The organism is Sphingobium sp. LB126, assembly GCF_002795205.1.
Taxonomy (GTDB): Bacteria; Pseudomonadota; Alphaproteobacteria; order Sphingomonadales; family Sphingomonadaceae; genus Sphingobium; species Sphingobium chungbukense.
Window position 1 is genome coordinate 117,672 of sequence record NZ_NETV01000002.1, and the last position, 57,671, is coordinate 175,342.

The 57,671-nt window shown below is 63.0% G+C and carries 45 protein-coding genes and 2 pseudogenes (2 of these 47 cut by a window edge); 29 read left to right on the top strand and 18 right to left on the bottom strand.

Translation table 11 applies throughout. The features are described 5' to 3' along the window. Nucleotides 1-536 carry the 5' end (the start) of an IS5-like element ISSsp126 family transposase gene (locus CAF53_RS16870; RefSeq protein WP_100238210.1) on the bottom strand. 547 nt of this gene lie to the left of the window's left edge, so 536 of the gene's 1,083 nt are visible here — the first part of the coding sequence; it begins with the start codon at nucleotides 534-536; the stop codon falls past the left edge of the window. Between the two features lie 491 nt (nucleotides 537-1,027). Between CAF53_RS16870 and CAF53_RS16880 the strand changes: the two genes are divergently transcribed. From CAF53_RS16880 to CAF53_RS16890, 3 genes are all read left to right on the top strand, one after another. Next, nucleotides 1,028-2,199 (top strand): IS3 family transposase gene (locus CAF53_RS16880; RefSeq protein WP_100238264.1). Its coding sequence is split into 2 segments (ribosomal slippage): nucleotides 1,028-1,292 and nucleotides 1,292-2,199, totalling 1,173 coding nucleotides; the frame shifts between segments, so codons are not numbered across the junction. A 93-nt stretch (nucleotides 2,200-2,292) separates the two neighbouring features. Continuing rightward, nucleotides 2,293-2,544 carry an AbrB/MazE/SpoVT family DNA-binding domain-containing protein gene (locus tag CAF53_RS16885; protein WP_100238946.1) on the top strand — a complete coding sequence of 84 codons (252 nt, stop codon included), beginning with the start codon at nucleotides 2,293-2,295 and terminating at the stop codon, nucleotides 2,542-2,544. Next, nucleotides 2,541-2,939 carry a type II toxin-antitoxin system VapC family toxin gene (locus CAF53_RS16890; RefSeq protein ID WP_100238947.1) on the top strand — a complete coding sequence of 133 codons (399 nt, stop codon included), beginning with the start codon at nucleotides 2,541-2,543 and terminating at the stop codon, nucleotides 2,937-2,939. Before CAF53_RS16885 ends, CAF53_RS16890 begins: the two co-directional genes overlap by 4 nt. Before the next feature lie 85 nt (nucleotides 2,940-3,024). Here the strand turns inward: CAF53_RS16890 and CAF53_RS16895 are convergent. Continuing rightward, nucleotides 3,025-4,196 (bottom strand): IS3 family transposase gene (locus tag CAF53_RS16895; RefSeq protein ID WP_100238264.1). Its coding sequence is split into 2 segments (ribosomal slippage): nucleotides 3,025-3,932 and nucleotides 3,932-4,196, totalling 1,173 coding nucleotides; the frame shifts between segments, so codons are not numbered across the junction. 325 nt (nucleotides 4,197-4,521) lie between these two features. Here CAF53_RS16895 and mgtA point away from each other — a divergent pair. From mgtA to CAF53_RS16925, 6 genes are all read left to right on the top strand, one after another. Then, a complete protein-coding gene (mgtA, locus tag CAF53_RS16900) occupies nucleotides 4,522-7,119 on the top strand; it encodes a magnesium-translocating P-type ATPase (protein ID WP_242443497.1) in 2,598 nt (865 codons plus the stop codon). A 185-nt stretch (nucleotides 7,120-7,304) separates the two neighbouring features. Then, nucleotides 7,305-9,062, top strand: coding sequence for an alpha/beta fold hydrolase (locus CAF53_RS16905; RefSeq protein ID WP_100238948.1), 1,758 nt, complete (start codon nucleotides 7,305-7,307; stop codon nucleotides 9,060-9,062). A gap of 3 nt (nucleotides 9,063-9,065) precedes the next feature. Continuing rightward, entirely contained in the window at nucleotides 9,066-10,490 is a 1,425-nt protein-coding gene (locus CAF53_RS16910) for a bifunctional enoyl-CoA hydratase/phosphate acetyltransferase (RefSeq protein ID WP_100238949.1), read from the top strand. Then, nucleotides 10,487-11,674 carry an acetate/propionate family kinase gene (locus CAF53_RS16915; protein ID WP_100238950.1) on the top strand — a complete coding sequence of 396 codons (1,188 nt, stop codon included), beginning with the start codon at nucleotides 10,487-10,489 and terminating at the stop codon, nucleotides 11,672-11,674. The genes CAF53_RS16910 and CAF53_RS16915 overlap by 4 nt, the downstream gene beginning before the upstream one ends. 698 nt (nucleotides 11,675-12,372) lie before the next feature. Next, nucleotides 12,373-12,690 (top strand): type II toxin-antitoxin system RelE/ParE family toxin, encoded by a 318-nt coding sequence (locus CAF53_RS16920; RefSeq protein WP_332307414.1) that lies wholly within the window; start codon nucleotides 12,373-12,375, stop codon nucleotides 12,688-12,690. 11 nt (nucleotides 12,691-12,701) lie between these two features. After that, nucleotides 12,702-12,989: a HigA family addiction module antitoxin gene (locus CAF53_RS16925; protein WP_039286522.1), complete on the top strand. Its 288-nt coding sequence runs from the start codon at nucleotides 12,702-12,704 to the stop codon at nucleotides 12,987-12,989. Between the two features lie 27 nt (nucleotides 12,990-13,016). Here CAF53_RS16925 and CAF53_RS16930 read toward each other — a convergent pair. Beyond that, nucleotides 13,017-13,343, bottom strand: a pseudogene (locus CAF53_RS16930) (transposase); the annotation flags it as partial. 177 nt (nucleotides 13,344-13,520) lie between these two features. On the opposite strand from CAF53_RS16930, the gene CAF53_RS16935 reads away from it, so the two are divergent. Next, nucleotides 13,521-13,763, top strand: coding sequence for a DUF465 domain-containing protein (locus CAF53_RS16935; protein WP_046763747.1), 243 nt, complete (start codon nucleotides 13,521-13,523; stop codon nucleotides 13,761-13,763). Nucleotides 13,764-13,916: 153 nt separating this feature from the next. Beyond that, complete coding sequence (locus CAF53_RS16940) at nucleotides 13,917-14,297, top strand: cytochrome c (RefSeq protein ID WP_100238951.1); 381 nt, start codon at nucleotides 13,917-13,919, stop codon at nucleotides 14,295-14,297. Between the two features lie 93 nt (nucleotides 14,298-14,390). Here the strand turns inward: CAF53_RS16940 and CAF53_RS16945 are convergent, their stop codons facing one another. Next, complete coding sequence (locus CAF53_RS16945; RefSeq protein WP_100238952.1) at nucleotides 14,391-17,024, bottom strand: cation-translocating P-type ATPase; 2,634 nt, start codon at nucleotides 17,022-17,024, stop codon at nucleotides 14,391-14,393. 139 nt (nucleotides 17,025-17,163) lie between these two features. Here CAF53_RS16945 and CAF53_RS16950 point away from each other — a divergent pair, with 139 nt between their 5' ends. Genes CAF53_RS16950 through CAF53_RS16970 form a run of 5 tightly spaced genes read left to right on the top strand, consistent with a single transcriptional unit; the run spans nucleotide 17,164 to nucleotide 22,797 of the window. Beyond that, nucleotides 17,164-18,702: an MBL fold metallo-hydrolase gene (locus CAF53_RS16950; protein ID WP_100239524.1), complete on the top strand. Its 1,539-nt coding sequence runs from the start codon at nucleotides 17,164-17,166 to the stop codon at nucleotides 18,700-18,702. A gap of 11 nt (nucleotides 18,703-18,713) precedes the next feature. After that, the gene (locus CAF53_RS16955; protein ID WP_157801280.1) at nucleotides 18,714-19,385 is read left to right on the top strand and encodes an NAD(P)H-dependent oxidoreductase; all 672 of its coding nucleotides are present in this window, start codon (nucleotides 18,714-18,716) and stop codon (nucleotides 19,383-19,385) included. A 32-nt stretch (nucleotides 19,386-19,417) separates the two neighbouring features. Next, on the top strand, nucleotides 19,418-20,905 hold the full coding sequence (locus CAF53_RS16960) for a thymidine phosphorylase family protein (RefSeq protein WP_046763751.1): 1,488 nt from the start codon (nucleotides 19,418-19,420) through the stop codon (nucleotides 20,903-20,905). Then, complete coding sequence (locus CAF53_RS16965) at nucleotides 20,902-21,786, top strand: ribose-phosphate diphosphokinase (protein ID WP_100238954.1); 885 nt, start codon at nucleotides 20,902-20,904, stop codon at nucleotides 21,784-21,786. Before CAF53_RS16960 ends, CAF53_RS16965 begins: the two co-directional genes overlap by 4 nt. A gap of 21 nt (nucleotides 21,787-21,807) precedes the next feature. Continuing rightward, entirely contained in the window at nucleotides 21,808-22,797 is a 990-nt protein-coding gene (locus tag CAF53_RS16970; RefSeq protein ID WP_046763752.1) for a zinc-dependent alcohol dehydrogenase family protein, read from the top strand. A gap of 167 nt (nucleotides 22,798-22,964) precedes the next feature. Here CAF53_RS16970 and CAF53_RS16975 read toward each other — a convergent pair whose 3' ends face one another. Next, nucleotides 22,965-25,340: a TonB-dependent receptor gene (locus CAF53_RS16975; RefSeq protein ID WP_242443498.1), complete on the bottom strand. Its 2,376-nt coding sequence runs from the start codon at nucleotides 25,338-25,340 to the stop codon at nucleotides 22,965-22,967. Between the two features lie 425 nt (nucleotides 25,341-25,765). On the opposite strand from CAF53_RS16975, the gene CAF53_RS16980 reads away from it, so the two are divergent. Both CAF53_RS16980 and CAF53_RS16985 read left to right on the top strand, forming a co-directional pair. Further along, nucleotides 25,766-27,265 (top strand): DUF4139 domain-containing protein, encoded by a 1,500-nt coding sequence (locus tag CAF53_RS16980; RefSeq protein ID WP_100238955.1) that lies wholly within the window; start codon nucleotides 25,766-25,768, stop codon nucleotides 27,263-27,265. 7 nt (nucleotides 27,266-27,272) lie between these two features. Then, nucleotides 27,273-28,841, top strand: coding sequence for a hypothetical protein (locus tag CAF53_RS16985; RefSeq protein WP_100238956.1), 1,569 nt, complete (start codon nucleotides 27,273-27,275; stop codon nucleotides 28,839-28,841). Between the two features lie 204 nt (nucleotides 28,842-29,045). Here the strand turns inward: CAF53_RS16985 and CAF53_RS16990 are convergent, their stop codons facing one another. Beyond that, entirely contained in the window at nucleotides 29,046-29,684 is a 639-nt protein-coding gene (locus CAF53_RS16990; protein WP_100238957.1) for a 3-oxoacid CoA-transferase subunit B, read from the bottom strand. After that, nucleotides 29,684-30,403: a CoA transferase subunit A gene (locus tag CAF53_RS16995; RefSeq protein WP_197707465.1), complete on the bottom strand. Its 720-nt coding sequence runs from the start codon at nucleotides 30,401-30,403 to the stop codon at nucleotides 29,684-29,686. Before CAF53_RS16995 ends, CAF53_RS16990 begins: the two co-directional genes overlap by 1 nt. 70 nt (nucleotides 30,404-30,473) lie before the next feature. Between CAF53_RS16995 and CAF53_RS17000 the strand changes: the two genes are divergently transcribed. After that, a complete protein-coding gene (locus CAF53_RS17000) occupies nucleotides 30,474-31,250 on the top strand; it encodes an IclR family transcriptional regulator C-terminal domain-containing protein (protein WP_100238959.1) in 777 nt (258 codons plus the stop codon). Nucleotides 31,251-31,289: 39 nt separating this feature from the next. Further along, the gene (locus CAF53_RS17005; RefSeq protein ID WP_100238960.1) at nucleotides 31,290-32,498 is read left to right on the top strand and encodes an acetyl-CoA C-acetyltransferase; all 1,209 of its coding nucleotides are present in this window, start codon (nucleotides 31,290-31,292) and stop codon (nucleotides 32,496-32,498) included. A gap of 169 nt (nucleotides 32,499-32,667) precedes the next feature. Here CAF53_RS17005 and CAF53_RS17010 read toward each other — a convergent pair whose 3' ends face one another. Then, a complete protein-coding gene (locus CAF53_RS17010) occupies nucleotides 32,668-33,231 on the bottom strand; it encodes a GntR family transcriptional regulator (RefSeq protein WP_347337867.1) in 564 nt (187 codons plus the stop codon). Nucleotides 33,232-33,585: 354 nt separating this feature from the next. Between CAF53_RS17010 and CAF53_RS17015 the strand changes: the two genes are divergently transcribed. The 4 genes from CAF53_RS17015 (at nucleotide 33,586) to CAF53_RS17030 (ending at nucleotide 37,033) form a co-directional block, all read left to right on the top strand. Then, nucleotides 33,586-34,722: an NAD(P) transhydrogenase subunit alpha gene (locus CAF53_RS17015; RefSeq protein ID WP_100238961.1), complete on the top strand. Its 1,137-nt coding sequence runs from the start codon at nucleotides 33,586-33,588 to the stop codon at nucleotides 34,720-34,722. After that, nucleotides 34,719-35,009, top strand: a complete 291-nt coding sequence (locus tag CAF53_RS17020; protein ID WP_046763759.1) for an NAD(P) transhydrogenase subunit alpha — start codon at nucleotides 34,719-34,721, stop codon at nucleotides 35,007-35,009. Before CAF53_RS17015 ends, CAF53_RS17020 begins: the two co-directional genes overlap by 4 nt. A 3-nt stretch (nucleotides 35,010-35,012) precedes the next feature. Beyond that, nucleotides 35,013-36,407 (top strand): NAD(P)(+) transhydrogenase (Re/Si-specific) subunit beta, encoded by a 1,395-nt coding sequence (locus CAF53_RS17025; protein WP_046763760.1) that lies wholly within the window; start codon nucleotides 35,013-35,015, stop codon nucleotides 36,405-36,407. 311 nt (nucleotides 36,408-36,718) lie between these two features. Beyond that, entirely contained in the window at nucleotides 36,719-37,033 is a 315-nt protein-coding gene (locus tag CAF53_RS17030) for a hypothetical protein (protein ID WP_197707467.1), read from the top strand. Between the two features lie 156 nt (nucleotides 37,034-37,189). Here the strand turns inward: CAF53_RS17030 and CAF53_RS17035 are convergent, their stop codons facing one another. The 9 genes from CAF53_RS17035 to CAF53_RS17075 form a co-directional block, all read right to left on the bottom strand. Continuing rightward, nucleotides 37,190-37,852, bottom strand: a complete 663-nt coding sequence (locus CAF53_RS17035; RefSeq protein WP_046763763.1) for a sigma-70 family RNA polymerase sigma factor — start codon at nucleotides 37,850-37,852, stop codon at nucleotides 37,190-37,192. Nucleotides 37,853-38,028: 176 nt separating this feature from the next. Continuing rightward, nucleotides 38,029-38,223 (bottom strand): hypothetical protein, encoded by a 195-nt coding sequence (locus CAF53_RS17040; protein ID WP_046763764.1) that lies wholly within the window; start codon nucleotides 38,221-38,223, stop codon nucleotides 38,029-38,031. 162 nt (nucleotides 38,224-38,385) lie between these two features. Then, nucleotides 38,386-39,297: an NAD(P)/FAD-dependent oxidoreductase gene (locus tag CAF53_RS17045; RefSeq protein WP_100239526.1), complete on the bottom strand. Its 912-nt coding sequence runs from the start codon at nucleotides 39,295-39,297 to the stop codon at nucleotides 38,386-38,388. 95 nt (nucleotides 39,298-39,392) lie between these two features. Continuing rightward, complete coding sequence (locus CAF53_RS17050) at nucleotides 39,393-41,042, bottom strand: Glu/Leu/Phe/Val dehydrogenase dimerization domain-containing protein (protein WP_100238963.1); 1,650 nt, start codon at nucleotides 41,040-41,042, stop codon at nucleotides 39,393-39,395. A 29-nt stretch (nucleotides 41,043-41,071) separates the two neighbouring features. Continuing rightward, nucleotides 41,072-41,449 (bottom strand): Hpt domain-containing protein, encoded by a 378-nt coding sequence (locus CAF53_RS17055; RefSeq protein ID WP_046763766.1) that lies wholly within the window; start codon nucleotides 41,447-41,449, stop codon nucleotides 41,072-41,074. Beyond that, on the bottom strand, nucleotides 41,446-43,356 hold the full coding sequence (locus tag CAF53_RS17060) for a response regulator (protein WP_100238964.1): 1,911 nt from the start codon (nucleotides 43,354-43,356) through the stop codon (nucleotides 41,446-41,448). Before CAF53_RS17060 ends, CAF53_RS17055 begins: the two co-directional genes overlap by 4 nt. Then, nucleotides 43,353-44,243 (bottom strand): CHASE domain-containing protein, encoded by an 891-nt coding sequence (locus CAF53_RS17065; protein ID WP_157801282.1) that lies wholly within the window; start codon nucleotides 44,241-44,243, stop codon nucleotides 43,353-43,355. The genes CAF53_RS17060 and CAF53_RS17065 overlap by 4 nt, the downstream gene beginning before the upstream one ends. Beyond that, a complete protein-coding gene (locus CAF53_RS17070; protein WP_197707468.1) occupies nucleotides 44,240-44,935 on the bottom strand; it encodes a tetratricopeptide repeat protein in 696 nt (231 codons plus the stop codon). The genes CAF53_RS17065 and CAF53_RS17070 overlap by 4 nt, the downstream gene beginning before the upstream one ends. A 372-nt stretch (nucleotides 44,936-45,307) precedes the next feature. Continuing rightward, nucleotides 45,308-45,769 (bottom strand): Lrp/AsnC family transcriptional regulator, encoded by a 462-nt coding sequence (locus CAF53_RS17075; protein WP_046764082.1) that lies wholly within the window; start codon nucleotides 45,767-45,769, stop codon nucleotides 45,308-45,310. 134 nt (nucleotides 45,770-45,903) lie between these two features. Between CAF53_RS17075 and CAF53_RS17080 the strand changes: the two are divergent. Together CAF53_RS17080 and CAF53_RS17085 are read left to right on the top strand one after the other, a co-directional pair. After that, nucleotides 45,904-48,254, top strand: a pseudogene (locus CAF53_RS17080) (transketolase). Then, nucleotides 48,244-49,533 (top strand): dihydrolipoamide acetyltransferase family protein, encoded by a 1,290-nt coding sequence (locus CAF53_RS17085; protein WP_100238967.1) that lies wholly within the window; start codon nucleotides 48,244-48,246, stop codon nucleotides 49,531-49,533. The pseudogene CAF53_RS17080 and the gene CAF53_RS17085 overlap by 11 nt, the downstream one beginning before the upstream one ends. A gap of 93 nt (nucleotides 49,534-49,626) precedes the next feature. Here CAF53_RS17085 and CAF53_RS17090 read toward each other — a convergent pair whose 3' ends face one another. Beyond that, on the bottom strand, nucleotides 49,627-50,874 hold the full coding sequence (locus tag CAF53_RS17090) for a DUF4010 domain-containing protein (RefSeq protein WP_100238968.1): 1,248 nt from the start codon (nucleotides 50,872-50,874) through the stop codon (nucleotides 49,627-49,629). A gap of 199 nt (nucleotides 50,875-51,073) precedes the next feature. Between CAF53_RS17090 and CAF53_RS17095 the strand changes: the two genes are divergently transcribed. The 3 genes from CAF53_RS17095 to CAF53_RS17105 all read left to right on the top strand — a co-directional run. Then, on the top strand, nucleotides 51,074-51,760 hold the full coding sequence (locus tag CAF53_RS17095; RefSeq protein WP_046763770.1) for a CDP-alcohol phosphatidyltransferase family protein: 687 nt from the start codon (nucleotides 51,074-51,076) through the stop codon (nucleotides 51,758-51,760). Nucleotides 51,761-51,858: 98 nt separating this feature from the next. Then, the gene (locus tag CAF53_RS17100; protein ID WP_100238969.1) at nucleotides 51,859-52,695 is read left to right on the top strand and encodes a TIGR00266 family protein; all 837 of its coding nucleotides are present in this window, start codon (nucleotides 51,859-51,861) and stop codon (nucleotides 52,693-52,695) included. Between the two features lie 400 nt (nucleotides 52,696-53,095). After that, a protein-coding gene (locus CAF53_RS17105; protein ID WP_100238970.1) for an autotransporter domain-containing protein crosses the window boundary here: on the top strand, nucleotides 53,096-57,671 show its 5' portion. 215 nt of this gene lie beyond the right edge of the window; only the first 4,576 of its 4,791 coding nucleotides appear in the window; the start codon lies at nucleotides 53,096-53,098; its stop codon lies beyond the right edge, outside the window.

The following is a 57,671-nucleotide window of genomic DNA, read 5'->3' on the forward strand; positions in this document are numbered from 1 at the left end:
CGGGTCTTGGCGGGGTTCCAGTCCTGAGGGATCCGGCCTTCCTTGATCGCCGCCTTCTCCTCCTGAGTATTGCGTTGCTTGGGCGCGGGCACGACGGTAGCGTCGATGATCTGCCCGCCCATGGCCAGATAGCCCCGATCCTTGAGAGCGGTATCGAAGCGCACGAACAGCCGGTCGATTGCTTTGGCCTTCACAAGCCGTTCGCGGAACAGCCAGACCGTGGTGGCATCGGGCACGGTGCCTTCCAGGCCAACGCCCAGGAAGCGCTGAAACGAAAGCCGGTCCTTGATCTGGAACTCGGTCGCCTCGTCGGACAGCGAATACAATGCCTGTAGAACCAGGATTTTGAACATCAGCACCGGATCGAACGGCGGTCGTCCGCCCTTGTTACGAGGGCCGCGTCGCAGCGCGGCCACCAGCGGTCCCCGGAATAGCTCGAAGTCCACCACGGCGGACAACCGTTCCAGGGGATCGCCCGCCGCGCTCAGCGCCTCGTATCGGTCCGAAAGATCAAAGAAACCCGGCTGTACTGCCATCTCTGCCTCCGCTGTCGCGTACGCGCAGTGAATCACCTCAAGCCGTCAGACGCCACCGGTTTTTCGAGGTGTCCATCTGATGGAATTCGGTATACTTCTTACACCGAGTTCGAAGGTGAGGGATTTCGCACATCCTTTGGCGGTGTGCGTGTGGCAGGAATTCCTAGTCTGGAAACGGTAGTCAATACGACTAAAGTCGTACGCGGTGAAGCTTTTCCAGCTAATGGTGTATATGACACGGATTTTCAGACACGAGCGCAATATGTTGTAAACCAGCGGCGGATATTCGCGCGGGAGGCCTTGGGGCTGGACGACGGAATAACGAAGGAAATTCGTAAGTATGTTGTAATCCAAGATGAGCACATATTTGTTCAAGAGCAACTTTACTATCAAGCTCCAGGCGTCAAAGCGATCATGGAGATCGATGCTGATCTGCCCCCTGCTGAGTGGCCCAGAGACTATGATAGTCTGGACCACGAAAGGGACATTGAATGCCGAGCAAGAAGCACAAGCCGGAAGAGATTATCGGCAAGCTACGTGAAGTTGAGATCGTGCTGGCGCAGGGGGCATCGACCGCAGAGGCGTGCCGGCGGATCGCGGTCAGTGAGCAAACCTACTATCGCTGGCGCAAGGAATATGGCGGGCTGAAGACCGACCAGGCGCGGCGGATGAAGGATCTGGAGAAGGAGAACCAGCGGCTTCGCCGTGCGATTTCCGACCTGACCCTGGACAAGCTGATCCTGCAGGAGGCGGCAAAGGGAAACTTCTAAGCCCCGCGCGGCGGCGACGCTGCATTGATCATGTGCGACGAGAGTTTCCGGTATCCGAGCGACGGATATGCCGGGTGCTGGGTCAGCATCGATCGACGCAGCGCAAGGTGCCGCGCGGGGCGGATGACGAGCAGGCGCTGACGGAGGACATCATCGCACTGGCAAAGCAATATGGTCGATACGGCTACCGCCGGGTGACGGCGTTGCTGTGCCATGCGGGTTGGACGGTGAACCATAAGCGGGTCGAACGGATCTGGCGGCGTGAGGGGCTGAAGGTTCCCCAGCGCCAGCCAAAGCGCGGGCGTCTATGGCTCAATGACGGATCCTGCATCCGCCTGCGGCCGGAATATCCGGGACATGTATGGGCCTACGACTTCGTCGAAGGGCGCACGCATGATGGCCGCAAGTTCCGCATCCTGACCATCATCGATGAGGCCAGCCGGGAGTGCCTGGCGCTCGTCGTGGCGCGTCAGCTCAAGCATGAGGATGTTCTGGCGGCCCTAGCCGACCTGTTCATCTCGCGCGGCCCTCCGGCACATATACGGTCCGATAATGGCAGCGAATTTATCGCGACCGCCGTCCAGCAATGGCTGGGGCAGATCGGTGTGAAGACGCTCTACATCACGCCGGGATCACCATGGGAGAATGGCTATAACGAAAGCTTCAACGGGTCGCTTCGCGACGAACTGCTCAACGGCGAGATCTTCTACAGCCTCGCCGAAGCCAAGGTGCTGATCGAAGCATGGCGGCGGCATTACAACACCGTCCGCCCACATAGCAGTCTGGGATACCGGCCACCGGCACCGGAAACGGCGACACCGCCATATCCGGCCTCCGGTTCCGCTACGCTCCACCTCCGTCCGGATATGGCGGCGATGGGCTTAATCCACTAACAAACCTATCGGTCCACTCGGTGGGGGCAGATCACTCTCAGCTTGAATGTAATGGAATTTTCCATTACATGGCGGATTGAAAGGACCACCCGGATGAACGCGCTCACCGTTACCGCCAGAGGGCAGATCACGCTCAAGAAGGATTTGCTCCAGCATCTGGGTATCCATCCCGGCGATAAGCTCAGCATCGACAAGATGCCGGGGGGTGAAATCCGGATTAGGGCGGAGCGTCCGACCGGAAGCATTGCCGATTTTTGCGGATCGTTGAAGCGGGAAGGACAGCCCTCGCTTTCGATCGAGGAGATGAACGAGATCATCGCCAAGGGTTGGGCTGGAGAGCTGTGAAGGTTACAGCGGACACCAACATCCTGGTTCGCGCCGCGACCCAGGACGATCCCGCCCAAGGTTTTGTCGCGCGTAAGCTCCTGTCCACAGCCGAGCTGGTCGCTGTGCCGCTTTCCGCGCTCTGCGAATATTGCTGGGTTCTCAAGGTCGGCTACAAATTCACCTCTGCCGAGATCGCGACCTCGGTCCGGCTGCTGCTCAACGCCGGCAATGTCGCCATGGATCGCGGTGCGGCAGAAGCTGGCCTCGCTCTCCTCGATGCTGGCGGCGACTTTGCCGATGGCGTCATCGCCCATGATGGTCAGTGGCTGGGCGCTGATGTGTTTATGAGCTTTGACCAAAAGGCCGTAAAGCTTTTGCAGGCCGCCGGGCAGAATGCGGCCCATCCGGAGTGATAGGGATGGGCGCACCGCCAATTGGGCTGAGTGCAAGGATACGGGCGTTCTTGATCTGCCCCCACCGAGTGGACCGATAGGTTTGTTAGTGGATTAAGCCCATCGCCGCCATATCCGGACGGAGGTGGAGCGTAGCGGAACCGGAGGCCGGATATGGCGGTGTCGCCGTTTCCGGTGCCGGTGGCCGGTATCCCAGACTGCTATGTGGGCGGACGGTGTTGTAATGCCGCCGCCATGCTTCGATCAGCACCTTGGCTTCGGCGAGGCTGTAGAAGATCTCGCCGTTGAGCAGTTCGTCGCGAAGCGACCCGTTGAAGCTTTCGTTATAGCCATTCTCCCATGGTGATCCCGGCGTGATGTAGAGCGTCTTCACACCGATCTGCCCCAGCCATTGCTGGACGGCGGTCGCGATAAATTCGCTGCCATTATCGGACCGTATATGTGCCGGAGGGCCGCGCGAGATGAACAGGTCGGCTAGGGCCGCCAGAACATCCTCATGCTTGAGCTGACGCGCCACGACGAGCGCCAGGCACTCCCGGCTGGCCTCATCGATGATGGTCAGGATGCGGAACTTGCGGCCATCATGCGTGCGCCCTTCGACGAAGTCGTAGGCCCATACATGTCCCGGATATTCCGGCCGCAGGCGGATGCAGGATCCGTCATTGAGCCATAGACGCCCGCGCTTTGGCTGGCGCTGGGGAACCTTCAGCCCCTCACGCCGCCAGATCCGTTCGACCCGCTTATGGTTCACCGTCCAACCCGCATGGCACAGCAACGCCGTCACCCGGCGGTAGCCGTATCGACCATATTGCTTTGCCAGTGCGATGATGTCCTCCGTCAGCGCCTGCTCGTCATCCGCCCCGCGCGGCACCTTGCGCTGCGTCGATCGATGCTGACCCAGCACCCGGCATATCCGTCGCTCGGATACCGGAAACTCTCGTCGCACATGATCAATGCAGCGTCGCCGCCGCGCGGGGCTTAGAAGTTTCCCTTTGCCGCCTCCTGCAGGATCAGCTTGTCCAGGGTCAGGTCGGAAATCGCACGGCGAAGCCGCTGGTTCTCCTTCTCCAGATCCTTCATCCGCCGCGCCTGGTCGGTCTTCAGCCCGCCATATTCCTTGCGCCAGCGATAGTAGGTTTGCTCACTGACCGCGATCCGCCGGCACGCCTCTGCGGTCGATGCCCCCTGCGCCAGCACGATCTCAACTTCACGTAGCTTGCCGATAATCTCTTCCGGCTTGTGCTTCTTGCTCGGCATTCAATGTCCCTTTCGTGGTCCAGACTATCATAGTCTCTGGGCCACTCAGCAGGGGGCAGATCACGGAGCGTAGCTATTGACCCGAATCTGAAGTTCGTCACATTGTTGGGCAGGCGTTGAACGAACTTCAGATTCATCAGGGTCACTAGCAAATATATGATTCTATTGTGGTTTATGGATTTGAAATACGCTCCCCACCTGGCCGCTATAATGAGGCGTATTTCAAATCCACCACACTAGTACAGTTACGTAGCTTAACGGATTCGAGCCGGAAGCGGTATCGGCGCACATTCGCATAATCGCCCCTTGTCCCCATGGAGCCGTAATGGCCTTTCCCACGCCTTTCTCCCTCCGGCATGCCGATGCCGCGTTCCTGGGTGGAAAGGTGCCCCGTCCGCCGGACGGCGCGATGAGCCAGACACCCATGGAGTTCTGGCATTCCACCGCCGCCGAGCTCACCACTTTGTTGCAGACGAGTGACGGGGGCCTGTCTTCAGCAGAGGCCCGCAACAGGCTTGCGACCATAGGCCCGAACATCCTTTTCCAGAAGGCCCCTCGGCAGCTCACTGCGGATTTGGCCCGGCGGCTTGGCAATCCACTGGTGCTGATGCTGCTCGCGGCGTCCGTCGTGGCGGGCCTGACGGGAGAGATGACGAGTTTCGTCCTGATCGTCGCCATGGTTTTCCTGTCCACTGCCCTGGACACGATCCAGGAACGGCGGGCCGAAGCAACGGCAGCGGCATTGCGCGAGTCGATTGCCCTCACGGCCCGGACGGTCCGGGACGGTGCCGCGGTGCCCTTGGCCGTTGGGGATCTGGTGCCAGGGGACGTCGTCTTGCTGTCAGCGGGTGATCTGGTGCCTGCCGACGGGATCGTGCTTTCGAGCAATGTGGCCCAGGTTAACCAAGCCGCGCTGACGGGAGAAGCTTTTCCGGTCGAGAAATCGCCGAAAATTGAACCCGGCGCCTCAATGGCAGAGGCAAGCAACCTTCTGCTGCATGGCAGTTCGATGATCGGCGGCAGCGCCACGATGCTGGTAGTCCAGACGGGCGACAAAACCCACTTTGGCGGCATTGCCCGATCGCTGGGCGATACGCAGCTCCCCACCGCGTTCGAGCGGGGCATTCACAAGCTCGGCCTGTTGATCGTGCGGATGACGATCTTCCTCGTCCTGTTCGTGATTCTGGCCCATCTCGCGCTCGGGCGACCCCCGGTCGAATCCTTCCTGTTCGCGATGGCGCTGGCGGTTGGCCTGACGCCTGAACTGCTGCCGATGATCATGACGATCGGGCTGGCGCGCGGCGCGCAGCGCATGGCTGGGGCCAAGGTAGTGGTGAAGCGGCTTTCCGCCATCCACGATCTGGGCGAAATGGACATATTGTGCACCGACAAGACGGGCACGCTTACCGAGGCCCGCATCGTGATGACCGGCCATCCTGGGATTGACGGCACGGACAGCGAGCGCGTCTTTGAGCTTGCCGCCGTCAATGCCCGGTTCGAGAGCGGTCTGCGAAGCCCGCTTGATGACGCCCTGCTTGCCCATACGGCGCATCATCCGCTCAGGGACTGGCAAAAGCTTGACGAACGTCCCTTCGATTTCGAAAGGCGCCGGGTGTCGGTGCTGGCTGAATGGCAGGGCAAGAGGATCGAGATCGTCAAGGGTGCGCCGGAAACCATCCTCGACCTTTGCACACAGGCGGAAGCGGCGGACGGAACCGTCATACCGCTGGATGCGGCCCTGAAGAAGCAACTCTCCGATCTGCACGATACCAACGCTCGTGAGGGTCTTCGCTTGTTGGGCATTGCGTGGAAAGCGGCCCAAGGTCGCGAGCGTATCGAAACGGACGATGACGACCATCTGATATTCGCCGGTTTCTGTCTGTTCCTCGACCCGCCCAAAAGTTCGGCGGCGGCGGCGATCGCGCGGCTGGAGGCGTCGGGCATCCATACGAAAGTCATTTCAGGAGATGCCGCTGCGGCCGTGGAGCATCTCATGAGCGCACTTGATCGGCCAGCTTCCCGCTGCCTTTCCGGAGACGAGATCGCCGCGCTTGACGATCAGGCGCTGGCGGTCCGGGTGGAGGAAACAGACCTTTTCGCCCGCGTCACCCCAGACCAGAAATTACGCATTGTGCGGGCGCTTCAGACGCGCGGTCATATTGTTGGTTTCCTGGGCGACGGCATCAATGACGCGCCCGCGATCAGGGCCGCCGATGTCGGCCTTTCGGTCGATGGCGCAACCGACGTCGCGCGCGAAGCAGCGGACATGATCCTTCTGGCCCCCGATCTTGCCGTGCTGGCGGATGGTGTCGCGGAAGGGCGGCGGACCTATGCCAATATCCTTAAATATATTCGCATGGGAACCAGCTCTAACTTCGGCAACATGCTGACAATGGCGCTGGCGTCGTTATTCCTCCCCTTCCTGCCGCTGACGCCGGTGCAAATCCTGCTCAACAACATGCTCTATGATCTGTCGCAGACCGGTATCCCGTTCGACAGCGCCGAAAACCGCGACCTTGCCTCGCCCCATGGCTGGGACATGCGCGGCCTTGTCCGCTTCACCGTCATCATGGGCCCCTTGTCATCGCTGTTCGACATCGCGACTTTCGCCGCGTTGATCGCAATCTTCCATGTCGACGTGCCGACCTTTCGCACCGCTTGGTTCATCGAGTCGATGGCGACGCAGATATTGGTGGTCTTTGTGATCCGGACGTCGGCCCCGATGTGGCGGCAACATCCGCACCGCATCCTGGTGGCGACGGCCGGTCTCTGTCTGATGACGGCGGTCGCGCTACCATTCCTGCCCGTCGCCGCGATGCTCGGCTTTGCCGCACCAGCCGTTTCCATCCTGGCGGTCACGGCGACGCTGGTTGCCGCCTATCTGCTATCGGCGGAAGGATTGAAGCGGGTGGCTCTGCGATGATCCCAACGCCGATCAAGGCGTGATCAGCACCTTGAGCGCCGCCACCGGATCTTCGGAGCTGCTGTCGATCATATGCGTCGCGCCGCCATTCCAGTGCATCACGTTGCGAGAGGAGGGAAATTACGTACTGCGAATTCTGCCGACAAGCGGCAGGGACCGCGGCATCATCACGGAGTGAAACGCCCATGTCCCTCCCAGCAGAGAACTCCACCCTCGACCCGCTCGACGGCATCGCCGAGACCCTGGACCGCGCGGCCGGCGCAGCCATCGTCCAGGCCACTTCCGGCCTCTCTCCCGCCACACTCGCCCAGGCCTTTTCCGACTGGGCCCTGCATCTCGCTTGCGCACCGGGCAAGCAGATGCAACTGGGTGCCAAGACGGCGCGCAAATATGCCCGACTGTTCGACTACGCGCTGCGCGGCGCTGGCGATCCCAATGCCCTGCCGGCGATCGAACCACTGCCACAGGACCGGCGCTTCTCCGATCCTGCCTGGAGGCAGGCTCCGTTCAACATCCTGTCCCAGGCCTTCCTGCTGAACCAGCAGTGGTGGCATGCGGCGACGACCGGCATAAACGGCGTCGCCAAGCATCATGAGGATATGATCGAGTTCACCGCGCGGCAGATGCTCGACACGCTGGCGCCGACCAATTTCCTTGCGACCAATCCGGTGCTGCAAAGGAAAATCTTCGAAACTGGCGGTCGATGCCTGGTCGATGGTTTCCGCAACCTGATCGAGGATGTGCAGCATCTTGTTCGCGGATTGCCGCCAGTGGGAACCGAAGATTTTCGGGTTGGAGAAAGGGTCGCCACCGCCAAGGGCAAGGTCGTGTTCCGCAACCGGCTGATCGAACTGATCCAATATGAACCCACCACGGACAAGGTGCGACCCGAGCCGATCCTGATCGTGCCCGCCTGGATCATGAAATATTATATTCTGGACCTGTCGCCTGAAAACTCTCTGGTCCGCTGGCTCACCGGCGAGGGCTTTACGGTCTTCATGATCTCCTGGCATAATCCCGGCAGCGCGGATCGCGATCTCGACTTGGAGGCCTATCGGCAGATGGGACCTATGGCAGCGCTCGACGCTATCACCGCGATAACGGGCGCCACCTCGGTTCATGCCGCAGGCTATTGCCTGGGCGGCACCCTGCTCTCCATCGCCGCCGCCGCCATGGCTCGCGATGGTGATGAGCGTCTGGCCAGCGTCACGCTGTTCGCGGCGCAAACCGAGTTCAGCGAACCGGGAGAGCTTGGCCTCTTCATCGACGAGGGGCAGCTCAACCTTCTTGAGAACATGATGTGGAGCCGCGGCTATCTCGACAGCAGCCAGATGGGCGGCGCCTTCCAGATACTTCAATCCAACGACCTTGTCTGGTCGCGCGTGCTGGGCACCTATCTGATGGGGGAACGCGTGCCGATGAACGATCTGATGGCGTGGAACGCAGACGGTACACGCATGCCCTACACCATGCACAGCCAGTATCTGCGCCACCTCTTCCTCGACGACGATCTTGCCGAAGGCAAATATATGGTCGATGGCAGGACCATTGCACTGGATGCCTTGCGCAAGCCGATGTTCGTTGTCGGCACCGCGCGCGATCATGTCGCCCCCTGGCATTCGGTCTACAAGATCCATCATCTGGCGCCGGCTGAAATCACCTTCATTTTAACCAGCGGCGGGCACAACGCCGGCATCGTATCCGCACCCGGCCACAAGGGACGCAGCTATCGCATCCTCACCCGGGAAGCCGAGGGCTTGTCCTTCGATGCGGACGAGTGGCTGCTGCACGCGACCGAGAAACAAGGGTCATGGTGGCTCGAATGGGGCGAGTGGCTCGGACGCCTATCAGGCGAGCCAGTTGCACCCCCGCCCATGGGCGCAGCGGACAAGGGCTATGCGCCCATCGCAGACGCGCCCGGCCACTATGTGCTGGAGCACTGAAAGATGACCAGTGCTGAAATGATCGAGAACCGCACCTTCGATGAAATCACGCTCGGTGAGACGGCGAGCGTCATCCGGACATTGACCCAGGAGGATATCCAGCTCTTCGCGCTCGTCTCGGGCGACGTGAACCCGGCGCATCTCGATGCCGATTATGCCGCGACCGACATGTTCCGGCGGGTGATCGCCCATGGCATGTGGGGCGGCGGGCTGATCTCCGCGGTGCTGGGTACGGAACTGCCCGGTCCGGGCGCGATCTATCTCAGCCAGTCGCTGCGCTTCGTCTGTCCGGTTGGGCTGGGCGATACGATCACCACGACCGTCACCGTGCTGGAAAAACGGCCCGAGCATCAGGTGGTGGTGCTCGACTGCCGCTGCGTGAACCAGGACGGGAAAGACGTCATCACCGGACAGGCCGAGGTGAAGGCGCCGTCGGAGAAGATATGCCGCCCGCGCATCGCTCTGCCCGAAGTGCGCCTGTCCACTCATGACGGCTACCGCACGCTCATGGAAAAGACCGCTGCTACAGAGCCCGTGACGACGGCGGTTGCGCATCCCTGCAGCGCGGCGGCGATCCTCGCCGTGGCGGAGGCGGCCGAGGCCAGCCTCATTGCGCCTATATTGATTGGACCCGAAGCGCGGATCCGTGCGGCCGCGGTCGAGGCGGGCAAGGATATTTCGGCTTTCCGGATCGTACCGGCCGACCATAGCCATGATGCGGCCGCAAAGGCCGTCGGGCTTGTGCGGTCTGGGGAGGCAAGGCTTTTGATGAAAGGGTCGCTCCATACCGACGAACTGATGGGCGCGGTGGTATCCGCCACGACTGGTCTGCGAACCGAACGCCGCATCAGCCATGCCTATGTGATGGATGTGCCCGATCATCCGACGCCGCTGATCATCACGGATGCGGCGATCAATATCGCGCCTACGCTGGCGGAAAAGGCGGATATCATCCGAAACGCGATCGATCTTGCCCATGTGATCGGCATCGAGGTGCCCAAGGTCGCGATCCTCGCTGCCGTCGAGACGGTCAACCCGGCGATGCAATCCACGCTCGATGCTGCCGCCCTGTGCAAGATGGCCGATCGCGGGCAGATTACCGGCGGCATCGTGGATGGGCCGCTCGCCTTCGACAATGCGATCAGCCCCGCAGCCGCGAAGGAAAAAGGCATAGTTTCGCCTGTCGCCGGCGTTGCGGAAATATTGGTGGTGCCCAATCTGGAAGCGGGCAATATGCTGGCCAAGCAGCTTAGCTTCCTGGGCGGTGCGGATGCCGCCGGGGTGGTGCTGGGCGCGCGGGTGCCGATCATCCTCACCAGTCGCGCCGACAGCCTGCGCACGCGTCTCGCCTCCTGCGCGGTGGGCGCGCTTTTGGCCCGCGCCGCGACGAAGGCGGCACCGGGGCTTGCCGGGACGGTGGCGGCATGAAGGCGGTCGTCAGCCTCAATTCCGGTTCGTCGAGTATCAAGTTCGGCCTCTACGGTCTGGATGCGCGGGGCACGCCACTTCTGTCGGCAGGCGGAAAGATCGAGGGCATCGGCATTGCCCCGCATCTTGTCGCCCGGACAGCTGACGGAACGACGATCCTCGACCGCGACTGGCCCGATGGCGCGAACCTGACGCACGCCGACCTCCTCGAGCAATTGTTCGACTGGGCCCTGGACCATCTCGACGGATATGAAGTCGTGGCCATCGGCCATCGCGTTGTCCATGGCGGCACGCAGTTCGCCGCGCCGCGGCTGATCGACGAGGCGCTGCTAGACACTCTCGACACGCTCTGTCCGCTTGCGCCGCTGCACCAGCCCCATAATCTGGCTGCTATCCGGGCCATCAGGCTGCTCCAGCCCGACTTGCCGCAGGTCGCCTGCTTCGACACCGCCTTTCATCATGACAAGCCGCTGCTGGCCTCGCGCCTGGCCATTCCCCGCGCACTCCACGATCAGGGTATTCGCCGCTATGGCTTTCACGGCCTGTCCTACGAATATATCGCGCGCCGGTTGCGCGACATCGATCCTGTCCTGGCGGGCGGACGGGTGATCGTCGCCCATCTGGGCAATGGGGCCAGCCTCTGCGCCATGCGGGATGGGCGGAGCGTGGATACGACCATGGGCTTCACCGCCCTCGATGGCCTCATGATGGGAACACGCTGCGGCAGCATCGACCCTGGGGTCGTACTCCATCTCCAGACACAGATGGGCATGAGTGCGGCTGAGGTGGAACAGCTTCTCTACAAGCAATCCGGTTTGCTTGGCGTGTCCGGCATCTCCAGCGACATGCGCGCGCTGGCGGCCAGCGATGCGCCGGAGGCGGAGGAAGCCATCAATCTGTTCATCTGGCGCGCCGCACGCGAAGCCGGCGCCCTCGCTGCGTCCCTGGGCGGTCTCGACGGCTTCGTTTTCACGGCGGGCATCGGGGAGAATAACGCCGATGTCCGAAGCCGGATCTGCCGACGGCTCGAATGGCTTGGGCTGGAAATCGACGAGCTTGCCAATGCAGGCAATGGCCCCGTCATCAATCTGCCGGACAGCCGGGTGAAAATTCTGGTCGTCCCCACCGATGAGGAACGGATGATTGCCCTGCACAGCCTGAACATCGTAGGAACCAGCACATGACCCCCCGGATCGACGATACCCAGCATCTTCTTGCGCGAGTGCGTATATGAACTTCTGGATGTTCGCGGCGGTCATGGGCATTCCCATGGCCGCGTCCCATGCCGTATCATCGGTCGATTAGAGCGGATTCCGTCTGATTGAATCAGATCGGCCGCTATAAGTCTTTTATTTGCCGCGATTCCTTAACCGTCAGATGATGCCATCTGACTGGAAATCGCTCTATAACCGGCGGATGACTCGATTCAGGTTCGGGCTCGCGTTCGTGCGATGAAAGGAGGCCGACTGCTTGATCGCGCGGAATCCTGGATTTTTTCGCTCAGCTAAACGGCCGCTTTGTCAATTTACCAATGGGCTACCGGTCGGGCCTCAGTCGGCCAGTTTCGGAGTGCGTGGTCTGAATAGCGGACCAGACCGACATCGGAATATAAATTTGAGTTCTGGATGGCCACATAGGGTCGGGCATGCCCATCAGTTGAAATCGGGAACCAACCATTTTGCCGCGCCTTTGAACGGCATGGATTCACTGTCAAGTCCTCTTCCGATCCGCGGCGAGCAGCGCAAAGATCTGTCTGCCCATGCTGGCAACGGCCTTATCCGACTGCCCACAGGTGCAGGCCTGACGATCCAGTTCCGCCATAAGGATCTAAGGATGATTTCGATGAGCGAGGGGCCAGCCACAGAAAGGGCCGGTAAACCCCTTGCGTTATGTATCACGAAATGATACGTATCAGTTCATGATACAGAGCGCCAAAGGGAAGTTGGTTGAACAGGTGTTGGTGGGCAAGCCGGGCAAGGGCTTCCCGAACGACATCTTCCGGGCTGCTGTGCGGAAGTTCGCTATGCTTGAGGCGGCGATGAATCTGGAAGACTTGCGGTCGCCTCCGGGTAACAGGCTGGAAGCCCTGTCCGATGACCGTGAGGGCCAGCATTCGATCCGGATCAACGACCAATGGCGTATCTGTTTCGTCTGGACCGACAAAGGCCCGGAAGGCGTAGAGATCGTGGATTATCATTGAAGGGAGTCGTCATGACCATGTTGAAAACCCCGGTTCATCCCGGCGAAATCCTCAAGCATGAGTTCCTTGAGGAGATGGGCATTTCCGCTGGCAAGCTGGCGAAGCATATCCATGTCCCTCGCACCCGCATCGAGCGGCTGTGCGAGGAGAGGACTTCGGTCACGCCGGACACGGCCAAGCGCCTGTCCAAGGCACTTGGTACGACGCCGGAGTTCTGGCTCAACCTCCAGACGCATTATGATTTGCTGGTGGATCAGGCCGCCGACATCGAAGAAATCAAGCCGCTGCTGGCGGCTTGATTCTCCCCGTGCGGTCGCAACGCCAGCCTTTTCCTGCAAAGCATCGCGGAACCAGTCGGCGTCGTAGCCACGATCGGTGAGCAGCCATTGGGCTTTGGGAAATTCGTCCAACAGAGCGGCGGCACCGATGCCGTGCGGTGCGCCTTGAGATAGGTCGCGTCGATCATCACCGTCTTACGCTCGGAAGACTGGGGCGCAGCCAGACCTTCCATCATCCGCAGGAACACGCCCCTTATCGCCCCACCGCTTCCAGCGGTTGTACAGCGTCTTGTGCGGCCCATAGCCCTTCGGCGCGGCCCGCCAGCGCGGCCCGTTGCGATTGACGAAGATGATCCCGCTCAACACTCGCCGGTCGTGGCCGCCCTCTTTCACCATTACGTGGTCAGGGACGATACGCTGCGCCGGATGCTGCCGGGCCGGGGTAGAGCAGCGGAATTCCCGGAAGCATGACGGAAGATCGGGAAATATACTTATGGGCCCTCTCCAACGCGCCGACTATTCCCTGTCGTGTAACCACAAACGGAGCGAGACATGTCGAACACCCCGCACACCTTGGGCGAAGAGTTTCCGGGCCAGATGGACAAGATTCATGCGCTGAAGGTTTCGAACCCGGTTTTTGCGCAGTTGCTCGCCTCCTATGATGCAGTCAACGACGAGATCCATGTGGCCGAAACGAATGTTCAGCCAACATCGCAGGATCACGAAACCGAACTCCGCAAGCGCCGCTTGGCGATCAAGGACCAAATCACCCACGCGCTCTCGCAGCTGGCCTGATCTTCCGAAAAAGGGCCGGATGCCATGCGTTCGGTCCGCCGGGTGCTGCGAGCATAAGGGGACAGGCGGAGAGCCCAGCTGGGCTGTCGACTGGATTGGACAGCGGCCGACTTCGGATTTATTCAGACTTCCTGTCGTCGGGGTGAAAGAACCATGTGGAAGGCCGCCATTGCAATCAGCCTCTCGCTGGCGGGTGTCGCAACCATGACCGCGGCCGGGAATGCTGGAGATGTATCTCGAGGGCGCGAACTGGCGGAGCGGCGTTGCGCGAGTTGCCATGCCATCGGCGAAGCCGACAAAAGCCCCGACCCGCTCGCGCCGCCCTTCCGAAATCTTTATCGGCAATATCCGGTCGACGCCTTGCAGCCGGCATTCCTCAAGGGGCTTGAGGTCGGTCACCGGAATATGCCCCTTTTTGTCCTGTCGCCCCAGGAAGTGACGGACATCATCGCATTCCTCCATGACCTCAACCCATGCGGCAAGCCGTCGTCGGATGACGAAGCCATGGCGCGATGTTTCGCGCCCGTAAAGTGAAGGGAAGCGTGGATAAACGCGCCATCGGGACGGGAGCCGCATGCGCGGCACGGCCGATGAAGGCGGCGTTCGGTGCTGTTCCGGGTTGCGGGATCAGGACCTGATATTTTTCTGCAAGCCTTTCACGCCTTCACACAGCAGAAGCAGCAGGACAGGCAGCAAGATCAGGAACGGAAAATCTGCCGGTTCTGGCTGAGCGAAGTGGAGTATGCGGCGCAGCGGCTCCACGGTGAGGATCAATCCGCATGCTGTCAGCACGGCGGCCGCCACATAGCGCAGCGACGCGTTGTTGCGCCAGAGCGCCCGCGTCAGCGATGTGCTGAAGGATCGGTTCACGAGCGCCAGCGCCATGATGGAAGCGACCAGCGCGAAGAACAGGACCGCCCTCACGCGATCGGGCGCGAAGCCCCAATATGTCGTCGCGATATGAAGGCCGATGAGCAGCGCCAGGGCGATGCCGCCGTACAGGATGCTGGGGACCACCAGCGCCGCGGGAAACAGGCGTTCGGCAGGGCTGCGGGGCGGTCTGTGCATGATGCGGCTTTCCTCCCGTTCGGCTTCGAAGACGAGCGCGCAGACGGGATCGATGATCATTTCCAGCAATGCGATCTGGATCGGCCCCAACACCAGCGGCAGGCCCAGCAGCAGGGGCGATAGGGCAAGGCCCGCGATCGGAACGTGCACGGCGAAGATGAAGCCGATGGCCTTGCGGATATTGTCGTAGATGCGGCGGCCGAGGCGAATGGCGACGACGATGGCGCCGAAATCATCCTCCACCAGCACGATGGCCGACGCCTCGCGCGCTACATCGGTGCCCCGCTTGCCCATGGCGATGCCGATATGTGCCGCCTTGAGCGCGGGTGCGTCGTTCACCCCGTCGCCGGTCATCGCGACGACCTCTCCCGCGGCCTTGAGCGCGGAGACGATGCGCAGCTTCTGTTCGGGCATGGTGCGGGCGAAGACGGTCACATCCCTCACTCGCGCGGCGAGGTCAGCGTCCGAAAGCGCGCCGACCTGATCGCCGGTCATGACCTCGCCCGAAGCGATCCCTGCCTGCGCCGCGATCGCCTGGGCCGTGGCCGGATAGTCTCCGGTGATCATCACCACCCGGATTCCGGCCGAGCCGCATTGGGCGATCGCTTCGGGAACCCCCGCACGCAGCGGATCGGACAGGCCAACCAGCCCGAGCAGCGAGAAGTCGTGCGCCTCGTGCCCCTTGTCCCGATCGTCCGGCGCGATGGTCGCAGTGGCCACCCCCAGCACGCGAATGCCCCGCGCCGCCATGGCGCGGACGGCCCGATCGAGCGCCCGATGGGCTTCCCCATCCAGCCGGCAAAGCCGCGCTATCGCTTCCGGCGCGCCCTTGGCGGCCACGGTCAGCCCTTCCTCCATCAGCCCTGTCTGCCACACATTGGACATCGCCAGCAGATCGGGGCGAAGGCCGTTAGTGTGGGTCAGTTGCCAGCCCTTCCGCGCAGGAAGCCGGACATCCTTCACTATATTGTGGAAGGCGACCTCCATCGGATCGACCGGCACCGGGGCGCTCGCCAGCGCAGCGGTTTCGATCAGCGCATGAAATTCAGGTCCGGGCGATCCGTCACCCGGCACCGCCATGTCGCCTGTCGGAAGCCACAACTCCGTCACCGTCATGCGGTTCTGGGTCAGCGTCCCGGTCTTGTCCGTGCACAGCACCGTCGCGGCGCCCAGCGCCTCTATGGCGGAGGCACGCCGGGTCAGTACCCCGACCTGCGCGATGCGCCATGCGCCCATGGCGAGGAAGATGGTGAGGACTACCGGAAACTCCTCGGGCAGCAGGGACATGGCTGTCGCGATGCCCGCGAGGAAGGCTGCCATCCAGTCGCCGCGCAGCCAGCCATCGAGAAGGACCACCAGCAGCGCGATCGTCACCCCGCCGACGGCGCACAGGCTGACCATGCGGGCGGTTTCCTTCTGGAGATGCGGGACTTCCGTTTCCAACGTCTCCAGAAAACGGCCGATCTGCCCGATGCGGCTGCGCAGGCCGGTGGCGCTGACCCGCGCAATGCCGCCCCCATGGGTGATGACGGCGCCTGAAAAGAGATAGGGCGTGTCGTCGCCGCCCGGTTCCGCCCGATCCGGGTCGCCGGCCTGCGCGGCGCGCTTGCGGACCGGAACCGCTTCCCCGGTCAGCAGGGATTCGTCCGCTTCCAGTTCCCGCGCCTCGATCAGCAGCGCATCGGCCGCGACGCGGTCGCCCGCCTCCAGCACCAGCATGTCGCCATGCACGACCTCCCGGCCGGGGATGCGTACGGTCTCGCCGTCGCGGATGACCAGCGCGCGGGGCGCCGACAGGTCGCGCAGCGCCTCCAGCGTCCGTTCCGTGCGCGCCTCCTGCACGATCGTGATGAGGATGGAGAGGCCGGCAAAGCCGAGCAGGACCAGCGCCTCCGTCCCGTCGCCGAGCAGCAGATAGATGATGCCCGCCGCCAGCAGCATGGCGAACATGGGTTCTTTCAGCACTTCCGCCGCGATCCGCAGCGGTGTCCGCCGGGTCGGGCGGGGCAGTTCGTTGGGCCCCTGTTCGGCCAGCCGGTCCCGTGCCTGCGAAGCGGAAAGGCCGAGATGATCAGCCTGTTGCCCTACCGTCGCCACGCCTTGTCTTCCCCCCGCAAATTGTCTCCCCCCGTAAATATGGCCCGTCAACGACACGGGCACCGGAAAATCGATGAGACCCCCATTGTCGTCCATCAGGATATCTACGGACTGTTCCTGCCGTGTTATCATCTAATGAGCTTGGAGAGGCTGCAAGAGGGGAGGAGTTCCGATGGACAGGTCATCGCTCACACTGACATTCCATGGTGCGGCAGGCACGGTCACGGGATCCTGCATGGAATTGCGGCTGAATGATCGCAGCCTGTTGGTGGATTGCGGCCTGTTCCAGGGATCGCGCAGCCTGGAAACGCTGAACCATGGCGGTTTCGGCTTCGAGCCGGGAAAGATCGACGCGGTCGTGCTGACCCATGCGCATATCGACCATTGCGGCCTGCTGCCGAAACTGTCGGCGGAAGGGTTCGACCGGCCGATCTGGTGCACGCCCGCAACATCGGACCTGCTGGAATATATGCTGGCGGACGCCGGGCGCATCCAGGAAAGCGAGGCGGACCGCCGCAACCGGCGGCGCGACCGTGCGGGCGAGAGCCAATTCGTGCCCCTCTATACCGAGGAGGATGCCCTGCGCGCATGGCGGCTGAGCCGCCCCGTACCGCTGTCGGACTGGTTCGATCCCGCTCCCGGCTTCCGGGCCCGTTTCTGGAATGCCGGTCACATATTGGGCGCGGCGTCGGTGGAGATCGAGGCGGCAGGCACGCGGCTGCTCTTCTCCGGCGATCTTGGTCCCGACAACAAGGCGTTCCATCCCGATCCGCAGGCGCCGTCGGGCATCGATCATGTCGTCTGCGAATCGACCTATGGCGACCGCGCGCGAGAGAAGTTCACCATCGAGCAGCGCCGCAGCCAACTGGAGCATGAGATCAAGGACGCGCTGGTGCGCGGCGGCAACCTCATCATCCCCAGTTTCGCGCTGGAAAGGACGCAGGAACTGCTGCTCGACCTGGCGCGGCTCGCGGACGCCAACCGCATCCCCAATGTCCCGATCTTCGTCGACTCCCCGCTCGCCAGCCGCGCGACCAAGGTTTTTGCCGCCCATGCCGCGGAGATGGAGGATATGGACGGGCAGGACATCTTCCGCCATCCGTCCATCCATTATGTCGAGGATGTCGCGGAATCGATCCGGCTCAACACCATGTCGGGTGCGATCATCATGGCCGCTTCGGGCATGTGCGAAGCGGGACGCATCCGGCATCATCTGAAGCATAATCTCTTCCGGCGGGACTCCACCGTGCTGTTCGTGGGCTTCCAGGCCAGGGGCACGCTGGGCCGGGTGTTGCTGGACGGGGCGCAGCGCGTGCGCATTTCCGGAGAGGATGTGAACGTCCGTGCGCGCATCCGGCGCATCGACAGCTATTCCGCCCATGCCGACCGTGACGAACTGCATCGCTGGATCGCCGCCCGCCGCCCCATAGCGGGCAGCCTGTTCCTCGACCATGGGGAGGTCGAAGCGGTCGCGGCGCTGCGCGCGCTCGTCCAGGCCGACGATCCGGCCGCCAGCATCATCGCGCCGCAGATCGGCGAAAGCTACGCGCTGGAACCGGGCGTGCCCGCGCGCCGAATCCAGACGGGCCGGGCCGACATGGACCTGCTGGCCGGGCCGGACTGGCAGAATGACTATGCCGATTTCGTCACGCACCTCAAACAGCATCTGGGCCGGATCAGGAGTGAGCGCGCCCGCCGCGAGGCGCTCGCCCAGATGCGCCGGGTGCTCGACGCCTATGAGGAAGCACGGCAACGCCGCTCAACCGCAAAATGATGGAGGTTCCCATGAACAACCCCTCGCCTTCAGCCATCCGTCATATCGTGGTGCTTGCTCATCCGGATGCCAGCAGTTTCAATGCCGCGATCGCCGCGACCTATTGCGAGGCCGTTCGCGAGGCCGGTCAGAAAGCCGTGCTGCGCGACCTCTATCGCATGCAATTCGATCCTGTCCTCAGGAATGAGGAGCGGCCTGACAGGAAGGGATACCGCATGGCGCCCGATGTGAGCGAGGAATGGGAGCTGCTGGCGGGCGCACGGGTCTTCACCTTCATCTTCCCGATCTGGTTCGGCATGCCGCCGGCCATGATGACGGGCTATGTCGATCGCGTCCTGGGGGCCGGCGTCACGTCCCGGGAGATTCAGCAGAGGTCGAGCGGAAACCTCCTTGGTGACGGCCATCTCTGTACCATCACCACCTCCGGCGCTTCGGAGGACTGGCTCGACGCGCAGGGGCAGAGCCAGGCATTGCGGGAACTGACCGGCACCTATCTGTTCCGCGGTTTTGCCATGCGCTCGAACGCGGCCCTGCACATCGGCGATGTCGTCGAAGGCGTGGACGCCGCGTTCATCCGGGACAATCTCGACCGGGTTCGCAGCCGGGTGCAAAGCCTCTGCGCGCGGGTGGCGCAGGACATCCAGGGAACGCCCGCTCCTTCGCCAGCCGGCGACGACAGTTGATGCAAGCATTTCGAGGAAGCCCACAGAAAGCCATGCTGACGATCAAGCGCCTCGCCATCGACACCTACCCGGAAAACACGGCTTTCCTCCTGCGCCGCAGCAACGGCTATTCGGCCGAGCAATTCCAGGCGCTGCGCAAGATCAGGGTGAGCGGCGAGGGAGCCGAAATCCTGGCATCTCTGGCGCTGGTCGACGAATCTCTGCTGCTCAAGCCCGGTGAAATCGGTCTGGGCGAGCAGGCTTTCAGGCGGTTGGGACTGCCCGAGGGCGCACAAGTGGCGATCGAGCAGGCAAGGCCGCCCGCCAGCCTGGAATATGTCCGCCGCAAGATCGACGGCGACACGCTGGAGGATGACGAGATCGCCGCCATCATCCGCGACATCGCCGCGCATCGTTATTCGCCCATGGAGATCGGCGCCTTTCTGGTCGCCTGCGCGGGTTTCATGACCACGCAGGAAACGCTGGCGATGACCCGTGCCATGGCGGGCCTTGGCAACCGCTTCGACTGGAAGGCGCCTCTGGTCGTGGACAAGCATTGCATCGGCGGCATTCCGGGCAACCGCACGTCGATGATCGTCGTGCCCATCGTCGCGGCGCACGGCCTTATCATGCCCAAGACATCGTCGCGGGCCATCACCTCGCCCTCCGGCACGGCCGACACGATGGAAGTGCTCGCCAATGTCGACCTGTCCGAGGACAATATGCGGGCCATTGTCGCACGGGAAAAGGCCGTGCTGGCATGGGGCGGCCGGGTCAACCTGTCGCCCGCCGACGATGTGCTGATCTCCGTCGAGCGGCCGCTGCGCATCGACACGTTCGACCAGATGGTGGCCTCCATCCTGTCCAAGAAGCTGGCGGCGGGCTCCACCCATCTGGTGCTCGACATTCCGGTCGGCCCCACGGCCAAGGTTCGCTCTCAGGAGGAGGCGGTGCGGCTGCGCAAGCTGTTCGAGCATATCGCCGACAAGCTGGGCCTCGTCACCGACATCGTGATCACGGACGGGTCGCAGCCGGTCGGCAACGGCATCGGACCGGTGCTGGAGGCCCGCGACGTCATGGCCGTGCTGCGCAACGACGCCGACGCGCCGCAGGATCTGCGCGACCATGCGCTGTTTCTGGCAGGGCGGGTGCTCGACTTCGATCCGGCCCTGCGCGGCGGCAGGGGCTATGCGCGGGCCATGGAACTGCTGGCGTCGGGCGAGGCGCTGGCCGCGATGGAGCGGCTGATCGAGGCGCAGGGACGGCAGGAAATCCGCCATGATCCCGGCGCGCATGTGCATGAGGTCCGCGCCGGGGAGGACGGGCGCGTGACCGCCATCAATTGCCAGCGCGTCGCGCGCATTGCCCGGCTGGCCGGGGCGCCCATGGACAAGGGGGCGGGCATCGACCTGCTGCACAAGGTCGGGGCGCAGGTGCGCAAGGGCCAGTCGCTCTACCGCATCCATGCCCAGTCCGCGACGGGCCTTGGCTTTGCCCGCGATCTGGCCGCGGAAGATTCAGGCTATGAGGTGACGCGGTGAGCGCGGTCGTCTTCGGCTTCGGCGAAAGCATGGGAGCGGCGAAGAGGCTGGGGGCGCTGCTCGACCTGCCCGTCCTTCAGGTCGCGACCCGCCGCTTTCCCGATCGGGAATCACTGGTCAGGATGCCTGCCCCGGCTCGCACGGCTATTCTCTATCGCTCCCTCGATGACCCGGACGGGAAGATCGTCGAACTGCTGCTGGCGGCTTCCGCCGCGCGGGATCTGGGGGCTGAGCGCGTCGTGCTGGTTGCGCCCTATCTTGCCTATATGCGTCAGGACATGGCCTTCCATCCGGGCGAGGCGGTCAGCCAGCGGGTGATCGGCCGGCTCATCGCGGATCATTTCGACGCCTTGCTGACCATTGATCCGCATCTGCATCGCATCGCCAGTCTGGGTGAGGCGGTGCCCGGCATCCCGGCGATCAGCCTTTCGGCCGCGCCCTTGCTCGCCAGCCTGATCGATCCTGCGGGCCATCCCGTCATTGTCGGGCCGGACGGCGAATCCCGGCAATGGACGCAGAGCATCGCCGCCCCGCTTGGCCTCGACATGCTGGTGGCGTCGAAGGAACGGAGCGGCGATCGCGATGTCCGCCTGACCCTGCCGGAGGTCGAGCGGGTGCGCGGGCGTCCGGCCATATTGGTGGACGACATGATTTCCAGCGGCCGGACATTGATCGAGGCGGCAAGACTGCTGCGCGCGGCCGGGGCGGCATCGGTCGAGGCCCATGTGACCCATTGCCTCGCCCGGCCCGACGATCTCGCGCTGATGCAGGCGGAAGGGATAGGGCGGATATCCAGCAGCGACAGCGTCGATGGGCCCACCAACCGGGCCTATGCCGCGCCGTTGCTCGCCTCCTGCCTCAAGGAAGCGGGCCTGGTTTGACCGACCCTGGGGAGGAAGCCCATGAAACAGATGATCGCCATGCAGATCAAGGCTCCGGGCATGCCCCTGGAGAGGATCGAACGCCCTGTCCCGACGCCGGGAACGGGCGAATTGCTGGTCGAAGTCAGCGCCTGCGGTGTGTGCCGCACGGACCTTCATGTGCTGGACGGCGAAATTCCGGCCCATTATCCTATCATACCCGGCCATGAGATCGTCGGCCATGTCGCCGCCATCGGGCCGGATGTGACGGGCTTCCTCATCGGGCAAAGGGTCGGCGTGCCCTGGCTGGGGCATACGTGCGGGCAGTGCCCCTATTGCCGGAGCGATCGGGAAAATCTCTGCGACGCGCCGCTGTTTACCGGCGCGACGCGCGATGGCGGCTATGCCAGCCATGCGATAGCCGATGCACGCTATTGTTTCGCGTTGCCGGATCGCTTTTCGGATGTCGAGGCCGCGCCGTTGCTGTGCGCCGGGCTGATCGGGTGGCGGGCGTTGCGGCTGGCAGGCCCGGCACCGGCGATCGGCCTGTACGGCTTTGGCGCGGCGGCCCATATCCTCACGCAGATCGCGGCGGCGCAGGGACGCAGCGTCCATGCCTTCACCAAGGATGGGGACGAGGAAGGTCAGGCGTTCGCCCGCTCGCTTGGATGCGTCTGGGCGGGCGGTTCATCGCAGGCGCCGCCCGCGATGCTCGATGCCGCCCTGATTTTCGCGCCGGTGGGAGACCTCGTTCCCCGTGCCCTGCAAGCTGTGCGAAAGGGAGGTCGGGTCGTCTGCGCGGGCATTTACATGAGCGATATTCCCTCTTTCCCCTATGCGCATCTGTGGGAGGAAAGGGAATTGCTCTCTGTCGCCAACCTGACCAGGGAGGATGGCACGTCCTTCTTCCAGCTTCTGGATCAGATTCCGGTTCGGACCGTCACGGAAAGCTTTCGCCTGGAGGATTGCAATGAGGCTCTTGCCAGGTTGAGAAACGGCCAGGTCAAGGGCGCGGCGGTGATCTTGCCCTAATTGCGGGAGGCTCTTTCTTCTATCCATCCGGAAGTAGGAGAATGGATCGACCATCGGTTGGGACGGATCAGCTATCGCCGACAATGGCATTTGCAAGGCAGGGGGATCGCGGTCGCCCGCCCAGCACATCGGACGATGCGACGAAAATCGTCGCTGCATCCGATCAGTCATCGGTGCAGTCGCAGCGTCACGCCGATGGTCCGGGGATCGCTGGGCGTGCCGACGATCAGGCCGCTATTTCCGGCCTGGACGGTGAGGTTCTGCATATAGTCCTTGTCGAACAGATTGCGGGCAAAGGCCGCGACTTCCCAATGCGGCGTGCGATAGCCAATGCTGGCATTGACCAGCGTATAGCCCCGAATGATCGTATAAGCGGAGCCAGTGGCGTCGCCGAGTATCCTGGTCTTGGCATTGGCGTCGGCGCGGAGGAACAGGCTGCCGTCCAGCGACCCGATCGGCATGGGCAGAACATATTCGCCGCCCGCGCTGCCCGACCATTTCGGTAGGCCCGGCAGGCCGTTGCCCGACAGGTTGCAGCTGGTGGTGGCGCTGCCGGTCAGCTCGATGGGGCAGGGACCGCTGGGATAGCTGGCATATCGGCCATCGGCATAGGCGCCCGCCGCGCGCAGCGTCAGATGGTTGCCGATGACGAGGGCCGCATCGAACTCCACCCCCTTGACCGTAACCTTCGGAATATTGGCGAGATAGCTGCGCAGAGCGATCACCGCCGCATTGTCGACGACATTGGCCTGGAAATCAGTGACGCGGGTGTAATAGGCGTCGATGGTGAAGGTCAGGCGCTTCTCGAACCAGCGGGTCTTGAGGCCCGCTTCCCATGTGCTGTTCTTCTCCGGACGGACCGTCACCGTGCTCAGGATCGGATCGTTGGCGGCGTGGCCGGGCACGCCGGCCGGATAGACCGGCAGGCCGGACATATTGATGCCGCCCGATTTCTGTCCCCGCGCGAAGCTGGCATAGGCCATCAGATCATCGTTCAGGCTATAGGAGATATTGGCCCGGCCCGACGCGCTGCCGTCGCCCAGATGGGCGCTGTAGGATTGGGCGCGCAATATACCCTGCGCTTGGGCAGAGGCCGGTGCGCTGCCGCCGAAGGTGCGCAGATCATAGGCGCCGTCCTTCTCCTCATAGGTATAGCGGATGCCGCCGGTGATCGCGAGGCGCGGCAGCGGATGCCAGGTCACTTCGCCGAACACGCCATAGCTTTCGGTGCGGAAATCGGTGGTGCCATTGCTCTGATAACCGTTCAACAGCGCGGCATTGGTCGAATTGAGCAGCCAATAACTGGCCAACGGACCATAGATGCTGATCGGATGGCCGACGATCTTCTGGTTGAAATAATAAAGCCCGGCCACATAGTCGATCGGCCCCGGCGCGTTGGAGGCGATGCGGAATTCCTGGCTATACTGGTCCTGACGAGAGGGGATATGCTGCGTCGTCTGGATGTGCAGGCCGGTATAGTCGCGGTCGTTCGCGGCATCCCATTTCCAGAAGCGCCAGGCGCTGACCGAGGTGACGGTCGCGCTGCCCACCGTCCAGTCGGCGATGGCCGACGCGCCGCCCTCGCTGGTGTCGACGCCCAGCGGAGCATCATTGTCGGTCACGCGGTCATAGGGATGGGTGCTGGGCGGCGTATAGGCGCCGCCGGGTGCGTTGGTGGCGAGCGCCGCATATTGCTGGGCGGCGGGCTTCAGCGTCGGCGCGACGCGCACATGGACCTGCGCGCAGCAATCATTCCTGAACCGAGCCCAGTCCCCGATCAGTCTCAGCGAGAAGTCGGGCGAGGGCTGGAACAGCAATTGCCCCCGGAGCGCATCGTTGTGGACATCATTCTGCATCTCGTTGCGGCGTATATTTTCGATATAGCCGTCCTGCCGGGTGATCGATCCGGACAGGCGGAAGGCCAGCACATCGCCCACCAGCGGCCCCGTGACCGCGGCTTTAGCCTGAAGGAAATCACGGCTGCCATAGGAAAGTTCGGCATTCGCACCGAAATCGAAGCTGGGTTGCCTTGTCGTGATGTTGATGGCGCCGGCGGTCGTGTTCTTCCCGAAAAGCGTTCCCTGCGGCCCGCGCAGCACTTCGACCTGGTCGATGTCGGTAAAGTCGAACGCCGCCGTCGCGGGACGGGCGTGATAAACCTGATCGACATAGACGTCGACGCCCGGTTCCAGCCCGTCATTGGCCTGGCTGACCGCGACGACACTCGACCCCAGGCCACGAATGGTGAAGGCGGTGTTACGCGGATTGGCGGAGGAATAGTTGAGCGAGGGGACGAGTTGGCTCAACTGGTTGGTGTTGACGGTATAGGTTCGATCCAAAAGATCTTTGCCCACTACGGTAAGGGACACTGGAACGGACTGGGCATCCTCGGTTCGGCGGCGGGCAGTGACGACGATGCGGTTCGGGCCGGAATCCCGCGATTCAACCGAAGCTTCGGCCGGCTCCTGATTGGCATAAGCCGGCAATGCAGCCGCCAATGCCGAGATCAGCGACGTTGCGCGGACCATCTTGGACTTCCCCATTCGATTCCCCCTCTGATTTTTCTGAAATGCGGCTTTGCGTGAGGCCAGATGCCATCCATCAACCCATGATCGGGCAACCGACCTCTTCGCCAGTGTCCAAAGGCTTCCGCGTCGAAGCCGACCGTTGCGGCACATTTCGTGGGAGATCGTTCCCACGAGTGCCTCAGGATCGCCGCCACCTATATACAGTGGAATATAGCGTCAACCAAAAAAAAGCGGCGGCGTTCGAGCGCAGCGTTTCGGTGGCTGTTCTGCCTGGAACGGGAAAGCCATCGGCCCGCAGGCGAGAGGGAGAAAATCAGGCGTTGGTCGGCCGGGATTGGTCGCAACCCATATGACGGCAAGAACCAGAGCCAACCAGAACAATATATTTCTGGAATCACTATGTCTTTTCAGGCATGTCAGCAGTAGTAATGGAGGGGGTCATGCAACTGAAATATCTTGTGTTCGTCTCAGTCGCTGCTCTGATCTCGCAACAACCACTTTTCGCTCAAACATCATCAACGCCGACCGCGCAGGGTGATGTTTCGGTCACCATCTACTATAATGATCTGGCGTTGGTGCAGGACGTCCGCCGGATCAGCCTGCCTTCGGGCCGGTCGCGGCAGGAATTCCCCGATGTGTCGGCACAAATCCGGCCGGAGACGGTGACGTTGTCGGGCGACGGGATCGGCATTGTCGAGCAGAATTTCGATTATGACCTGCTCTCGCCGGCATCGCTGATGGAAAAGGCGGTGGGTCAGACCATCACCCTGCTGCGTACCAATCCCGCCACGGGCGTGGAGACGCGGGAGCAGGCGACGGTGCTGGCCGCCAACGGTGGCGTCGTGCTGAAGATCGGCGAGCGGATCGAGGTGCTGCGCGACGACGGACTGCCTGTGCGGGTCATCTTCTCCTCCATTCCACCCAATCTGCGCGCGCGGCCGACGCTGAACGTCACGATGGACGCGGCGCAGGCGGGGCCCCGGCCGGTGACGCTCAGCTATCTGACGCCGGCTATGGGATGGAAATCCGACTATGTCGCGCTGTTCGACGAGAAGGCGAGCAAGCTCGACATGCAGGGATGGATCACGCTCAACAACAGTACCGGCACGACCTTCACCAATGTGCGAGCCTTGCTGGTGGCGGGAGAAGTGGGGCAGGTGCAGCAGCGTTATAACGGTTATGACGGCGGCCGGCCTCAGCCGCTGGGCAACATCGCGGGGACGGAAAGCGGCGGTGGCGAGCAATTGGGCGACTTCCACGCCTATCCGATCGAGGGGCGAACCACGATCGCCAACGCCCAGACCAAGCAGGTGAGCTTCCTTGATGCGTCGGGTGTTCCGGCCATGCGCGGTTATGAATATCGCAACGATTGGATGGAGAGCAAGAATCAGGCCGAAAGCGCCGCGTCCGTGCTCAAATTCTCCAACGCGAAGGCAGCCGGCATCGGCGAGGCGCTGCCCGCGGGAACGGTTCGCGTCTATATGCGCGACACGCGCGGACAGGCGCAGTTCGTGGGCGAAAGCGCCATCCCCCACACGCCGGGCGGATCGACGCTGGCACTGCGCACCGGCGACGCGTTCGACGTGAAGGTGCAGCCGGTTGTGGAGAAGCGTGACGTCATCACCGCCGATGAATGGACGAAGACGGATCGCTGGCGTGTCACCTATTCCGACGGTCGCAAGCTGGAAGGCTATAGCGAGCGGCCCGTCAAATATTATCGCACCCAGATGCGCTACATCGTCACCAATGCAAAGCCGACGCCCGTGAATGTCGATGTGGTCCAGTCCGGCCTCGCTCGCTGGTGGTGGTGGCGCGACCTGCGCATACCGGAAGAGAGCATCAAGGGCGTGCAGGAAACGGCGGACATGCGGCGCTGGGTCGTGCCGGTTCCCGCCAATGGCAAGGTCGAGCTGACCGCCACTTTCCTGACCCCCTGGTAAGCGCGCGGTGATCCGCCTTCCGCGATTGCTGTCGGTCCTCCTGCTGGGGGTGTGCGGCGGCGCGCGGGCGCAATTGCCGGTGGTGATCTCTGCCGCGCCGGACAAGCTGGCGGTGACGCTCTATCGCGATCCCGAACGGAGCGGGCATGCGATCGATCGCGAGAGCCCCGGCTCCTTCGCGCTGGTGGCCGAGACGCGCACGGTGATATTGCCGCCCGGCCCGGCGGTGATCCGGTTCGAGGGGGTGGCGAGCGGCATCGTGCCGCAATCCGCGATCCTGTTCGGCGCGCCCCCGCGCGAGCGCAACCGTGATGCCGCCCTGCTGTCGCAAAAAGGGCTGGTGGATGCCTTCACCGGCCAAAGGGTGATATTGCGCCGCACCGATCCGGCGACTGGCAGGACGGTGGAGGAGAGTGCGACCGTCCGCTCCGCTGCCGATCGGCTGGTGGTGACGACGCCGCGCGGCGTGGAAGCGCTCTATTGCTCCGGCCTGCGCCAGACGCTGCTTTATCCCGAGGCGCCGCCGACCCTTTCCGCCAAGCCGGTGCTGACGATGACGACCAAGGACCAGCCGGGCGGTCGTGCAACGATCACGCTGGCCTATATCGCCACCGGCTTCGACTGGAACGCCACCTATGTGGGTACGTTGGCGCCGGACGGGCAGTCGCTGGGCCTGCTCGGCTGGCTGACGATGGCGAGCGCGGACGATACGAGCTTTCCGGACGCGGCGGCCTCTGCCGTGGCGGGGCGGGTGAACCGGTCGGACGACAGCCGCGACGATACGGGTGCGCAGGCGTTGGAGGAGGCGCGCAGCCTCGATAAGGTCAGCGACTGCTGGCCCGCCGGCACGACCAGCGATGTCGGCTATCGGCCGCTTGTGCCGCTTGCGGTCCCCGCGCCGATGGCGATGATGATGGGAGGCCAGGATATTGTCGTAACGGCCCAGAAGCGGGAAGAGCGTGTGCAGTCGGCGCCCATGGCCCTTTCCGTGGTGGCGAAGGCGGAAAATCTGGGCGATCTCAAACTCTATCGCATACCTGTTCCCGTCACGATCGCTGCGCGGTCGCAGAAGCAGGTGGCTTTCCTGGTCAAGGACAAGGTGAAGGGCAGTCTCCTCTACCGCGCGCAGATGGATTGGGATGAGCCGGGCGAGGTCCGCATGCTGTTCCGTTTCCGTAATCGCAGGGAGGATGGGCTTGGCGATCCGTTGCCGGCGGGGCCGGCGGTGCTGTATCAGGAGAGCCGCTGGGGCCGTATGTATGTCGGGGAAAGCGTGGCGGGCGACAAGGCGGTGGACGAAGAGGTCGAATGGCCCTTCGGCAAGGCGAGTAACCTGACACTGGAACAGGATCAGGCGGAGGACGACAAGGGCGCGCTGCGCCACACGGTGATCGTGCGCAACGCCAATCCCTTTCCGGTGCGGTTCGAACTGGATTTTCCTTCGACGAGCGGCCGGGTCTTCAGCGGTTTTGCCGGCCGGGTGACGGACAAGCCTGGCAAAAGGGTCTGGGCGACGACCGTGCCTGGCAATGGGGAAGTGCGGCTGCGCTTCGCATCCGACGAGCTGAAGGAGTAGGCTGTCCGAACGGCAGCTCAGGGCACCACTTTGCGCTCATGCTCGGCTTTGCCGGGTTGCTCTGGCGGTTCTTGCCGGGCCTGAGCCGCATTGTGAAAGCCGGATTGTTCCCATCCGGATTTCGGAAAGAAACCGTCCCAGGGCACCCGAAGCGAGCGATCGAATGCCCTGGGGACTTTTTGCATCCCATCCCCTGAAACAGGATCAGGCCGCTCGAACGGGAATCCCGGTTCGGGCGCGGACGAATGCGATGTCGAGATCCGACGCCAGTTCCTGCACGATCAATTCGCCACGATCCCGATCGAGCAGGAACCGGCCATAGTCGGAAATCACGGCATCGACGACGCCCGTGCCGGTCAGCGGCAGGGTGCAGCGCTCGACGATCTTGGGATTGCCTTCCTTGTCGTTGTGGCTCATGACCACGACGACGCGCTTCACGCCCGCGACCAGGTCCATGGCGCCGCCCATGCCCTTGATCATCTTGCCCGGCACGGTCCAGTTGGCAAGGTCGCCATTGCCGGCAATCTCCATCGCGCCCAGAATGGCCAGGTCGATATGGCCGCCGCGTATCATGGCGAAGCTATCGGCCGAGCTGAAGAAGCTTGATGTCGGCAAGGTGGTCACGGTCTGTTTGCCGGCATTGATGAGGTCCGGATCGACTTCATCGTCGTAGGGGAAGGGGCCGATGCCCAGCAGCCCGTTTTCGGATTGCAGGACGACCTCGATATCGTCGGGCACATGATTGGCGACCAGCGTCGGGATGCCGATTCCCAGGTTCACGTAAAAGCCGTCCTGAAGCTCGCCGGCGGCGCGGGCCGCCATTTCCTCGCGTGTCCAGGGCATCAGGCGTTCTCCTCTTTGCGCGGCCGCGTGGTTCGAAACTCGATCCGCTTTTCATAAGACGGCCCCTGGATCACGCGGTCGACATAGATGCCGGGGGTGTGGACCTGATCGGGATCGAGCATGCCCGCAGGGACGATCTCCTCGACTTCGGCGATCGTGATCTTGCCCGCGGTCGCCATGTTCGGATTGAAATTCCGGGCCGTCTTCCGATAGACGAGATTGCCTTCCGGATCGGCCTTCCAGGCCTTGACGATGGCGACGTCGGCCCGCAGCCATGTCTCGCGCACATAAAGCGCGCCCTCGAATTCCTCGACCGGCTTGCCCTCGGCCACGACCGTCCCGACGCCGGTTCTCGTATAGAAAGCCGGAATGCCGGCGCCGCCCGCACGGATGCGTTCCGCCAGCGTACCCTGCGGATTGAGCTCCAGTTCCAGTTTTCCAGACAGGTAAAGCTCGGCGAACAATTTATTCTCCCCGATATAAGAGGAGACCATCTTCCGGATCTGGCCATTGTTGAGCAGAGTCCACAGGCCGAAGCCGTCCGCGCCGCAATTGTTCGAGATGACGGTCAGATCTTTGACGCCCTTGCGGAGCAGCCCGGCGATGAGATGTTCCGGATTGCCCGAAAGCCCGAATCCGCCCGACATAATCGTCATGCCGTCAAAGAGGATTCCCTCCAGCGCTGCGTCTGCGTCGGGAAATATCTTGCGCTTTGCCATAAAAACCTCTATCCGTCCGATTATCGGACAAAAGAATCAATAATCGTTTAGTTGCGAAAGGTCAATGCCAATGCCCGCCGCGAGCGAAGCTGCCGATCCGAATTTCATGCTTTCGCTTGCGCGAGGGCTGGGTGTGCTGCGCGTATTCGAGGGGCGGTCCTCACTCAGCATAGCGGAGGCGGCCCGCTTCAGCGGACTGAACCGGCCGAGCGCGAGCCGTTGCCTGCACACGCTCATGCGTCTCGGCTATGTCCGGGAACATGGCGGACGCTATTCGCTGACGCCCAAGCTGCTTCCGCTGGCGGCGGGGTTCCTGACCTCCACGCCTCTGGCCAGCGTCAGCCAGGCGGTCGCCAACGGCTTGCGCGATCGCCTTCAGGAGACTGTTTCCGTGGGCGCGCTCGATCCCTCCGACCCCGGCCGGATCATCTACATCGCCCGCGCCGAGCGCAATCAGGTGATCGCCGCGCCGCTCATGGTGGGCAGCACGCTTCCCAGCCATTGCACCTCGATGGGGCGTGTCATCCTGGCTTCGATGACGAATGGCGCACGCGAGCAATGGTTGTCGGGGGCTGTCCTCGAATCACGGACGGAGCGCACGATCACATCCCCCGACGCCTTGCGCGGAGAGTTGTGCGCGGTCGCAGAACAGCGTTGGAGTCTCGTCGAGGAGGAATTGGAGATCGGGCTGCGTTCGCTTGCGGTCCCGATCCGCGACCGGGACGGCACCACCCTTGCGGCGCTCAACGTCGCGACATTTTCCGACGCGCACAGCCGCGAACATCTGATCGACCGGTATCTTCCCGATCTCAGGGCCGCCGCCGGCCAACTCGAGCGGGCCATCTAAAGCCATCGACCAATTTACAGAACTTCAGGAGCTGACATCATGACACTGCGCCGCGCCGCGATCGTTTCGCCTCTTAGGACCGCCGTCGGGAAGTTCGGGGGAGGGCTGTCTTCCTTCTCGGCAGGCCAGCTTGGCGCCACCATCATCAAGGCGCTCGTCGAACGGAGCGGAATCGATCCCGCACGGGTGGACGACGTCGTCTTCGGACATGGTTATCCCAGCGGCGAGGCCCCCAGCATCGGCCGCTGGTCGTGGCTGGCGGCGGGCCTGCCGCAGAATGTGCCCGGCTTCCAACTCGATCGCCGCTGTGGCTCGGGTCTTCAGGCGATCATCGAGGCGGCCATGATGGTCCAGACCGGCGCTGCCGACGTGGTGGTCGCGGGAGGCGCGGAAAGCATGTCGAACGTCGAACATTATTCAACCGCGCTGCGCAAGGGCACGAAGATGGGCAGCGTCGAACTGCACGATCGCCTCACCCGGGCGCGCCTGATGTCGCAGCCTATCGAGCGGTACGGCGTGATCACGGGCATGATCGAGACCGCGGAAAACCTTGCCCGCGATTATGCGATCACGCGGGAGCAGTCGGATGCCTATGCCGTCCGTTCCCACCAACGCGCCGCGGCGGCCTGGCGGGAGGGCAAATTCGCCGACGAGATCGTCCCGGTCGCCGTGCCGCAAAAGCGCGGTGAGCCATTGATCTTCGACCGGGACGAAGGTTTCCGTGAAGATGCCTCGCTCGAGACGCTTTCGGCGTTGAAGCCCATCGAGGGCGGGGTGGTGACCGCCGGCAATGCGAGCCAGCAGAATGACGCGGCCGCCGCCTGCCTGGTCGTCGCAGAAGACCAACTCGCCAAGCTGGGCCTGGAACCGAGCGGCTGGTTCGTCGGCTGGGCCGCCGCGGGCTGCGATCCCTCGCGTATGGGAATCGGCCCGGTTGGCGCGGTGGACCGGCTCTTTGCACGCACGGGCCTTGGTTGGGACGATATGGACCTCATAGAGCTTAACGAGGCGTTCGCGGCGCAGGTGCTCGCCGTTCTGAGGGCATGGGGCTGGAGTGAGGACGACAGCCGTCTCGACAAGCTCAACGTCAATGGCTCCGGCATTTCCCTGGGCCATCCGATCGGCGTCACCGGCGCCCGCATCGCAGCGACGATGCTGAACGAGATGCGCCGCCGCGATGCGCGATATGGGCTGGAAACCATGTGCGTCGGCGGCGGTCAGGGGCTCGCCGCCATTTTCGAACGCTGACGGCCATGGGCGCGCGACGCGGCCATCACCGCCGCGACCGCCGGAGCGGTCGTCCCGGGATGGCCCGTGGCGACCCTTCTCTCGATACGCGGCGCCGGTCATCAGCTTTCAGGACCGTGCCGCCGCATTCCGCCGCGTGAGACATGCGACCGATGCGGGCGACCCCGCTTCAGATTATCGCGTTGAGCTGACGCATGATTTCCCGGCGTCGCCGTTGGGCCTCGAATCGCGCTCGCTCCGGATCGCCGTCAAGAATAGCCGAAATGATCGCTCGCTTATCGCGTTTCCAGCGTAGTTTACCTTTACTTCCGCCATAGACAGGGCCGTGTGGATATTCGGCATAGTGATGGACCGCCACTCGAGATAGCAGCTCCATGAGCGGCCGATCGACCATCTGATATAATATGTCCAGCATGCTTTGATCGAACTCACTGCGTTGCTGCGCGGTATTCCGATTATCGATCGAACCGACGAGCGCCGCCAATTCGGATCGGAAGGTTGCGTTGGTCGACAGCGCTGCCGCCGCCATGAGTTCGCAATCGAGCAAGGTGATAATGTCGATTGCCTCTGGATGCGCCGAATGATGCAGCGCGAGGAAGCCGGAAATGGCCTGGCTCAGCCCGTCGGCGTCGGGTCGCGTTCCATAATAGCCGCCGCCCGGCCCACGCCGAACCTTCAGAAAACCTTCATGCTCCAGCACGCGCGCAGCCTGTTGCACGGTGACGATGCCCACGCCCAACGCCTTTGCCAGGTCGGGCAACGAGCCGATTTGTGTTTCGGGCGGTTGCGCGATGATCATATCGCGCAGCTTCGCCACTGCGGCCGTCACCAGTCCTTCACGCGAATTTTGCTTGCGGGTGCTCATCTTACTCCTCGTCCGGGCGTCCGGTGGCCATAGCGAATTTGAGCGTCAAAGGCACTCCCGCTGGAATTTTCATATAATGTGCATATTAATGGTTTGATTCTTTCGAATTTGCCATTATTCGAACGAATCATAGTCGATAATAGGCACATTTAGGCAAGGGTTGGGCAGCAGGCTGTTTGGGCCGAACCGGCACCTTGCCCGCGCATGACGAGGGTGGATGGAGTGAAGATCGGCATATTGAGAGAATTGGCGTCCGGTGAGCGGCGCGTTTCGGGTACGCCTGAAACGGTCAAGAAATTCTTGGGCCTGGGGGCGCAGGTCGCGGTAGAGGCGGGCGCGGGCCTGGCCGCTGCGATAGCGGATGCCGATTATGCCGCCATGGGCGCCGTCGTGGGTGATCGTGCCTCAACCGTGGCGGGCGCCGACATCATCCTGGGCGTGCAGGGGCCGGATGTGACCAGCATTTCGGGCGCCAAGCCCGGCGCATGGATCGTCGCGGGCCTCAATCCCTTTGTCGAGAGGGCGCGGATCGACGCCTATGCGGCGGCGGGCTATGAGGCGCTGGCGATGGAATTCATGCCCCGCATCACGCGGGCGCAGTCGATGGATATCCTTTCGTCCCAGTCGAATCTGTCCGGTTACAAGGCGGTGTTGGACGCCGCGTCGGAATATGGCCGGTCCTTCCCGATGATGATGACGGCGGCAGGCACGGTTTCGCCGTCCAAGGTCTTCATCATGGGCGTCGGCGTTGCCGGCTTGCAGGCGATCGCCACCGCCCGGCGGCTGGGTGCGCAGGTGTCCGCGACCGACGTGCGTTCCGCCACCAAGGAGCAGATCGAGAGCCTGGGAGCCAAGGCGATCTTCGTGGAAAGCGTCGCGGGGATCGAGGGTGAGGGCAAGGGCGGCTATGCCACCGAAATGTCCGAGGATTATCAAAGGGCGCAGGCCGAACTGGTGTCCGGCCATATCGCCAAGCAGGACATCGTCATCACCACCGCGCTGATCCCCGGCAGGCCCGCGCCGCGCCTGATTTCGGACGCGCAGATCGCGTCGATGAAGCCGGGCAGCGTGATCGTCGACCTGGCCGTCGAACAAGGCGGCAATGTCGAGGGCGCGGTGCCGGGCGAAGTGGTCGAGCGGCACGGCGTCAGGATCGTCGGGCACAGGAATGTGCCGTCGCGTCTGGCGGCGGATGCGTCGGCGCTGTTTGCGCGCAACCTCTATAATTTCCTCTCGGCCTTCTGGAACAAGGACCAGAATGCGCCGGTGCTGGACGAGGAAATCGGCAACGCCATCCGCGTGACGCAGGGCGGCAGGGTCGTGAACGACCGGTTGCAATCGACGGGGGCAATGCAATGAGTGCACTTAATCCTGATTATCTGTTCGTCTTCATCCTGGCGGCCTTTGTGGGTTTCCAGTTGATCAAGAAGGTATCGCCGCTGCTGCATTCGCCGCTGATGTCGCTGACCAATGCGATCGCGGCGGTGGTGATCGTGGGCGCGATCACGATCACGGGGGAGGAGGGCGCGACGCCGCTCGCCAAGACGCTGGGCTTCATCGCCGTGTTCTGCGCGACGGTGAACCTGGTTTCGGGCTTCATGATCACCGACCGCATGCTCAAGATGTTCAAGCCGCGGGGGAAGTAAGAGATGCACGCTTTCGTACCTTTCGCGGCGATCATCTCCTCGTCGCTGTTCATCCTTGCGCTCATGTGGATGAGCCACCCTTCGACCGCGCGCCGGGGCGTGCGTGCGGGCGAGATCGGCATGCTGATCGCCATCATCGGCGCGCTGGTCCAGCATGAGGTTGTCGATTACAACCTCATCCTCATTGCCATGATCGCCGGCGCGGCTGTCGGTATTCCGATGGCGCTGCTGATGCCGATGACCGCCATACCGCAGCGGACGGCGATTTCGCACGCCTTCGGCGCGCTCGCCGTGGGCCTGATCGGCGCGGCGGAATATTACAAGCATGCCCATGCCGAATATGCGGGCAGCTTCGTCCTGTGGGCGCTGATGTTCGAGATGCTGCTGGGCTTCCTGACCTGCACCGCTTCGGTCATCGCCTTTGCCAAGTTGCAGGAACTGATGGGCAGCCGTCCGGTGTCCTTCGCCGGGCAGCGGGTGGTGAATGGCGGCGTGGCGCTGGCGACCGTGGTGATCGGCGCGATGCTGGCGATCGATCCGACGCAGACCTACCTGTTTCCGGTCTTCGTCGGGCTGGCCCTGCTCTTCGGTATCCTGCTGGTGATCCCGATCGGCGGCGCCGACATGCCGACCGTCATCGCGCTGCTCAACAGCTATGCGGGTCTGGCGGCGAGCGCCATGGGCTTCGCGCTGGGCAACAAGCTGTTGATCGTGGCTGGCGCATTGGACGGCGCGTCGGGCTTCATCCTGGCGGTCATCATGTGCAAGGCGATGAACCGCAGCTTCGCCAACGTCATGTTCGGCGGCTTCGGCGCCGTCGTGGCGGGCGCGGCGGGCGGCAAGGACGACCGGGTGGTGCGTTCGGCTTCGGCGGAGGAAGCGGCGATGCAGCTCGAAAATGCCAGCAGCGTCGTCATCATCCCAGGCTATGGCATGGCCGTGGCGCAGGCGCAGCACAAGGTCAGCGAACTGTATCAGGCGCTCACCAAGAAGGGCGTCGACGTCAAGTTCGCGATCCATCCGGTGGCGGGCCGCATGCCCGGCCATATGAACGTGCTGCTGGCCGAAGCCAATGTGCCCTATGAGCAACTGGTCGAGCTGGATGACATCAACCCCGAACTGCCGCAGGCCGACGTGGCGCTGATCATCGGTGCGAACGACACGATCAACCCGTCGGCGCGCGACGATCCGCAGAGCGCGATCGCGGGCATGCCGATCATCGAGGCGGATCGGGCCAAGTCGGTGTTCGTGATCAAGCGCAGCATGAACGCGGGCTTCGCCGGGATCGACAATCCGATCTATTATAACAGCAACACCCAGATGCTGTTCGGCGACGCCAAGGACATGGTCGGCACCATCGCCAAGGAATTGGCAGGGGGCGGGTCAGGTCTGCATTGATCCTGCCGGCGGGACGGTTACATCCCTCATTTGGGCGGCGTCCAGGTTGGCGCCGCCCCCTTTCGCTGCCATACTCCAGTCCGCGCCTTGATGAAGGAGGTGCCGGCCAGGCATGGCGTGCGTCTCCAGAACCATTGCAATGCGCCAACCCTGCCCCTGCGAGAAGGGACCGATAACGCGGCGCAGCCGGTATCGGGCGACGCCGCGGGCCAGGTCGAAATCGCGCATACCGAATAATATCCGATATACTGGAACCGGTGCGGCGGAGAAGAATTGAGAGCAAACATGCATTGCCGGAGAGGATGCAAGCCATGGAGATTGCCGTGCCTGCGCTTCCTCTCGCTTTCGCCCTGATGCTGGCGGCATCATCAACGGCCCAAAGCGTCGAGCATCATGAAGCGTTCCATGTCGCGTGCGCGCAGGGACGTAGTTTCGGCCTGAGGATCGAAGGGCGGCAGGCACGCGTGCAACTGGCCGACAGGGAATTGCTGCTTGCCCGCAGGCCCTCCTCGTTGGGCCAGCATTTTCGCAGCGCGGAAGCGACGCTGATCATTGACGATGCTTTCGTCGCCTTTGTCCAGCGTGGCGACTGGGATTGGCAAGATTGTCGTATCGACCAGCCTTAAAGTCCAAAATGGTGACGAATCCATCTTGAATTGCTACGCAAAAGGCCTAGCTTGCTGTTACCGCTCTCTTCCCCTTCGAGCGGCACCTCCCTGAACTGGCCCCGCCGTGGAGCATAGCTCCGGCGGGGGTCCTTTTACCTTCGACACAAACGGCCGTCAGGCTGCTGCCGGGAGCGGTAGCATGGCGCTCAATTGGGGGACATGGCCGCTGCGTGCCTGTATCTTGTCCAGATAGGCAAAGATGCTGACCACGGCTTGATCGCCATCGGCGAAATCCTGCCGTTTGGTGTCGAGCACACCGCCCTCCATCAGCGCTTCCAGCGCGGCCCGGCCGCGAGCCACCCGGCTTTTGACGGTACCGATGGCCGTGCCCATGATATCGGCCGCCTCCTCATAGGAAAGGCCGCCCGCCCCGACGAGGATCAGCGCCTCGCGCTGCGGGTCGGGAAGCTGCGTCAGGGCGCGCATCATGTCGCGCAGTTCCACGCTCATATCCTGGCCTGCGGGCGCTGCGAGCTTGCGTTCTGCCACCAGATCGTCCCACTCGCCCACAAATCGCTTGCGCCGCATCTGGCTGAAATGATGATTGCGCAGGATCGTGAAGGTCCAGGCGCGGAAGCTGGTGCCGGCGGCAAAACGGTTGCGCGCCGCCCAGGCCTTGAGCATCGTTTCCTGCACGAGATCGTCGGCGGTATCGGGATTGCCGCAAAGCCCCCGTGCGAAGGCCCGTAAATGCGGGATGGTCTTGCCCAGCTTGTCCTTGAATTCCGCGTCCGGGAGAATGGCCGCCTGTGCTACAACGCTGTTGCGATCTGTCACGCTTTTCTCTCCGTCTTATCGATCGTTGATGGAAAGAACATTTCGGCTTGGTATCGGTTCCCATGCGCGAGGCGCAATAAGGAGAAGACCCCGACAGCAAGGCGCTGACGGGGTCCTTTTTTCTCGAATCGCCCTGCGGGGGAGGAGTGCGACCCGATAAAATGGTTAACGCCCGATCAAGCGAGCGGTTCCGACCCGACGCGCTTCGCCAATGCCACGGCGCCGCCAGCGATCGCGGCGAGCAGGCCGAGCTTGGCGACTGTCTTGATGGCGCCGGATGCGACATAGCCCATTATTGCGCCCTTGACGCCGCTGTCGCCATCCTTCCGGTCGATCGCTGTGCCAATGATGGGGCCGATGATATGCTTCATGATAATGCGCTCCTTGCAAAGAAGGGATAGGGCGGAAAGCCCGCACCGAACCAGCAAACAACGCATGTTGTCCCGAATGGATGCGGATCGGCCGTCCGCTCTCCACCGCTGGCGCCGCGCCATGTTCTTTTGTGCGGCATCGATCCGCCATGGCGGATGGCGCTATCTTGCGAACCGGCCCATCTGCGCGAGGTCATTTCGGATGGTTGTCGCTGCGACTCCCGCCTCGCCCATTGCGTGGCTGATCTGATCGAGGCCTCGCACGACGTCGCCCGCCGCATAGAGGCCCGGGACGCTGGTTCGTTGATGCGCGTCTACCATTATGCACCCGTCCTGGGAAAGATTTGCGGAGAGCTGGTCCGCCAGATCGGAACGGATTCTCGATCCCAAGGCGGGATAAACGCTGTCGAAGGCCAACTCCGCATCGGGGAGGGGAACTATGATCCGGTTATCCCCGATCCGAAGTTGACCGCACGGGCCAGCCTCCATCCGGATACCAAGCTGCTCAAGATGCCCTCGTTCTTCAGGAGAAAGCGCTAGATTTCCGTCAGGCGCGATCAATGTGACGTCCGCCGAGTAGATTCTCAGAAATATCGCCTCGTTATAGCCATGACTTCCCGCCCCGATCACGCCAATCCGGCGGTCGGTGACCTCAAAGCCATCGCAAATCGGACAATAGCGCAAAAGACCTTGTCGCAGTGCCTCCTGGTGGAGTTCGTCTTTGATCGGCGGTCGATTATTGATGACGCCGGTGGCGAGCAGAACCGATCTGGCTTCAAAAGAATGCGCTTTCCCATCGGCCGCGAAAATCCCGTTGTCGCGTCGAACATTCTCCACAATATCCTGATGGATTTCAGCGCCAAACTGGACAGCCTGCCGACGCATCCGTGACAGAAGTTCGACGCCGGTGATGCCGTCGGGAAAGCCGGCGTGGTTCCGTGTCATGGGAATGAGGGCAGCTCGGCTCTCGCCGCCGTCGATCAGCCCCACGGTGAGGTGAAAACGAGCCAGATAAATTGCGGCCGTCAATCCGGCAGGTCCTGCACCGATGATCAGGCAATCCAATGGCTCCATCCCGCCCAAAAGCGTCGATTCATCGCTTGGTTCCATTGAGCGGGCGGACAGGCTGCCAATCATCGCGTGTCGCAGCGATCATGAGGCATCCTTGTTCAGGGGAACAGACCACGCAGTTCGTTGGCGGCGCCCACCCGGCTCAATGCCTCGATCATCGCGGCCGTACGCATGTCGACCTTCTCCGCCTGGGAGCGGCGAAGGGTGCGAGCGAGAGCATCGGTCAAAACGCCCTGCATGCGGCTGTTGATCTCCTCCAGCGGCCAGGTCAGGTTCTGGAGGCCCTGCACCCATTCGAAATAGGAAACGACGACACCACCCGCATTGGTCAATATATCGGGCAGCACGATGATGCCGCGTGCGTCCAGCATATCGTCGGCTTCCAGCGTCGTCGGGCCGTTGGCGCCTTCCGCCAATATGCGGCAATTGATGCGTGAGGAATTTGCCGCTGTGATCTGGTTCTGCAGGGCGCAGGGGGCAAGGATGTCGCAATGCAGTTCCAGAAGGTCGCGGCTGGGAATGATCTCCCCATGGGGACAGCCGAAAAGCTGGCGATGCTGGCGCACATAGTCCTTGAGCTTGTCGACCGGCAGGCCGTTGGGATTGTGCAGCGCGACGCTGACGTCGCTGACGCCGATGATCTTGGCCCCTGCTTCGGCGAGGAAGGTGGCGGCATGCATGCCGACATTGCCGAAGCCTTGCACCACGGCGGTGGCGCCGTTCATGTTCAGGCCGATGTGGCGGCAGGCTTCGCCGACGAGATAGGCCAGCCCCCGGCCCGTCGCCTCGTTGCGGCCCAGCGATCCGCCCAGCACCACGGGCTTGCCGGTCACGACCGAGGGTACGGAATAGCCGACATGCTCGCTATAGGTGTCCATGATCCAGGCCATGACCTGCGCATCGGTGCCCATATCGGGCGCGGGAATATCCTTGTCCGGGCCGATCAGGCTGATGAATTCCGAGGTATAGCGGCGGGTGAGCCGTTCCAGTTCATCCTTGCTGAGCGTCGCCGGGTCCACCCGGACGCCGCCCTTCGCGCCGCCGAAGGGCAATTTCATCAGCGCGCATTTCCAGGTCATCCACATCGAAAGGGCGGCGACCTCGCCTAAACTCACGTCCGGATGGTAGCGCAGCCCGCCCTTGGTCGGTCCCATGGTCAGCACATGCTGCACCCGATAGGCGAAGACGGTTTCGACCTGGTCCTTGCCATCCCGCTTGAAGGGCAGGGCGGCGATCTGGGCGCGTTCGGGGAAGAGCAGCCTTTGCCGGATATTGTCGTCCAGGCCGGAGATATAGGCGGCCTTCAGAAACTGCTGCTGGGCAAGGTGCAGCATGGAGGAGGACCATTCCGCGCCGCGTGCGTGGGTGCGTTCTATCGCATAATGGATGGAGCGGAGCAGCGTGGCGCCATTGATCTTGTCCTTGAGCAGATAATCCTCCGCGCCGTTTTCCACTGCCTTGCTGGCAAGGCCGATATCGTCGAGCGCGCTCTGGACGATGATCGGGGTCCGCATGTCATGGGCACGGACGCGGTAGAAGGTGTCCAGCGCCGTGCTGTCGGGCAATATCAGGTCGAGCAGGACGACATCGATACCGCCATGCGACAGCCGGTCGAGCGCGCCTTCCAGCGTGCCGACCTGGATCACCTCGAACAGGGGATAGTCCGAACGGCTGAGCAGCTTCTGGATGAGGCGCGAATAGACCGGATTATCTTCCACCAGAAGAACGGTGATGCGCTTGTTCGCCATGACATTCTACTCCATCGCCGAAGCCGGGTTCATGAATTATGGGCGTTGCTGGCTTCGTTCGAACCTTGTCCCTGCACCTTGGCGGTCAGGGCGCGGACCAGCCCGTCGATCTCGAAGCGCAGGATCGCCCATGCGTCGTCCGCATGGCGCAGATCGCCGTCCGCACCCATCGCCTCCAGCCGGAAGGCGGCGTCGGTCGCGGCCGGAGCGGCGAAGATGCGCGCCGACCCTTTGAGGCTGTGGGCCGTGCGCTGCAATTCGCGCATATCCCGTCCGTCGATCGCGGCGCGGAGCTGCCGCATCATTTCCGGGCATTCCGCGATAAAGACTTCGGCAAGTTCGAGCAGAAGCTCCTCGCTGCCATCGGCGTTCTGGAGCGCCCTGGCCCAGTCCATCAGCGTGCTCATGTCTCTCGCCTTTCCTTCTCCTGCTGTCCGGCGCGGGCGATCCGCCCTTCGACAACCTCGTAGAAATCCTCGACCTTGAGAGGTTTGGAGATATAGTCGTCCATCCCCGCCTCCAGGCAGCGCTCGCGGTCGCCGCGCATCGCATGGGCGGTCATCGCGACGATCGGGATATGATCGCCTGTCGACCGCTCGCGCGCACGAATGGCGGCGGTGGCCTGGAAGCCGTCCATCTCCGGCATCTGCACGTCCATGAGTACCACGTCGAAGCGGTTCCGGTTCACGGCCTCCACCGCTTGCGCGCCGTCGCCGACGATCTGCACCCTATGTCCACGCTTTTCCAGCAACCGCTGCGCGAGGCGCTGGTTCACGGCATTGTCCTCCGCCACCAATATGTGGAGCGAGGGCCTGTCCTCCGGCACCGGTTCGGCCTCGCCGCTTTCCTCGACCACCGTGACTTTCAGCACGGCCAGAATGGCCTCCAGCAGTTCGGACTGGCGCACGGGTTTCAGCAGGAAGGCGGAAATGCCAGTTGCCTCGGTACAGCGGGCCATTTCGTCCTTTTGTGCCGAAGAGAGCATGATGACGGCCGGCTGCTCTGCGCCATTGCGGCGCACGATCGCCCGCGCGACCGCAAAGCCGTCCATGTTCGGCATCATCATGTCCAGCAGCACGAGCCGGAAGGGGCGGCCGATGCCGACCGCATTCTTAAGCGCCGCGAGCGCTTTTGGGCCGCTGTCGACCGCCAGCGGCTTCATGCCCCAGCCTCGGATCATCTCGTCCAGGATGCGGCGGTTGGTGTCGTTATCGTCGACCACCAGCACCGCCAGATCGCGCAGCGATGGCTGTTCGATAGACCGGCCGGCCGGTTCGACCCGCGACAGGACGAAGGGGATGGTGAAATGGAAGATGCTGCCGCGTCCGACTTCGCTCGACAGTTCCAGCCGCCCGCCCATCAACTGCACCAGTTGCGAGGCGATGGTGAGCCCAAGCCCCGTGCCGCCGAAGCGGCGGGTGAAGGATGCGTCGGCCTGCGAGAAAGCCTCGAAGATCAGCCTTTGCTTTGCCGGCGCGATGCCTGGGCCGGTATCGCTGACCGCGATGCGCAGGCGCGCCCGGTCCGGTGCTCCCTGACCTTCGACCGGCGCGTCGACGCTGACGTCCAGCACTACCTCACCCTTGTCGGTGAAGCGCAGCGCATTGCCGACAAGATTGATGATGACCTGGCGCAGCCGGTGCGGATCGCCCTCCAGCCCATCGGGCACATCGAGCGCGACATGGCAGGCCAGCTCGATCCCCTTTTCGGTCGCGCGCCCGGCAAAGGCCTGCAACGTGTCGGCCAGCTCCTCGCGAATGCTGAAGGCGACATGTTCCAGTTCCAGACGGCCCGCCTCGATCTTCGAGAAATCGAGAATGTCGTCAATGAGGTGGAGCAGCGCGTCGGCCGATTGCGTCACCATATAGAGATATTCGCGCTGCGAAGCGGTGAGCGGCGTGTCGCTCAGCAATTCGGCGGCGCCGATCACGCCGTTCATCGGCGTGCGGATCTCATGGCTCATATTGGCGAGGAACTGGCTCTTGGCGCGGGTCGCTTCCTCCGCCTTGTCCTTGGCGGCGCGCAGTTCGATCTCGGAGGATTCGAGCTGCATCGTCCGTTCCTCCAGCCGGACATTGAGGCCGCGCAGTTCGGCGGTGCGTTGGGCCACCACCTGCTCGATGCGGGTGCGCTGGTTGGCGAGGGAGATGAGATAGATGAGCAGGATCAGGCTGATGCCCATCCCGCCTGCCAGCGCGATCAGGGGCGTGGCGATGCCCCGCTTGCGGCCGTAAGCGGGCGTGGCTGCGCTGTAGATCGTGAGGACGCTGTTGCCGATGACGAGCGAGCTGCTGTGGAAAATCTCCGCCGTCATGGTCGGGGGGCGGCGGACCTGGTCCGTTCGCCCGATGCGAGGACCGACAGCAGGACGCGCTGCGATGGTGGAGCGGCGGAATCGAGCAGATAAAGGTCGACCCCCTTGCGCGGCATCAGATCGATGGCGTTCTGGATCACGTCGCCGATCCGCAGCACGACGACCACGAAGCCCTTGAGATGCGTGCGCCGCTGGTCGACGGTCATGGCGTCCGCATTGCCATCATAGACCGGCGCGAACACGGCGATGCGGGGATCATCGTCCATCATCAGCGGCAGGCGGACATGGGCCGCCGCGTTGATCTCCCCACTGTCGCGAGCCGCCAACAAAGCGGAACGGGCAAAGGGGTCCGACCCCCAGTCGAAGCCCAATATGCCGCCAGCATCCCCGAGCGAGGATTGCGCATAGAAGATCGGGAAATAGTCCGAACCGGGCGGTGCCGGGACGGCGGCGTCGTGCCGGTCGACCCGGGTGAAGCGGAAATCCTTGCCGAGTTCGGTTGCCCCCCTGGTCTCCCAGGCCCTGCGCTCCACGCCGGAGACATGGGGAACCCATTGGACGGTATCGAGGCTGGACAGACCCGTCAGATAGACGCGCGTGAAGGCGTCGAATTCGCTGCGGCTGACGGCATCCGATCCCAAATAATAGCCCAGTAGCGCCTTTATCACGCTGGTTTCGGAGGAAAATTGCCGTTTTATCCCTTCCGCGCGCTGCTCCGCTTCCAAAGTGAATTCCGTCTCGATCGATCGGCCCTGCTCGGCCGAAAGCCAGCGCCAGGCCCCCACCGTCAGGCCCATGCTGACGATCCCCACAAGGATGGCGAACCAATAGGGGCGACTGCGGGCGAGCCAGCCTTTGGCGTCGGGGGGGAGGTTCGGTCTCGTCATGGCTGGCCGGTCCTTGCGGGAACGGGTTGCCATTCGCGGGCAAGGCGTTGGCCCTCCGCGATCTGTGCCGGCGACATGCCGCGCGACAGGCGGTCCAGCAATTGGGTCGCCTTTGTGCGCACGCGCTCGGTCCGGCCGTTGGTCTGGGCAAGCTGTAGCCATTTATAGGCAGTCACCTTGTCCTGGCTGACGCCTCGGCCCGTCGCGTAGATATCGCCCAACTCGACTTGCGCGTCCGGATTGCCCTGCGCGGCGGCGCGTTCGAACCAGTAGGCGGCTTTGGGCTTGCTCTCACGAAGGCCCCGACCGATCATGTACAGGACCGCGAGAGTGAATTGCGCGCCGACATGGCCCTGCTCGGCGGCGCGAGTGTACCATCGCGCCGCTTCCACCAGATCCTGGTCCACGCCCCATTCGCGCAAATAGATTTCGCCGAGATTATATTGGGCGTCCGCGAAACCCAGGGCGGCGGCGCGGCGTAGCAGCTTCAGCGCTTCGGGATAGTTTTTGCCGGTGCCGCGGCCGGTAAGATACATGCGGCCGAGATTGGTCTGCGCGCGCGGGTCGCCCTGATCGGCGAGGCTTTGATAGAGGCGCAGCGCGGTTGTATAGTCGCCCCGTCGATAGGCGGCGGTGGCATCCTCGAACGGGCCGGCATGGCAGGGGGCGGACAGAAGGAAAATACCCGCCAACAGGGTTTTCCGGACACAAAGGAGGAGCGTTGCGGCCGATATGCCCGCCGCACCTGACCCCTGCACGAAGGGCCTAGATGAAATGCCCAAGCCCCGCATGGCGGCACCTCTCCGGCATATTATGCCGGGCCGAACACTGTGTTTGACGGCCAGGGACCATGGTAACTCAGCCCGCCGCGAAAAGCGCGCTGTTTTTCGGGGGAAAACGCCTTCTGAATGAGACGGGCATGCACATCAAAACGGGACGCTGGGGGGCGGTCGGGAAAGGCCGGCGGGACAGCGTGCCGGGCATGATGTATGGGTAGGCGGCGCGACGATAGCGAATTCTTATATGTCGGATATCTCCGGAGACGACAGTGCCTCCTGGCGCGTTCAGAGGGGCAGGGCGGTCCGATACACGACCGGCCGCAACGCAAAACTGGTGGTGACCTGGGCGACACCGCGGATTTTGGTGAGCTTGTGACGGAGGAAGTCCTCAAACAGATTGAGTGACTCGACGAGTATCCTCAACTGATAGTCGGCGTCGCCGGTCATCAGATAACATTCCATGACCTCCGGAAAGCCGTCGACGGCTTTTTCGAACGCAGCCAGATGGCGGTCATCCTGTTGATCGAGTCGGACGCGAACGAAGGCGGTCACCGTTAAGCCGACCGCCGCCGGATCAACGAGCGCGGCATAATGCGAGATGACGCCGGCACTTTCGAGTTGACGCAAGCGCCTGAGGCAAGGGGAGGGCGACAAGCCGACAAGGTCCGACAGGTCCTGATTGGTGATGCGGCCATTGGCCTGCAAAGCCCGAAGCAGCTTCCGGTCGATTTCATCCAAACTCGGCATCATTGAAACATTCTGCGATCAAATCATCTGGATATGAAAGAATCTGCCAATTCTGTCGCATTCATCGGCTGATTTCGCAAGGACCTGCGTGGAGGATTCCGGTTAAGCTGACCTCCAGCTGAAAGGAACCACCCATGACCATCGCCCTGTCGAACGATCGACAAGATATCGTTGATGCGCTGGAAGCGATCGATCGACGCTTGCTGTGGCTGGCTTCCTGGACAGTGCATAATGCGAACCATATTCGTCCCAAGCGCGATGGCCTGAAGGTGGGCGGCCATCAGGCAAGTTGCGCGTCCATGACGGCCATCATGGCGGCGCTTTATTTTATGCCCTTGGCCCGAATGACAAAGTGGCCGTGAAGCCCCATGCCGGCCCGGTGCTCCACGCCATTCATTATCTGTTGGGAAACCAGAGCCTGGATCATCTCCAGCGCTTTCGCGGCCTGGGCGGCGTGCAAAGCTATCCCAGTCGCACAAAGGACAGGATTCCGGTCGATTTTTCGACGGGATCGGTTGGGTTGGGCGTCGCCATCACCGCCTTCTCCTCGCTGGTCCAGGATTATCTTGTCGCCCATGGCCAGGTCCGCGAGGAAGATGCTGGCCGCATGATCGCCTTGATGGGCGATGCGGAGCTTGACGAAGGCAATATCTACGAGTGCCTGATCGAAGGCTATAAGCACGACCTTCGTAACTGCTGGTGGATCGTGGACTATAACCGCCAGTCGCTCGATGCCACGACGGCGGATCGGATGTTCCGCCGGTTTGACGATATTTTCGAGACATGTGGATGGCGTGTCCTCACGCTCAAATATGGCAAGCTGCAACGTGCGGCATTTCAGAGGCCGGGCGGAAAGTCGCTTCAGGAATGGATCGACAACTGCCCGAATGCGGAATTCGCCGCTCTGACATATCAGGGCGGCGCCGCCTGGCGTCAGCGCCTTGTGGACGACATCGGCAGCAAGCCGCATGTCGCGAAGCTGCTCGACAGCTTCGACGATCAGGGGCTGGCGGCTCTGATGACCAATCTTGGCGGGCATTGCATCGAGACGCTGATGGACGCGTTCGACAGCGCCACCGACGATCGGCCGACCCTGTTCATAGCCTATACGGTCAAAGGTTATGGCACGCCTCTCGCCGGTCATAAGGACAATCATTCCGGCATGATGAACAATGCTCAAATGGACATGTTTCGATCGTCCATGGGCATTGCCGAGGGTGAGGAATGGGAGCCTTGGGCTGGCCAGGGCGACAATGTGGCAGCGCAGCTCAAGGCGTTCATCGCCCGATCGCGCTTCGCTTCCAAGCCGCCGGAGCCGACCGCGGGGGCCGTGCCCGTTCCTGCCATCCCTGTTCCCGAAGGCGCGGACCAGTCGACGCAGGCTGCTTTCGGCCGGATATTGCTCGATCTCGCCAAATCGGGCGAGCAACTGGCCGACCGCATTGTCACGACGGCTCCGGACGTGACCCAGACGACCAATCTGGGCGCATTCGTCAATCAGCGCGGGATCTTTCGCCGGCAAGAACTGGCCGACGTTTTCCAGAAGGCCAAAATCCCGTCCGCGCAAAAATGGGCGCAGCATGCGGCTGGTCAGCATATCGAGCTGGGCATCGCGGAGAATAATTTCTTCCTCCTGCTCGCCTCGCTCGGATTGGCGGCGCCTCATTTCGGTACGCGCCTCATTCCCGTGGGCACCGTCTATGATCCGTTCGTTTCGCGTGGTCTCGATGCGCTGAACTATGGTTGCTATCAGGACTCACGCTTCCTGCTTGTCGGGACGCCGTCGGGCATGACGCTGGCGGCCGAGGGCGGCGCGCATCAGTCGATCAATACGCCGCTGATCGGCATGGGACAGCCCAATCTCGCTTATTTCGATCCGGCATTTGCCGACGAACTCGCCCTGATGATGCGTTGGGCCTTCGAGCATATGCAGCGCCCTGACGGCTCCTCCGTATATCTCCGGCTTTCGACGCGTTCGATCCAGCAGGTCGAGCGCGAGGACGATGCGTGGCAGGCAGACGCGCTGCAAGGCGGCTATTGGCTTCGCAAGCCGGCGGCGGGCGCCGAGGCCGCCATCGTCTTCAGCGGGGTGGTCGCACCCGAGGCACTGGCCGCTTGGGAACAATTGGCCGACGACATTCCGGGGATCGGCCTGCTCAACGTGACGTCGCCCGATCTGCTGCATCGTGGCTGGTCGGCGCGATGCGCAGCCCGCTGGTCGGGTGGCGCAAGCCAGCCCTGCCATGCCGAGAAGCTGTTGTCCGCGCTGGCGCCGGGTGCGGGCCTGATCACCGTTCTGGATGGCTCGCCTTCTGCGCTTTCCTGGCTCGGCGGTGTACTTGGCATGCGGGTCAGTCCGCTGGGAACCGACCGTTTTGGTCAGACCGGAGATCTACCTGACCTGTACCGTACATACAGGCTGGATGCCGACGCGATCGTGGAGGCTGCCGCCGAACTCTTTTTGAGGAACTCAGATGGCAATTGAACTCAGGATGCCGGCGCTGTCGCCGACGATGGAGAAAGGCAATCTGGCGAAGTGGCTGGTGTCTGAGGGCGATAGCATCAAGCCGGGCGATCTCATTGCCGAGATCGAGACCGACAAGGCGACGATGGAGTTGGAAGCCGTCGATGAGGGCCGCATAACCACTCTCGTCATTGCGGCGGGGACGGATGATGTCGCCGTCGGAACGGTGATTGCTCTGCTCGCCGCCGCCGATGAACGCGCCGATACGGCGACCGTTGCCCAAGCGATGGACGAGGACGCGGCGCCCGTTGATCCCGAACCGATCCTGGTGCCGATGGGGGAGGGCGTCTTGCTCGTCGACGCGCCGCCGTCCGTGAGCGCGTCCCCCAGGCGTCCGTCGCCATCGGGCCGCCTCAAGGTCAGTCCATTGGCACAACGCATCGCTGATGCGAAGGGTATGGATCTTGAAGGCATCGTCGGATCGGGCCCCAACGGCAGGATCGTCCGGGCCGACCTTCCTGTTGCGCCGCTGGTCGTCCCTGCCCCCTCATCGCTGCGCCCGGGCGGCGCTGCGGACGCAGGGACGGGCATCGTGCCGCCCCCTGCGGGCGTGCCCGTCGAAACCGTCAAGCTGAGCGCGATGCGGCGGACGATCGCGCGCCGGCTGACCGAGGCGAAGCGGACGATCCCTCATTTCTATCTCACCGTCCGATGCAACATCGATCCACTCCTCAGGCTGCGTGAGGAGCTCAACGCCGGCCTTGCAGCCCGGGGGATCAAATTGAGCGTCAACGATTTGCTCATGAAGGCGATGGCGTTGGCGCTCGTCGAGGTGCCCGACGCGAATGTGCAATATGGGGGCGACGACCTCCATCGCTTCGGCCGGGTCGACATTGCGATGGCGGTCGCGATCGACGGCGGTCTCATCACCCCGGTCATTCGAGATGTGTCCGCATTGTCGCTGTCCGCGATCGCCCAGGCGAGCAAGGGGCTCGCGGTAAAGGCGCGTGCGGGCCATCTCCAACCCGAGGACTATCAGGGAGGAACCGCTTCAATCTCCAATCTCGGCATGTTCGGCATCGATGAGATGTTTCCTGTCATCAATCCACCCCAGGCGCTGATTCTGGGGATCGGCGCCGCTGTCGAGCAACCATGGAAGGTCGATGGGGAGCTGGCGCTCGCGACCATCGTCGCGGCCACGGGCAGCTTCGATCATCGCGCCATCGACGGTGCCATCGCAGCCCGGTTCATGGACGCGTTTCGAACCTTCGTCGAAACCCCGATGCTTGTCATGAGCTGAGAGGCGAAGGGAAGAAGCTGGATCCATCGCCATTTCTGGCTCCGTCGACTGATGCGGGTGGATGATCCGGCCGACCGGGGGGCAAAAGCAGGATCAGCCCAACGCCATCCAACCGGCCAGACTGGCGGCGGCTGCGGTCACCGCGGCGAGAAGCGGCATGGCGGCCCTGCCGCCGCCGTGACGCCATCCGATGACCAGGGTCATCACCGCCTTGGCCAGCGTATTGGCCAGGACAGCGCTCCCCAGAATGAGGCCTGCGCTACGATTGTCCAGCAGGTCGGGCGGCAGTCCAGCCATGGTCATCACCGCGGCATCGACGTCGGATATGCCGGTCAGGGTCAGAATGACGGCCATGCCTTGCTCGCCGAAACGCGCCAGCGCCCATCGTGCGGCAAGCGACAATCCTGCTACCAGAGCCGCCAGCATGAGCGCAGGTGCAAAGCCGAGCGGATTGGAAATCTCCATGCCGTCGCCACCTTTGCCATGGCGTCGCCAGGCGATCAGGGCGAATATCACGGCAACCAGCGTCGCAGGAGCCATGGTCAGCGCCAGCGTGGGAACGGCGCGTGGGATGAGGGCGAGTGCAACGAGCTGAACCCGCACGAACATGACGATGGACGCGACCGCGATGCCCGCCGACAATATGTCCCGGGCCTCCGGTTCGTCGCGCAGGCGACGGGCGTAATCCGCCGTCACGGCCGTGGAGGAGACGATGGCGCCCGTCAGGGCCACCACCAATATTCCCCGGTCGCGGCCGAAGCGTCTGGAAATGGCATAGCCAGAAAAGGACAGGCCGGTCACGAATACGACCACCATCCATATCTTGCGAGGGTTCCACGCATCAAAGGGGCCGTAGGCGGCGTCCGGCAGCAGTGGCAGGATGACGAGTGCGACCAGCAGGAAGCGGGACACGCCCTCGATTTCGCTTTCGTCCATGCCCCTGAGCAGGGCGTGCATCGATTGCCGCGCGCTCAGGATCGCAAAGGTCGCCGCGCCCGTTGCAAGACCCAGCGCGGGCGACACCCTCGTGGCACAGAAACTCGCGCCGAAGGTCAGCAGGCCGGCGAGCGTCGTTGTGGCGGACAGATTCTCCGGATCGACGCTGCGCGCATAGCCGATCGCCAGGACAGCCACGACTCCCAGGCAGAGAGAGGCAGCGACGGTGTCGGGCGCCAATCCGCCGATACCGCCCAGCAATCCGATCAGGCCGAAGGTTCGAAAACCCGCGACCCTGTGGCCCTTGCCCAGATCCCGCTGTGTCCAGCCGCGCTCCAGCCCCACGAGCAATCCGACCGCGATGGAGGCGATCATGGACAGATAGGGTTGGGCAATGTCGGTCATGGGCTTTGCATGCCTATGCCTGCTGTCGTGACGACGGCATAGGTATAAACCACAATCAACCTTCTTGGGTGGGCACTCTTTTTTGCGGTCTGTCCTGTCGGCACATTTCATGCCTGCCGCTGTGCCCCGTTCCATCGGACGCCCCCGATCGACCAGTGGCCGGCGTTGCTCTTGCGCGGCACTTGCCCCATAAGAGCATATGACAAATCCATTACATCCCGCTCCGGCCCAACTGGATAGAATCCAGCAAAATTATCTCGCCAAGGCCGAACGGAGGCTCCTGACCTGGTTTTGCGGCCGGATGCCCGCATGGGTGACACCGGACTTGCTGACCCTGTTGGGTGTGATCGGCGCCTTCATGACCTTTGCGGGCTATGCGGCGAGCAATTACGGCTCCGCATGGCTCCTCCTCGCGATCATGGGCTATACCGTGCAATGGTTCGGTGACTCGATGGACGGGAGCCTCGCTCGCTATCGCCATATAGAGCGGCCTTCCTATGGCTATTTCATCGATCATAGCTGCGACGGTCTGGTCGTTCTGCTGATCCTGGCGGGGATGGGTCTCAGTCCGTTCGTGACGATGGACGTCGCCATGATCGCGCTGGCGGGCTATCTGCTGCTGTCGATCCACGCCTATCTTTCCGCCCGGGTCCTTGGGGAATTCAAGCTTTCCTATCTTTCCGCCGGTCCGACCGAGCTTCGCCTGATGCTGATGACCTTGACCGCCATGATGATGCAACTGGGTTCCGGCCCCGGCCTGTTCGGGGCCTGGTCGGGATTCGACATATTCGTGGGAACGGTCGGCGCCATTCTCATCATCCTGTTCATCATCCAGACGCTGGTCACCGGACGGCGCCTGGCCAGGATAGAGGCGGGGCAACGATAGGGGCGACGTGCCGCCGGCTGCATGCAAGCGCGAAGCGGGCTAGCCGAACATGATCCGGAACGGTTATGAACGGCCTTCCGAACTTCAGGAGCCCGACAATGCCGAACCCCAGCCCATGGCAGCATCATCGTCAGCCCGGCATCGCGGATGACATCGATTTCGAGATCAAGGGGCAGGAACTGCAATTCCTCGAAATCGAACTCGATCCGGGCGAAAGCGCGGTTGCGGAGGCAGGGGCATTGGTCTGGAAGGATGCGGTGGTCGGCATGACCACCGTTTTCGGTGACGGCAGCGGCGGCAGCGACGGCGGCTTCATGGGCAAGCTGCTGGGCGCGGGCAAGCGTCTGGTCACCGGCGAGAGCCTGTTCACGACCGTGTTCACGCATAATGGCCATGGCAAGGCGCGGGTCGCCTTCGCCTCGCCCACGCCCGGCGCGATCCTGCCCATCCGTCTCGACCAATATGGCGGCCGGCTGATCTGCCAGAAGGACAGTTTTCTGGCCGCCGCGAAGGGCGTCTCGATCGGCGTCCATTTTCAGCAGCGGATCATGACCGGACTGTTCGGCGGCGAAGGCTTCATCATGCAGAAGCTGGAAGGCGATGGCTGGGTCTTCGTCCAGATGGGCGGAACGATCGTCGAACGCGAACTGGCGCCGGGGGAGCAATTGCATGTCGATACGGGCTGCGTCGCCGCCTACACCGATACGGTCGATTTCGATCTGGAGCGGGCGGGGGGTGTGCGAAGCATCCTGTTCGGCGGTGAAGGTCTGTTTTTCGCGCGCCTGACCGGGCCCGGCAAAGTGTGGATCCAGTCGTTGCCCTTCTCCCGGCTTGCGGGTCGGATGCTGGCGGCTGCCGGAAGCCGGGGCGGACAGAATCGCGGCGAAGGCTCCGTCCTGGGCGGTTTGGGAGATCTGATTGGCGGTAACAATTAGGTCGAGAGTCCCGTTGCTCTGGGGATTTCATCGGAATTAACGCGCTTTACAGGATCGTGTTGTGGCATCGGGCGCCAGGCGGCGTTCAAGGGCATGGCCGATTGGCAGACGGGATATGTGCGATGATCCTGCTGAACCCCCGCACTGGAAGACGCCAAGCCGGCAAGCGGGCAAAGTGCCCAATCCTATTTTGATGGAGATCGTTGCTCCGTGGCGAGGCGGCAACATCGGAATAGTCCAGCTTGGAAATATAGGTTGGCCTCGCCGTGAAGACATGGCTGATTATGCCTGTGCAAAAATGCAACATATCGATTGATTGATCGCTCATACCCTAATCGGGGGATGCGAACGACTGCTCGACCCGACTAACCCTGCCGCATATTTGTCGGGAGGGAATATCATGATCGGGCGGAAGTCTACGCGTTCACCTATTCGTCTGGGGCTTGGTATTGGCGTGAGCGTGCTGGCGCTCGGCGCAGGCAGTTCCTTCGCGCAGCAGGCCCCGACAACGACCTGTCCGGATGGGAGTGCGGGTCCGCTCTGTATCATCAGCAATACCGGCTCGATCGGGCCGATCACCGGAACGCTGGGCACCGCCACCGTGGTGAACAACAGCGGAACCATTGCGGGGGACCCGGCCATCCGCGCCGGTCTGGCAGTCATATTGTCGGTGAACAACGCAGCGGGCGGCGTGATCGATGGGGGGACGAACGCCATCATCGCACCCGCAAGGACCGGTATTCCCTTGCTCAGCTTCAACGTGACAAATGCCGGCACGATCAATGGCGATGTTTCCTATGTCGAGCCCACCCCTGTATCGCCCCAGTCGCCGCTGGCGGGCGCGCTCTATTATTATATTTCGGACGGCGGCACGCTGAACGGCAACCTGCAACTCGGCACCGCGTTCAGCACCGCCAATTTCATCCAGCGGGGCGAGGATGACGGGGTCACCGGAACCCTATCGGCCGGCGGCGGCATCGACATCTATACCCGCAGCTACAGCCAGTCGCAGTCGCTGGAATTGGGTGCTCGGGCCTTGCCGGCCACGTTCGAGATCGAGGGTTTCGAGGCGCGGGGCGATGCGACCACGCTGACATTGACCGGGCAGGGCACGACGATCACCCTCATGGGCAACGGCAATGTCGTGAACGGCGGCACGATCAACCTCCTCAACACTGCGGGCCTGTATCCGCCCGGCGTGACCGTCGTCCCGGCTGCGATCAGCTACTACCAACAACGTTTCGCGACTTTCCAGCGCGCCAATGTGCAGCCCGGCACCGTTCCGCTTTATACGCCGACCTATGGCGATGCCCTGACCAGCTTCACCAATGAAGGGACGATCAACGGCGACATAAGGATCGCGGCCGCGACCTTCGTCAACAATGACGAGATCAACCTGGCGACGAGCGGAATGGGATCGGTCATCACGACCTCTGCGGGCGAGGATTTCGTCTTCCGCAACGCCGGCACCATCGAGATGGGCTTCAACGGCGCGCGTCCAGCCTTCGCCAATATCGAACGCGAATTCGACGAGGGCGTGAACGCGGCCATCCGTATCCGCCAGGCGTTGGAAACCACTGAACTGGCGGATGCGAAAATCGAGAATAGCGGCAGCATCATCGGCGGCCTGGATGCCAACGTGGCGGCGCGGGTCTTCTCCTTCACCAACAGCGGTTCGATGGCCGGGATTGATGCCAACGGACATTTCCAGCGCGGCCTGACGCTGAAGGTGGGCGAGCTGGACCTCGTGCTGCTCAACGCCAACGACGAATTCAACGCCGATGCCGCGACGATCGTCAACAGCGCGAGCGGCGAAATCCTGGACGGCTTCTACGCCGGCGTCGCGGCACAGAATCTGAGCTTCGCCAATCATGGCCGCATCGCGGCTTCGGCGCGGGAAGGCGGCACTGCGCTGTACATCGAAACCGGCCTTTTGCAGGATGACGGGCCGGAGGACGAGGATATCATCCGTATCCCCGCTGAAAATTTCGCGTTCACCAACACAGGCGCGATCGACGGCGCCGCCGAGGTGGAAATCGGGAACCGGGTGGCGACATTCGACAATAGCGGCACCGTGACACGAACCGAGCTTCCCATCGAGCCGGGCAATGTTCCATTCTTCGGCGGCGTTGCCGCATTCGACATCGAATCGGATACGGACGTCAGCCAAAGCCTGACCTTCAACAATAGCGGCAGCATCATCGGCCAGGACCGGGGCGGATCGGGCCTTCTCATCGAGATCGAAGCGGGCGACGGCGATGAGCCGGGTACTGCGTTGGCGGACTCGACTGTGCGCCTGGTCAACAGTGGCACGATCAAGGCGACCGGAGGCGCCACCGGCTTCCCGATGGGAATATTGAACCCCGGCAGCACCGAATTCTTCGTCAACCAGATCGCCGCCGTCGGGATCGACCAGGAAAGCAGCGGCGCAGGTACGGTCACCATCGAAAACCGCGAAGGCGGCCTGATAGAGGTATCGGGCTTCGCCAGCATGATCATCCCCACGCCTCCCACGGGGCTGTTGGCATATAATGCCATTCCCAACGCCGTTGACGGCGGCATGGCGACCGCGATCGGCGTGTCCGCGAAGACCGTCAATATCGTCAACGCGGGCACCATCCGGGGCGGCGCGGGCAGCGATTATTCGGCCAATCCCGGCATCGTCGTCGACAATGCGATCGGCCAGCCCAACCGCTATCTTGCCGGCGCGATCCATACGAGCGGCGATCAGCTTGATGACGACAGCGGCTTCCTGCCCTCGACCGACCATGTGACGAACACCGCGACGGGCGTGATCATCGGGTCGATTGACCTCAATGCCGGCGATGACCGCATCGACAATGCCGGCCGGATCACCGGCGACATCTACATGCGTGAAGGCAATGACACCATCGTCAACGCAGGCACCATCACCGGAACGGTGCGGATGGGCGATGGCGATGACAGCTTCACCCATCTCCTCGCTTCGGCGGTGTTGAACGGAACGGTCGACGGCGGCGCAGGGCAAGACACGCTTTCGTTCGACATCACCGGAACGACCTACACCGGTTCGATCGATCCGGCCCTCCGCCAGCTGTTCACCAATTTCGAGATCGAGAAGATCATCGGCACGGGTCAGGTCGTGGTCCAGCAGACGGTTCAGGTATCCAGCGGTGGCCCGCTCAACCTGACCCAGGGATCGAGCATCGTCGTGGCCCCGGGCGAAACAGCCATCAGCGGCGGAAGTGAAAGCGTCACGATCGCAAACAGTGGCGAAGTGATCGGCAATGTCGATCTGGGTGCAGGCGACAATGTCTTCAGCAATGCGAGCGGTGGCTCCGTCACCGGAAACATCATCACCGGTCCCGGCAACAACAGCATCAGCAACCAGGGTGGCACGATCAATGGCAATATCCTCGCCGGAAGCGGCGCGGACAGTCTGACCAACACGGGTGCGATCTCCGGCAATGTCGATCTGGGCGCAGGCGCCGACACGGTGACGATCGGCACGGGCGGCAGCTTCGGCGGCACGGTGGCCGCGGGCGGGGGATCCGATACGCTCGCCTTCAATACGGGCAGCACCTATGAATCGCAGACCACGATCAACGGGTCCAACTTCACCGGCTTTGAAGAAGTGAACAACGCCGCGGGCGTGAACAGCTTCACCGGCGATCTCGACGTCAACCAGGTCAATGTCACCGGTGGCCGCCTGATCGGTCTGGCCGGATCGACCCTGACCGGATCGGTCGACGTGGCGAGCGGCGGCACCTTCGGCACCGCCGGAACGGTCAGCGGCAACATCACGATCGGCAATGGCGGCACGCTGTCGCCCGGCGCTTCGCCCGCGATCATGACGATCAACGGCAATCTCGCGATCGGCAACGGCACCACCACGACCTTCGAGTTCGTGCCCGTGGGCCAGAGCGACCAGATCATCGTCAATGGCGGATCGGTGGCGATCGGCGACAATACGGTGCTGAACCTGACCGGCTCGCTCACCCCCGGCGCATCGCGCGACCTCATCATCGTCAACGGCGGCGGCACGATCACTGGCGAGTTCGACATCGTCAACCGCGATCCCGGCATCGTCGGTGTGCTGCGTTACAATGCATCGAGGCTGCAACTGCTCGGCACTTTCGTGGCGCCCGCGGGCACCAACGTTCAGGCCAACGCCGCGATCAATTATGTCAACGGCCTGTTGGTCGCCGGCACCGCCGGCACGGCGCTGATCAATGCCGTGCCCACATTGCTCAGCGGCAGCACGGCAAATGCGGCGGCCTTCGGCCAGCTTACGGCGGAAGCTTATGCCAGCGCCTCGCAGCTCGGTGTGGAACAGGGACTGGCCATTGCGAAGGCCGGCCGCTCCGGCCTCGCCGCAACCCGGCGCGACACGGCGGGCCCGTTCACCTTTGCGCAGAGCCTGGGGAACTGGCGCACGCTGAAGGGCAATGCGGTCCTGGGTAGTTCCACGGCCAAGAGCCACAGCTATGGCGTGCTGGGCGGCATCGGCTTTGGTTCGGCGGCGGCATCGGTCGGTGGGTTCGTCGGCTATGTCGACAGCCGTCAGACCGTCAAGGCGCTGGGCGCGCGTACCGATGCCGACGGCGTGGTTGCCGGTCTGTCCGGTCGCGTCACCAGCGGCGGTTTCGACGCGGCGGTGACGATGGCCTACGACTGGAGCGAGGGCAGCACCCGCCGCGCCGTTCCAGGCGCGACGGTCGCATCGAACGACTATCGCCTGCGCAGCCTCGTGCTGGACGGTTCGGTCGGCTACAGCTTCCCCATGGGTAGCTGGGCGGTTCGGCCGGAAGTCGGCATCACCCACGTCTCGACCCGCCGTGGACGCGCCACTGAAACCGGCAGCGCCGCCCTCGCACTCGCCATCGATCGCGCCAAGACCCATGCCACCTTCATCGACGGCGGCCTCAAGTTCGAGGGCGGTGTCGGCGAGGGCGACCGTTTCCATCCCTGGGCACAGGCCGGCGTGCGTCACCAGC

Bases quoted from the DNA above. Each gene is read 5' to 3' on its own strand.
- CAF53_RS16885 (WP_100238946.1), top strand. From the start codon at position 2,293: ATGAACGCGCTCACCGTTACCGCCAGAGGGCAGATCACGCTCAAGAAG.
- mgtA (WP_242443497.1), top strand. From the start codon at position 4,522: ATGGCCTTTCCCACGCCTTTCTCCCTCCGGCATGCCGATGCCGCGTTC.
- CAF53_RS16905 (WP_100238948.1), top strand. From the start codon at position 7,305: ATGTCCCTCCCAGCAGAGAACTCCACCCTCGACCCGCTCGACGGCATC.
- CAF53_RS16910 (WP_100238949.1), top strand. From the start codon at position 9,066: ATGACCAGTGCTGAAATGATCGAGAACCGCACCTTCGATGAAATCACG.
- CAF53_RS16915 (WP_100238950.1), top strand. From the start codon at position 10,487: ATGAAGGCGGTCGTCAGCCTCAATTCCGGTTCGTCGAGTATCAAGTTC.
- CAF53_RS16925 (WP_039286522.1), top strand. From the start codon at position 12,702: ATGACCATGTTGAAAACCCCGGTTCATCCCGGCGAAATCCTCAAGCAT.
- CAF53_RS16935 (WP_046763747.1), top strand. From the start codon at position 13,521: ATGTCGAACACCCCGCACACCTTGGGCGAAGAGTTTCCGGGCCAGATG.
- CAF53_RS16940 (WP_100238951.1), top strand. From the start codon at position 13,917: ATGTGGAAGGCCGCCATTGCAATCAGCCTCTCGCTGGCGGGTGTCGCA.
- CAF53_RS16945 (WP_100238952.1), bottom strand. From the start codon at position 17,024: ATGGACGACAATGGGGGTCTCATCGATTTTCCGGTGCCCGTGTCGTTG.
- CAF53_RS16950 (WP_100239524.1), top strand. From the start codon at position 17,164: ATGGAATTGCGGCTGAATGATCGCAGCCTGTTGGTGGATTGCGGCCTG.
- CAF53_RS16955 (WP_157801280.1), top strand. From the start codon at position 18,714: ATGAACAACCCCTCGCCTTCAGCCATCCGTCATATCGTGGTGCTTGCT.
- CAF53_RS16960 (WP_046763751.1), top strand. From the start codon at position 19,418: ATGCTGACGATCAAGCGCCTCGCCATCGACACCTACCCGGAAAACACG.
- CAF53_RS16970 (WP_046763752.1), top strand. From the start codon at position 21,808: ATGAAACAGATGATCGCCATGCAGATCAAGGCTCCGGGCATGCCCCTG.
- CAF53_RS16975 (WP_242443498.1), bottom strand. From the start codon at position 25,340: ATGGGGAAGTCCAAGATGGTCCGCGCAACGTCGCTGATCTCGGCATTG.
- CAF53_RS16980 (WP_100238955.1), top strand. From the start codon at position 25,766: ATGCAACTGAAATATCTTGTGTTCGTCTCAGTCGCTGCTCTGATCTCG.
- CAF53_RS16990 (WP_100238957.1), bottom strand. From the start codon at position 29,684: ATGCCCTGGACACGCGAGGAAATGGCGGCCCGCGCCGCCGGCGAGCTT.
- CAF53_RS16995 (WP_197707465.1), bottom strand. From the start codon at position 30,403: ATGGCAAAGCGCAAGATATTTCCCGACGCAGACGCAGCGCTGGAGGGA.
- CAF53_RS17000 (WP_100238959.1), top strand. From the start codon at position 30,474: ATGCCCGCCGCGAGCGAAGCTGCCGATCCGAATTTCATGCTTTCGCTT.
- CAF53_RS17005 (WP_100238960.1), top strand. From the start codon at position 31,290: ATGACACTGCGCCGCGCCGCGATCGTTTCGCCTCTTAGGACCGCCGTC.
- CAF53_RS17020 (WP_046763759.1), top strand. From the start codon at position 34,719: ATGAGTGCACTTAATCCTGATTATCTGTTCGTCTTCATCCTGGCGGCC.
- CAF53_RS17025 (WP_046763760.1), top strand. From the start codon at position 35,013: ATGCACGCTTTCGTACCTTTCGCGGCGATCATCTCCTCGTCGCTGTTC.
- CAF53_RS17030 (WP_197707467.1), top strand. From the start codon at position 36,719: ATGGAGATTGCCGTGCCTGCGCTTCCTCTCGCTTTCGCCCTGATGCTG.
- CAF53_RS17040 (WP_046763764.1), bottom strand. From the start codon at position 38,223: ATGAAGCATATCATCGGCCCCATCATTGGCACAGCGATCGACCGGAAG.
- CAF53_RS17045 (WP_100239526.1), bottom strand. From the start codon at position 39,297: ATGGAGCCATTGGATTGCCTGATCATCGGTGCAGGACCTGCCGGATTG.
- CAF53_RS17050 (WP_100238963.1), bottom strand. From the start codon at position 41,042: ATGGCGAACAAGCGCATCACCGTTCTTCTGGTGGAAGATAATCCGGTC.
- CAF53_RS17055 (WP_046763766.1), bottom strand. From the start codon at position 41,449: ATGAGCACGCTGATGGACTGGGCCAGGGCGCTCCAGAACGCCGATGGC.
- CAF53_RS17060 (WP_100238964.1), bottom strand. From the start codon at position 43,356: ATGACGGCGGAGATTTTCCACAGCAGCTCGCTCGTCATCGGCAACAGC.
- CAF53_RS17065 (WP_157801282.1), bottom strand. From the start codon at position 44,243: ATGACGAGACCGAACCTCCCCCCCGACGCCAAAGGCTGGCTCGCCCGC.
- CAF53_RS17075 (WP_046764082.1), bottom strand. From the start codon at position 45,769: ATGCCGAGTTTGGATGAAATCGACCGGAAGCTGCTTCGGGCTTTGCAG.
- CAF53_RS17085 (WP_100238967.1), top strand. From the start codon at position 48,244: ATGGCAATTGAACTCAGGATGCCGGCGCTGTCGCCGACGATGGAGAAA.
- CAF53_RS17090 (WP_100238968.1), bottom strand. From the start codon at position 50,874: ATGACCGACATTGCCCAACCCTATCTGTCCATGATCGCCTCCATCGCG.
- CAF53_RS17095 (WP_046763770.1), top strand. From the start codon at position 51,074: ATGACAAATCCATTACATCCCGCTCCGGCCCAACTGGATAGAATCCAG.
- CAF53_RS17100 (WP_100238969.1), top strand. From the start codon at position 51,859: ATGCCGAACCCCAGCCCATGGCAGCATCATCGTCAGCCCGGCATCGCG.